Source organism: Clostridium gasigenes, assembly GCF_900104115.1.
Classification (GTDB): domain Bacteria; phylum Bacillota; class Clostridia; order Clostridiales; family Clostridiaceae; genus Clostridium; species Clostridium gasigenes.
In genome coordinates, this window is record NZ_FNJM01000001.1 from 906,089 (window position 1) to 963,759 (window position 57,671).

Annotated in this window: 52 protein-coding genes and 1 riboswitch (1 of these 53 cut by a window edge); of the genes, 3 read left to right on the top strand and 49 right to left on the bottom strand. The window is 29.1% G+C overall.

Going from position 1 to position 57,671, the window contains the following annotated elements:
• From ygeW to BLS77_RS04545, 28 genes are all read right to left on the bottom strand, one after another.
• Positions 1–671, bottom strand: partial view of a knotted carbamoyltransferase YgeW gene (gene ygeW / locus BLS77_RS04415; RefSeq protein WP_089966238.1) — the 5' portion only. Its footprint begins 523 nt before the window's first position; the window shows 671 of its 1,194 coding nt (coding positions 1–671); its start codon is at positions 669–671; its stop codon lies beyond the left edge, outside the window.
• Positions 672–697: 26 nt separating this feature from the next.
• Positions 698–1,897 (bottom strand): YgeY family selenium metabolism-linked hydrolase, encoded by a 1,200-nt coding sequence (locus tag BLS77_RS04420; protein WP_089966239.1) that lies wholly within the window; start codon positions 1,895–1,897, stop codon positions 698–700.
• 342 nt (positions 1,898–2,239) lie between these two features.
• Positions 2,240–3,979, bottom strand: coding sequence for a sigma 54-interacting transcriptional regulator (locus BLS77_RS04425; RefSeq protein ID WP_089966241.1), 1,740 nt, complete (start codon positions 3,977–3,979; stop codon positions 2,240–2,242).
• A gap of 474 nt (positions 3,980–4,453) precedes the next feature.
• Positions 4,454–6,184, bottom strand: coding sequence for an NADH-dependent [FeFe] hydrogenase, group A6 (locus BLS77_RS04430; RefSeq protein ID WP_089966243.1), 1,731 nt, complete (start codon positions 6,182–6,184; stop codon positions 4,454–4,456).
• A 15-nt stretch (positions 6,185–6,199) separates the two neighbouring features.
• A complete protein-coding gene (locus BLS77_RS04435; RefSeq protein ID WP_089966246.1) occupies positions 6,200–8,089 on the bottom strand; it encodes an NADH-quinone oxidoreductase subunit NuoF in 1,890 nt (629 codons plus the stop codon).
• An 8-nt stretch (positions 8,090–8,097) separates the two neighbouring features.
• A complete protein-coding gene (locus BLS77_RS04440; RefSeq protein WP_089966248.1) occupies positions 8,098–8,577 on the bottom strand; it encodes an NADH-quinone oxidoreductase subunit NuoE family protein in 480 nt (159 codons plus the stop codon).
• A gap of 145 nt (positions 8,578–8,722) precedes the next feature.
• A complete protein-coding gene (locus BLS77_RS04445; RefSeq protein WP_089966250.1) occupies positions 8,723–10,063 on the bottom strand; it encodes a uracil-xanthine permease family protein in 1,341 nt (446 codons plus the stop codon).
• Between the two features lie 125 nt (positions 10,064–10,188).
• On the bottom strand, positions 10,189–11,538 hold the full coding sequence (locus BLS77_RS04450; protein ID WP_089966252.1) for a uracil-xanthine permease family protein: 1,350 nt from the start codon (positions 11,536–11,538) through the stop codon (positions 10,189–10,191).
• A 435-nt stretch (positions 11,539–11,973) separates the two neighbouring features.
• Positions 11,974–12,399, bottom strand: coding sequence for a sulfurtransferase-like selenium metabolism protein YedF (gene yedF, locus BLS77_RS04455; protein ID WP_089966254.1), 426 nt, complete (start codon positions 12,397–12,399; stop codon positions 11,974–11,976).
• Between the two features lie 47 nt (positions 12,400–12,446).
• A complete protein-coding gene (locus BLS77_RS19725) occupies positions 12,447–12,623 on the bottom strand; it encodes a hypothetical protein (protein WP_175490764.1) in 177 nt (58 codons plus the stop codon).
• Positions 12,624–12,665: 42 nt separating this feature from the next.
• Positions 12,666–13,472 (bottom strand): selenium-dependent molybdenum cofactor biosynthesis protein YqeB, encoded by an 807-nt coding sequence (gene yqeB / locus BLS77_RS04460; RefSeq protein ID WP_089966256.1) that lies wholly within the window; start codon positions 13,470–13,472, stop codon positions 12,666–12,668.
• 29 nt (positions 13,473–13,501) lie between these two features.
• The gene (gene mocA / locus BLS77_RS04465; RefSeq protein WP_089966258.1) at positions 13,502–14,074 is read right to left on the bottom strand and encodes a molybdenum cofactor cytidylyltransferase; all 573 of its coding nucleotides are present in this window, start codon (positions 14,072–14,074) and stop codon (positions 13,502–13,504) included.
• 38 nt (positions 14,075–14,112) lie between these two features.
• Entirely contained in the window at positions 14,113–14,853 is a 741-nt protein-coding gene (gene yqeC, locus BLS77_RS04470) for a selenium cofactor biosynthesis protein YqeC (RefSeq protein WP_089966260.1), read from the bottom strand.
• A 135-nt stretch (positions 14,854–14,988) separates the two neighbouring features.
• Positions 14,989–15,489, bottom strand: coding sequence for a xanthine dehydrogenase subunit XdhC (xdhC, locus tag BLS77_RS04475; RefSeq protein ID WP_089966262.1), 501 nt, complete (start codon positions 15,487–15,489; stop codon positions 14,989–14,991).
• 1 nt (position 15,490) lies between these two features.
• Positions 15,491–16,363, bottom strand: a complete 873-nt coding sequence (gene xdhB, locus BLS77_RS04480; protein WP_089966264.1) for a xanthine dehydrogenase FAD-binding subunit XdhB — start codon at positions 16,361–16,363, stop codon at positions 15,491–15,493.
• Positions 16,356–18,671 (bottom strand): xanthine dehydrogenase molybdenum-binding subunit XdhA, encoded by a 2,316-nt coding sequence (gene xdhA / locus BLS77_RS04485; protein ID WP_089966267.1) that lies wholly within the window; start codon positions 18,669–18,671, stop codon positions 16,356–16,358. Before xdhA ends, xdhB begins: the two co-directional genes overlap by 8 nt.
• Before the next feature lie 240 nt (positions 18,672–18,911).
• Complete coding sequence (locus BLS77_RS04490; protein WP_089966269.1) at positions 18,912–22,115, bottom strand: DEAD/DEAH box helicase; 3,204 nt, start codon at positions 22,113–22,115, stop codon at positions 18,912–18,914.
• 143 nt (positions 22,116–22,258) lie between these two features.
• Positions 22,259–22,999 carry an amino acid ABC transporter ATP-binding protein gene (locus tag BLS77_RS04495; RefSeq protein ID WP_089966271.1) on the bottom strand — a complete coding sequence of 247 codons (741 nt, stop codon included), beginning with the start codon at positions 22,997–22,999 and terminating at the stop codon, positions 22,259–22,261.
• 93 nt (positions 23,000–23,092) lie between these two features.
• A complete protein-coding gene (locus tag BLS77_RS04500; RefSeq protein ID WP_089966273.1) occupies positions 23,093–23,821 on the bottom strand; it encodes an amino acid ABC transporter permease in 729 nt (242 codons plus the stop codon).
• Between the two features lie 102 nt (positions 23,822–23,923).
• Positions 23,924–24,757 carry a transporter substrate-binding domain-containing protein gene (locus BLS77_RS04505; protein WP_089966274.1) on the bottom strand — a complete coding sequence of 278 codons (834 nt, stop codon included), beginning with the start codon at positions 24,755–24,757 and terminating at the stop codon, positions 23,924–23,926.
• Positions 24,758–24,929: 172 nt separating this feature from the next.
• A riboswitch (Lysine riboswitch) is annotated at positions 24,930–25,111 on the bottom strand.
• A 226-nt stretch (positions 25,112–25,337) separates the two neighbouring features.
• Positions 25,338–26,888 carry an ABC transporter permease/substrate-binding protein gene (locus BLS77_RS04510; RefSeq protein WP_089966276.1) on the bottom strand — a complete coding sequence of 517 codons (1,551 nt, stop codon included), beginning with the start codon at positions 26,886–26,888 and terminating at the stop codon, positions 25,338–25,340.
• Positions 26,881–28,017: a betaine/proline/choline family ABC transporter ATP-binding protein gene (locus BLS77_RS04515; RefSeq protein ID WP_089966278.1), complete on the bottom strand. Its 1,137-nt coding sequence runs from the start codon at positions 28,015–28,017 to the stop codon at positions 26,881–26,883. The genes BLS77_RS04510 and BLS77_RS04515 overlap by 8 nt, the downstream gene beginning before the upstream one ends.
• 281 nt (positions 28,018–28,298) lie before the next feature.
• Complete coding sequence (locus BLS77_RS04520; protein WP_089966279.1) at positions 28,299–28,718, bottom strand: CBS domain-containing protein; 420 nt, start codon at positions 28,716–28,718, stop codon at positions 28,299–28,301.
• Between the two features lie 478 nt (positions 28,719–29,196).
• Positions 29,197–30,894 (bottom strand): FAD-binding oxidoreductase, encoded by a 1,698-nt coding sequence (locus BLS77_RS04525; RefSeq protein ID WP_089966281.1) that lies wholly within the window; start codon positions 30,892–30,894, stop codon positions 29,197–29,199.
• Between the two features lie 18 nt (positions 30,895–30,912).
• Positions 30,913–32,469 (bottom strand): FGGY-family carbohydrate kinase, encoded by a 1,557-nt coding sequence (locus BLS77_RS04530; protein ID WP_089966283.1) that lies wholly within the window; start codon positions 32,467–32,469, stop codon positions 30,913–30,915.
• Between the two features lies 1 nt (position 32,470).
• Positions 32,471–32,848 carry a DUF1667 domain-containing protein gene (locus tag BLS77_RS04535; protein ID WP_089966285.1) on the bottom strand — a complete coding sequence of 126 codons (378 nt, stop codon included), beginning with the start codon at positions 32,846–32,848 and terminating at the stop codon, positions 32,471–32,473.
• Between the two features lie 4 nt (positions 32,849–32,852).
• The gene (locus BLS77_RS04540; RefSeq protein WP_089966287.1) at positions 32,853–34,130 is read right to left on the bottom strand and encodes an NAD(P)/FAD-dependent oxidoreductase; all 1,278 of its coding nucleotides are present in this window, start codon (positions 34,128–34,130) and stop codon (positions 32,853–32,855) included.
• A complete protein-coding gene (locus BLS77_RS04545) occupies positions 34,123–35,877 on the bottom strand; it encodes an NAD(P)/FAD-dependent oxidoreductase (RefSeq protein WP_089966289.1) in 1,755 nt (584 codons plus the stop codon). Before BLS77_RS04545 ends, BLS77_RS04540 begins: the two co-directional genes overlap by 8 nt.
• Positions 35,878–36,067: 190 nt before the next feature.
• On the opposite strand from BLS77_RS04545, the gene selD reads away from it, so the two are divergent.
• Positions 36,068–37,102, top strand: coding sequence for a selenide, water dikinase SelD (selD, locus tag BLS77_RS04550; protein ID WP_341423413.1), 1,035 nt, complete (start codon positions 36,068–36,070; stop codon positions 37,100–37,102).
• A complete protein-coding gene (mnmH, locus tag BLS77_RS04555; RefSeq protein ID WP_089966293.1) occupies positions 37,102–38,202 on the top strand; it encodes a tRNA 2-selenouridine(34) synthase MnmH in 1,101 nt (366 codons plus the stop codon). Before selD ends, mnmH begins: the two co-directional genes overlap by 1 nt.
• Positions 38,203–38,260: 58 nt before the next feature.
• Here the strand turns inward: mnmH and BLS77_RS04560 are convergent, their stop codons facing one another.
• From BLS77_RS04560 to ytvI, 3 genes are all read right to left on the bottom strand, one after another.
• Positions 38,261–39,607 carry a DUF4179 domain-containing protein gene (locus BLS77_RS04560; protein ID WP_089966295.1) on the bottom strand — a complete coding sequence of 449 codons (1,347 nt, stop codon included), beginning with the start codon at positions 39,605–39,607 and terminating at the stop codon, positions 38,261–38,263.
• Positions 39,600–40,148, bottom strand: a complete 549-nt coding sequence (locus BLS77_RS04565; RefSeq protein ID WP_089966298.1) for a sigma-70 family RNA polymerase sigma factor — start codon at positions 40,146–40,148, stop codon at positions 39,600–39,602. Before BLS77_RS04565 ends, BLS77_RS04560 begins: the two co-directional genes overlap by 8 nt.
• 185 nt (positions 40,149–40,333) lie before the next feature.
• Positions 40,334–41,410 (bottom strand): sporulation integral membrane protein YtvI, encoded by a 1,077-nt coding sequence (gene ytvI, locus BLS77_RS04570; RefSeq protein ID WP_089966300.1) that lies wholly within the window; start codon positions 41,408–41,410, stop codon positions 40,334–40,336.
• 233 nt (positions 41,411–41,643) lie between these two features.
• Here ytvI and BLS77_RS19730 point away from each other — a divergent pair, with 233 nt between their 5' ends.
• Positions 41,644–41,817 carry a hypothetical protein gene (locus tag BLS77_RS19730; RefSeq protein WP_167865180.1) on the top strand — a complete coding sequence of 58 codons (174 nt, stop codon included), beginning with the start codon at positions 41,644–41,646 and terminating at the stop codon, positions 41,815–41,817.
• Between the two features lie 144 nt (positions 41,818–41,961).
• Here BLS77_RS19730 and BLS77_RS04575 read toward each other — a convergent pair whose 3' ends face one another.
• From BLS77_RS04575 to rffA, 18 genes are all read right to left on the bottom strand, one after another.
• The gene (locus BLS77_RS04575; RefSeq protein WP_089966302.1) at positions 41,962–44,160 is read right to left on the bottom strand and encodes a glycosyl hydrolase family 18 protein; all 2,199 of its coding nucleotides are present in this window, start codon (positions 44,158–44,160) and stop codon (positions 41,962–41,964) included.
• 149 nt (positions 44,161–44,309) lie between these two features.
• Positions 44,310–45,008: an acylneuraminate cytidylyltransferase family protein gene (locus BLS77_RS04580; RefSeq protein ID WP_089966304.1), complete on the bottom strand. Its 699-nt coding sequence runs from the start codon at positions 45,006–45,008 to the stop codon at positions 44,310–44,312.
• 9 nt (positions 45,009–45,017) lie between these two features.
• The gene (locus BLS77_RS04585; RefSeq protein ID WP_089966306.1) at positions 45,018–46,064 is read right to left on the bottom strand and encodes a nucleotidyltransferase family protein; all 1,047 of its coding nucleotides are present in this window, start codon (positions 46,062–46,064) and stop codon (positions 45,018–45,020) included.
• A gap of 19 nt (positions 46,065–46,083) precedes the next feature.
• Entirely contained in the window at positions 46,084–47,223 is a 1,140-nt protein-coding gene (locus BLS77_RS04590) for a LegC family aminotransferase (protein ID WP_089966308.1), read from the bottom strand.
• Between the two features lie 44 nt (positions 47,224–47,267).
• Complete coding sequence (neuB, locus tag BLS77_RS04595) at positions 47,268–48,266, bottom strand: N-acetylneuraminate synthase (protein ID WP_089966311.1); 999 nt, start codon at positions 48,264–48,266, stop codon at positions 47,268–47,270.
• The gene (locus tag BLS77_RS04600) at positions 48,259–48,891 is read right to left on the bottom strand and encodes an acetyltransferase (RefSeq protein WP_089966313.1); all 633 of its coding nucleotides are present in this window, start codon (positions 48,889–48,891) and stop codon (positions 48,259–48,261) included. Before BLS77_RS04600 ends, neuB begins: the two co-directional genes overlap by 8 nt.
• A gap of 36 nt (positions 48,892–48,927) precedes the next feature.
• Positions 48,928–49,914, bottom strand: a complete 987-nt coding sequence (locus BLS77_RS04605) for an NAD-dependent 4,6-dehydratase LegB (protein WP_089966314.1) — start codon at positions 49,912–49,914, stop codon at positions 48,928–48,930.
• A gap of 60 nt (positions 49,915–49,974) precedes the next feature.
• Positions 49,975–50,256, bottom strand: coding sequence for a hypothetical protein (locus tag BLS77_RS04610; protein ID WP_089966315.1), 282 nt, complete (start codon positions 50,254–50,256; stop codon positions 49,975–49,977).
• A gap of 8 nt (positions 50,257–50,264) precedes the next feature.
• A complete protein-coding gene (locus tag BLS77_RS04615) occupies positions 50,265–50,573 on the bottom strand; it encodes a hypothetical protein (protein ID WP_089966317.1) in 309 nt (102 codons plus the stop codon).
• Between the two features lie 15 nt (positions 50,574–50,588).
• A complete protein-coding gene (locus BLS77_RS04620; RefSeq protein ID WP_089966318.1) occupies positions 50,589–50,888 on the bottom strand; it encodes a peptidase associated/transthyretin-like domain-containing protein in 300 nt (99 codons plus the stop codon).
• 9 nt (positions 50,889–50,897) lie between these two features.
• A complete protein-coding gene (locus BLS77_RS19735; RefSeq protein ID WP_167865186.1) occupies positions 50,898–51,059 on the bottom strand; it encodes a hypothetical protein in 162 nt (53 codons plus the stop codon).
• 24 nt (positions 51,060–51,083) lie between these two features.
• The gene (locus BLS77_RS04625) at positions 51,084–52,823 is read right to left on the bottom strand and encodes a motility associated factor glycosyltransferase family protein (RefSeq protein ID WP_089966320.1); all 1,740 of its coding nucleotides are present in this window, start codon (positions 52,821–52,823) and stop codon (positions 51,084–51,086) included.
• 57 nt (positions 52,824–52,880) lie between these two features.
• Positions 52,881–53,171 (bottom strand): hypothetical protein, encoded by a 291-nt coding sequence (locus tag BLS77_RS04630; RefSeq protein WP_089966322.1) that lies wholly within the window; start codon positions 53,169–53,171, stop codon positions 52,881–52,883.
• Between the two features lie 79 nt (positions 53,172–53,250).
• The gene (locus tag BLS77_RS04635) at positions 53,251–53,553 is read right to left on the bottom strand and encodes a hypothetical protein (RefSeq protein ID WP_089966324.1); all 303 of its coding nucleotides are present in this window, start codon (positions 53,551–53,553) and stop codon (positions 53,251–53,253) included.
• An 83-nt stretch (positions 53,554–53,636) separates the two neighbouring features.
• Complete coding sequence (locus BLS77_RS04640) at positions 53,637–55,154, bottom strand: glycosyltransferase (RefSeq protein WP_089966326.1); 1,518 nt, start codon at positions 55,152–55,154, stop codon at positions 53,637–53,639.
• A 105-nt stretch (positions 55,155–55,259) separates the two neighbouring features.
• The gene (locus BLS77_RS04645; RefSeq protein ID WP_089966328.1) at positions 55,260–55,781 is read right to left on the bottom strand and encodes an acyltransferase; all 522 of its coding nucleotides are present in this window, start codon (positions 55,779–55,781) and stop codon (positions 55,260–55,262) included.
• 30 nt (positions 55,782–55,811) lie between these two features.
• Complete coding sequence (locus BLS77_RS04650; RefSeq protein ID WP_089966330.1) at positions 55,812–56,498, bottom strand: WbqC family protein; 687 nt, start codon at positions 56,496–56,498, stop codon at positions 55,812–55,814.
• Between the two features lie 30 nt (positions 56,499–56,528).
• The gene (gene rffA / locus BLS77_RS04655; RefSeq protein ID WP_089966332.1) at positions 56,529–57,662 is read right to left on the bottom strand and encodes a dTDP-4-amino-4,6-dideoxygalactose transaminase; all 1,134 of its coding nucleotides are present in this window, start codon (positions 57,660–57,662) and stop codon (positions 56,529–56,531) included.
• Positions 57,663–57,671: the final 9 nt, after the last annotated feature.

Sequence of the window (57,671 nt, forward strand, 5' to 3'; positions counted from 1 at the left end):
AGTACTACGTCCATTCCAAACCTAGTTAACAATCCGATAACTCCTTGTGGTACTGAAAGTGGTTTACCATATGATGGAGAGTAAGCCCAAGTCATTGCAACTTTCTTTCCTTTTAAGTTTTCGATACCACCAAGTTCATTTATTAAATGAAGTGTATCTGCCATAGCTTGTGTTGGATGATCTATATCACATTGTAGATTAACTAATGTTGGTCTTTGTTCTAAAGTTCCCTCAATATTCCCTTCTTTAACAGAGTTTGAAACTTCCTTCATGTATGCATTTCCTTTTCCTATAAACATATCATCACGAATACCAATAACATCAGCCATAAATGAAATCATGTTAGCTGTTTCTCTTACTGTTTCTCCATGAGCTACTTGTGATTTACCTTCATCTAAATCTTGTACTTCAAGGCCTAAAAGGTTACATGCTGAAGTAAAACTAAATCTTGTTCTTGTTGAATTATCTCTAAATAATGAAACTCCTAGTCCACTATCAAATATCTTAGAAGATATATTATTTTTTCTTAAGTCTCTTAAAGCTTCTGCCATTGTGAATACAGCCTCTAACTCATCATTGCTTTTTTCCCAAGTAAGCATAAAATCCTCATTGTGCATATCTTTAAAATCTAACGTGTTTAGTTTTTCAATATATTTATCCATTATATTCATTGTAATTCCTCCAATATTTTTGTATTTTATTTGTTTGAGCAGTAAATTGTTGGTAATGCAGCATACACAGCAGCGCATTTTACTAAATCAGCTTTCCAAGTTTTTTCATTTGGAGCATGTGCTTCTTCTTCTTTACCAGGTCCAAATCCTATACATGGAATTCCGTATCTACCCATTATTGATACTCCATTAGTTGAGAATGTCCATTTATCAACTAGAGGAGTTCCATACATACCTTCATATGATTCAACCATAGCTTTAGTTGCTGGTGCATCTTCTGGAAGTACCCAAGTTGGGAAATAACATTCTGTTGGATATACAAGACCTGTCCAACTTGGTCTTTCATATTCATACATAGTTACTTTTGCATTATATTTTTTAGCAAATGGAAGATTTCTTACTTCTTCTAATGCTGATTCAAACGTTTCTCCATCAGTTAATCTACGGTCTAACGAAATTGCACACATATCTGCTACTGCGCAACGAGATGGTGAATTATAGAATATTTCTGACACTGTTACAGTTCCTTTTCCTAAGAATGCATCATAATGTAACTTGTCATTTAATGTTCTAACTTCTTGCAAAATATCACTCATTTTATAAATTGCATTGTCTCCACGTTCTGGAGCTGATCCATGACAAGATACACCCTTAACTTCAACCCTTATTTCCATACGGCCACGGTGCCCTCTGTAAATGTTTCCATTAGTTGGCTCAGTTATTACAACAAATTCTGGTTTTATCTTACTTTCATTATGGATATATTGCCAGCATACGCCATCACAATCTTCTTCTTGTACAGTACCTGTTACTAAAACTGTGTACTTATCAGATAAAAGATCTAAGTCTTTCATAATTTTTGCTCCATATGTTGCAGAAACTATTCCGCCTAATTGATCTGAAGATCCACGGCCACCTATTTCTTCTTCATTTTCATATCCCTTATAAGGATCAAATGTCCAGTTACTTAATTCCCCAATACCTACAGTATCTATATGAGCATCATAAGCAATTAAAGTTTTTCCATTACCCATATAGCCTAAAACATTACCCATAGGATCAATTTCAACTTTATCAAATCCAAGCATTTTCATTTCTTGTGATATTCTTTTTACCACCAATTCTTCATTAGCACTTTCACCTGGAATAGCAATTAGATCCCTTAAAAACTTTGTCATTTGTGTTTCGTACCCTTTTGCTTTTAACTTGATATCTTCAACGTTCATATTTATTCCTCCCTTTTGTATAGTAAATAATAGTTTGTCCCTCATCCCATAAAATTAATTTATAGTAATGACTTAATTGAGTACTTAACTAGCTATATTCTTACTCATATATTTAAATAGCAATTACCGTGCCAAAAAATATATTGTTTTTTTTATTGTTTTTATTTTAAATACATACCTACCCTCAATTAGCCAAATAATTTAAACTGCTTTTTCTCCCTTAAATTAAAAAAAATATCATTTTGATAATTTTTTATCAAAATGATAATTTCTTAAATTGGTTTTATTGGTAAAATTTAACCTAATAAAGGTAAATTTATCATTTTGATAAATTTTCTTTTACTATTCTATTTTTCTATAAAGAGTAGCTATTCCTATTCCTAATTTTTTTGATGCTTTTATTTTACCCTCTGTAGAATTTCCATACTTATCCAAAGCTTTTTTTATATATCTTCTTTCAATCTCTTTTAACTCAATTATGTCATCATCAGGATATACTTCTTCACTTTTATTTTTAATTTCCTCAGTATAACTTTGTACAAATGATATTGGTAACATTGATTTCTCAATTACTCCATTTTCTCCTGATAAACTCACCAAAAATTCCACTAAATTTTCTAATTCTCTTATATTACCTGGCCAGCTATATACTTTAAATATTTCTATTAATTCTTTATCTATAGTATGTATATATTTATTGCACCTTAAATTATATTTTTCTACTAACATTTTAGTTAGTAGTACCACATCATCTCCTCTTTCTCTTAAACTCGGAACTTCCATAGGAATTATATTTAGCCTATAATATAAATCTGCCCTAAATTTCCCTTCATTAACTAGTTTCTTTAAATTCTTATTAGTAGCTGCTATTACCCTTATATTTAGATTTATTAATTTATTAGAACCTATTTTTACAATTGTTCTTTCTTGTAATACTCTTAAAATCTTAACCTGAAGGTATAAAGGCATATCACCGATTTCATCTAAGAAAATAACTCCATTATTAGCAAGTTCAAATTTCCCTATTCTCCCACCTGCACTAGCTCCTGAAAATGCTCCATTAACATATCCAAAAAGTTCACTTTCTAATAGATTTTCTGGAATAGCTCCACAGTTTATAGCTATAAACGGCATATTTTTTCTATTTCCTTCTGAATGTATTGCCCTAGCTACTAACTCTTTTCCAGTACCACTTTCCCCTGTAATTAAGGTTGTAGCGTCAGCATATGAAATTTTCTTTATTCTATTTTTCAAATCTACTAAAAGCTGTGCTTGTCCAACTATTGAATCACAGTTTATATTATTTTTTTTCCCATCTTCTTCAACATTAACTAATTCCTTAAAAATAATTATTTTATTACATTCTTTATTATTAATATAATTATTTACTACTTTTCCTATAATTTTAAATTCTTTATTATCAATACTAAAATTATATATGTATCCTTTAGGCGTATATTCATCAGTTTCATATATACTAATTTTACAACCTAAAACATTTGGCTTTAACTTAAATAATTTTAAGGCTCGATTATTTATATTTATAATTTTATATTCTCTATCTACAGTTATTACGCCATCATCTATTGAGTTTATTATTTCTTTGAAAAATTTAATGCTATTTTCATTTTCTAATATTTGATTTTGCTCTATTAACTTAATCGAAATAAATTCAGCTATTTGTTCTAAGAATTTAATCATAATAGTTAAATTACTTTTCAAACTCTCTTTTTGACTTTCAGTAGAGCACACAAGACCTATTACCCCAAATGTAGTTTCTCCATATTTAATAGGTACACATATTTCCATAAGTTCAATACAATTACCTCTTTTTTTACATTCAGCACATAATATATCTTGTCCTGGATCTTCTATTACTAAAGTTTCGCCTGTATCTAAAGCTTTTTTATATACGTACCCTTGATCCGTTATATTTTCTCCAATCCGCCCTTCATAAATCCCAGTACCTCCAATTCTTATTAAGTTATTATCAACTATTTCCACGTCTACCCTTAACAAATCTGATAATAATACCGCATATTTATTTATTACTACTTTTATATCAGCAAAATTAATCTTCATCCTCATTATCCCCATTTCCCCTATAATATTTTTAACTATATCTTTATTTTTTGCTTAGTATATATGAAATTTTTTTTAAACTAATCAGTACTATTCTTATAAATTTTAACTTGTTATTTTACTTCAGTTCCCTATATAGTGTTATATAATCTATATTACCATATAATACTATTTTACGACTAATTAATTATTAGTTTCTTTTAAACAATAAATTTTTTAAAAACAAGTATTAATATATATCCCTAACTAAAAATATATATTAAACCCTTATTGTTCTAATACTGTTAGCCCTGATAAGATTTCCACAGAAAGAAATAAAATTAAAAAGGTACAACCTTCAATCTTATAATTGAAGGTTGTACCCACCAATAGTTAAACCTATAAATAATAACATAACTAAAAATTCCATATTAAACTTTTACCATTTGTTAAAGTTACCCTAATCTTTGACTTTAGATTATAAGTAATATATGCCTATTTTTTACTCTTATATACAGTATGAAGTAACGAATGGCTAATTATACTATTAGGTTCACCCAAGAATTCTTCATATAACTTTTTAATCATTGGATTTTCATGTGATTTTCTTACTTCATTACTTGAATCCTCATTATAGATAGCATTTATTCTTTTCTTTAAAACTTCTCTATTTGACTTTATTAAAGGTTGCCCACCACCGTTAACGCACCCACCAGGACATGCCATAACTTCTATAAAATCATATTTGCATTTTCCTAATCTTATTTCTTCCATGATTTCTCTTGCTTTTGCTAAAGAACTAATAGCTGCAACATTTATATCTCTTCCATTTATATTTACAGTAGCTTCTTTAATGTTATCTAATCCTCTAAGCATTTTAAAGTCTATAGTATCTAACGTACTTTCTGTTAAAACTTCATAAGCTGTTCTAAGAGCAGCCTCCATTACACCACCACTACTACCAAAAATAATAGCAGCACCTGTTGATTCTCCAAAAGGAGTATCAAACTCTTCATCCTTTATATTATTAAAATCTATTCCAGCTTCTTTTATCATCTTAGCTAGCTCCCGTGTAGTAATAACTATATCTACATCCCTAATCCCATTATTATTCATTTCTTCTCTCTTAGCTTCATATTTTTTTGCTATACAGGGCATTATTGAAACTACTACTAGATTCTCTTTCTTTACTTTTAGATATTTAGGTAAATATTCCTTAGCTATTGAACCAAACATTTGATGTGGGGATTTACAAGTTGATAATAAATTTATGCTTTCTTCATAATTTTGCTCTACAAAGTTTATCCAAGCTGGGCAACAACTTGTTAAAAGCGGCATATTTTCACCACTCTTAAATCTATTAACAAACTCATTAGACTCTTCCATTATAGTTAAATCTGCTGCAAAATTTGTATCATATACAGCATTAAATCCTAATGACTTTAGTGCACTAACAATTTTTTTTGTTGTAATAGAGCCTGGAGGCAGTCCGAATTCTTCCCCTAATGCAACTCTTACAGCTGGTGCAATTTCAGCAACCACACATTTATTTTCATCTTCAAGCAATGGCCATATTTCAGAGTAATTTTCAACTTCCATTAATGCTCCAGTAGGACAAACCGCAACACATTGTCCGCAATAAGTACATGCAGTATCAGTTATTGGCCTATTAAAAGAATTAGAAATATATGTTTTAATTCCTCTATTTATAGGAGTTAGTATATTTATATTTTGAACATCATTGCAAGCTGTTACGCACCTTCTACATAAAATACATTTATTCATATCTCTAACAATTGCAAAAGATGAATTATCTATTTTGCAACCTATATTTTCTCCGTCAAACCTATTTCTATCTACCCCCAGTTCTGCTGCAAGAGTTTGAAGTTCACAATTTAAATTTTTATTACATTTTAAGCAATCATTTGGATGAGTTGAAAGTAATAACTCAACAATAGTTTTTCTAGCTCTTATAACTCTAGTGGAGTTAGTCTTTATAAACATTCCATCGGTTACTTCAACAGCGCAGGCCGCTTGCAAAGATTTTCTTCCTTTAACCTCAACAACACAAACTCTGCAACTGCCTTTGCAATTTCTACTTTTCCCATCTATCATATGCATATGACAAAGAGTTGGAATATTAACACTTATTTTTTTAGCCGCTTCTAATATTGTGCTTCCATTTTCAACTTCTAATTTTCTATTATTAATTGTGATATTAGCCATATTATCACCTCCATTTTATTTAATTATTATTGCTTTTACTGGGCATTTATCTAAACATGTTCCACACTTAATACAATTACTACTATCTAATATATGTTTTTCTTTTATTCTACCAGTAATGCAATTGACTGGGCAATTTCTAGCACACTTAGTACAACCTATACACTTATCTGTAATTTCATAAGATAAAAGTTGTTTGCATACTCCAGCGCTGCAATGTTTATCTTCTATATGAGACTTATATTCATCCATAAAGTATTTCATAGTACTTAGTACTGGGTTAGGGGCTGAATCACCTAATCCACAAAGGGCAGTTTCTTTAATAACTTCACATAATTCTTTTATATTATTAAGATCATCATTAGTTCCTTCACCCTCTGTTATTTTATTTAATAATTCTAATATTTTTTTTGTTCCTATTCTACAAGGTGTACATTTACCACATGATTCATCCACAATAAAATCCAAATAAAACTTTGCAATATCAACCATACAGTTGTCTTCATCAATTACTATCATTCCACCTGATCCCATCATTGAACCTATTTCTGTTAAAGTATCATATTCAATTGGTATATCCAGTAAGGAAGTTGGAATACAACCTCCTGAAGGACCACCTGTTTGAACGCCCTTAAGCTTTCTATTATCTATTACTCCACCTCCAATATCATAAATAATTTCTTTCAAAGATATTCCCATGGGAACTTCTACAAGGCCTACATTATTTATTTTCCCTGCAAGCGAGAAAACTTTTGTCCCTGGAGAATCCTTTGTGCCTATAGATCTATACCATTTAGCTCCATTATTAATAATGGCAGTGATATTTGCAAATGTTTCTACATTGTTAACACAGGTAGGTTTATTCCAAAGACCTCTTTCACTAGTTCTTGGAGGCTTCATAGTAGGCTCACCCCTAAGACCTTCTATAGAATGTATAAGTGCTGTTGCCTCACCACAAACAAAGGCACCTGCCCCATATTTAATTTTTATATTAAAATTAAATCCCGTACCTAAAATATTTTGCCCAAGCAAACCCATATAATTAGCTTGTCTTATGGCAATCTCTAACCTTGAGATTGCCAAGGGATATTCTGCCCTTATATATATATATCCAATATCTGAACCAATAGCATAAGCACAAATAGCCATTGCTTCAAGCACACTATGAGGATCACCCTCTAATATAGACCTGTCCATAAAAGCTCCTGGATCGCCTTCATCCGCATTACATATAACATATTTTTTATCACTTTGACTTTTTAATGTAGCTCCCCATTTTATCCCTGTTGGGAAACCTCCACCACCTCTTCCTCTAAGCCCAGAATCTGTAATTTCTTGTATAACTTCTTCTTTAGTCATTTCCGTAAGAACCTTCCCAAGCGCTATATACCCTCCGGAACCTATTGTTTCTTCAATATTTTCTGGGTTAATAACCCCACAATTTCTTAAAGCTATCCTTTTTTGTCTTTTATAGAATGGAATTTCATCTCTAGTTTCTGATGATTTTTTAGTTTCAGGATTTGTATATAATAGTCTATCTATAATTTCCCCTTTTATAATATGCTTATTTATAATTTCTTCTGCATCTTCCTTAGTTACTTTTATATAGAATGTTTTATCAGGCAATATTTGAACAATTGGTCCTTGAGCACAAAATCCAAAACACCCAGTCATAACTACTTTTACTCTTTGCTTAAGATTTTTTTTCACTATTGCACTATTTAAAGCATCAATTATTTCATCGGAATTAGAAGCTTTGCACCCTGTGCCTCCACATACCATAATATGCTTTTCATTTTCAACTATATTAGGACTATTAGTAGGTTGATTTTTTCTCATTAAAATTATATCTTCATACTTACTTTTTAATAACAATAGACTTTTATAATCATATATTCTCTCCATTTGAATCATTACTCCTTAAATTCATTTAAAACTTTTTCTATTTCACTTGAATCAAATTTACCATATATTTTATTATTAATAGTGACTACGGGTGCAAGTCCACAGGCTCCTACACATCGCAAAGTATCTAATGTATATAATCCATCCGTAGTAGTTTCGCCATCATTAATATTAAGTCTTTTCTTAAAACCTTCTAATATATCTTTAGACCCTCTAACAAAACAAGCCGTACCTGTACATACACTAATTACATATTTACCTTTTGGCTCAATTGTAAAATATGAATAGAAAGTTATTACTCCATAAATCTTAGAAATAGGTATATTAAGTTTATTAGATATAAATTGTTGAACTTCCTCACCTAGGTATCCATAAATTTCTTGGGCTTTATGAAGAACTGCAATTAAGCAACCTTCACTATTTTTTTGTTGATTTATATACTCATCAAGAACTTTAAATTTTAAATAATCACTACATTTAGAACACAATTTACACACCTTCCCTTTAATTTAGTTAGGCATTGTAAAATAATAAAATTATTTTACAATGCCTTATTAATTATTTTCCATAAACACTTATTTAATCTATATGCTAATGCATGCTTATATTATCTTACTAATTTCATAATTTCTTTCACATATTTTCTTCTTCATTAACGACTATTGATTCCTCTTTATCTTTAGGTAAAATTAGATTTAAGGCTATAGCAACTATTGTAGTTACAACTACTGATGATCTCCCAAATATTGATATAAACCATGTTGGGAATAATGCTAATGAATCTGGAACTTGAACTATACCAACTCCTAAAGCTATTGCTAACCCTACTATTGCAGTATTTCTAGCAGTGAGTTTAACTGATGTAATCATTTTAATTCCTGTCATTGTAATAATTGCAAATACTGATATCGTAGCCCCTCCAAGTACACATTGAGGAATGCTTATTAATATTGATGAAAGTTTAGGTACTAGACCAGCTATTATAATAACAACTGAAGCAAATATGAACACGCTTCTATTTATAACCTTATTCATTGTTACTATACCAACATTTTGACTAAATGTTGCAGTTGGTAGACCTCCAAATAAAGAACCTATAATACTAGAAATACCATTACCAACTATTCCTCCTGATAATTCTATATCTGTAGGAACTCTATTCATTCCTCCTTCTGTAGTAGATGAAAGATCTCCTATTGCTTCAATAGAACTTACAATGTGCATTATAGACATAGATATAATTGCGGTTATATTAAAACTAATTCCAAAGTGCATAATTTTAGGTGTTTGTATCCAACCTGATGCTTGAACCTCTGAAAAAGAAACCATGCCAAGACATAAAGCAACAATATAACCAACAATAATCCCTACTAATATAGATGCAAGCTTTAGTTTTCCTTTAGTAAAGTAGTTTAAATATATTACTACTCCTAAAGTTATAAGCGCAACTGCCCAATTTTTAGGTGATCCAAAATTTGAATTTCCAACTCCACCAGCCATATAGTTAACAGCAACTGAATATAAAGATAATCCTATTGACACTATAACTGTCCCTGTAACTATTATTGGAAACAACTTAATTAAATGTTTAACAAATATACCAAATATAACAGCAACTATTCCCCCGACTATCTGTGCACCAAAAACTGTAGCAATATCAAATTCACCTACTATTGCCACCACTGTTGGTACATATATAAAACTTGCTCCCATTATTATTGGTAATCTTGATCCAATCCCCTTGAAAACAGGAATAAGTTGAATTAAGGTAGCTATACCTGCAAAAAATAATGATGATTGAACAAGTAATATTTTATCTTGTGAGTTTAATCCAGATGCACTTGCAACTATTATAGCCGGCGTAACGCATCCAACAATCATAGCTACAACATGTTGCAACCCTAATGGGATGACTTCTTTTAATGTTGGTTTACCTTCAAATTGAAAAAGTAAAGATTTCTGTTTTGACTCCATAAAAAATTCCCCCTCATATTGAAATACATATTTATTTATATGGTTACAACAATTCCTACTAGCACTCTAATAAGTAATACTCCTTTAAACCCATTATTTAAACTAAGATTAAATCAAATATTATTCTATTTTATATTTATATTTTCTTCTTTATTAATTACTATTGATTCCTCTTCATCTTTAGGCAAAATTAAATTTAAGGTTATAGCAACTATTGTTGTTACAACTATTGAAGATTTCCCAAATATTGATATAAACCACCCTGGGAATAATGCAAGCGCATCAGGAACTTGAACTATACCTACTCCTAAAGCAATTGATAATCCTACAATTGCTGTATTCCTAGCTGTAAGTTTAGTTGATGAAATCATCTTAACCCCAGTCATTGTAATAGCTGCAAATACTGATATTGTTGCTCCTCCAAGTACACATTGAGGAATACTTGTTAATATTGATGCAAACTTAGGCACTAATCCCGATATTATAATAACTACTGAAGCAAATGTAAATACACTTCTACTTATAACTTTATTCATAGTTACTATACCAACATTTTGACTAAATGTTGCAGTTGGCATACATCCAAAGAAAGAACCCATGATACTACTAATTCCATTACCAATTACTCCTCCTGAAAGTTCTTTATCTGTAGGAACCCTATTCATTGCACCACCTGTAGTAGCTGACATATCCCCTATTGCTTGAACAGAATTTACAATATGCATTATAACCATAGATATAATTGCTGTAGCATTAAAACTCATTCCAAAATGCATTAATTTTGGTGTTTGTATCCACCCAGATGCTTGGACATCTGTAAAAGAAACCATTCCAAGACATAAAGCAACTACATAACCAACAATGATCCCTACTAATATAGATGCAAGTTTTAATTTTCCATTAGTAAAATAGTTTAAATATATTACTACCCCTAAAGTTATAAATGCAACTAACCAATTTTTAGGTGATCCAAAAGTTGAGCTTCCAACTCCACCAGCTACATAGTTAATAGCAACTGAATATAAAGATAATCCTATTGAAAATATAACTGTCCCTGTTACAATTAACGGGAATAATTTAACTAACTTTTTAACAAATATCCCAAATATAATAGCAATTATTCCACCAACTACTTGTGCTCCAAAAATTGTTGAAATACTAAATTCACCAGCTATTGCCGTTAATGTTGGTACATATGCAAAACTTACTCCCATAATTATAGGAAGTCTTGATCCAATCCCCCTGAAGATAGGAAAAAGTTGAATTAAAGTGGCTATTCCTGCAAAAAATAAAGATGATTGAACAAGTAAAATTTTATCTTGTGGGCTTAATCCTGATACACCTGCCACTATTATAGCCGGAGTAACACATCCAATAATCATAGCTACAACATGTTGCAAGCCTAATGGAATGATTTCTTTTAATGTTGGTTTACCTTCAAATTGAAAAAGTAAAGATTTTTGTTTTGATTCCATAAAAAATTCCTCCTCATATTGGAATATATATATTTATACGTTTACAATAATTCCTACTTATACTCTAATAAGCAATATTTATGCCAATGTAAATCATTGAAAATGGTGTTTTTATCTATTTTGTCTTAACAATTAATAATTAAGAATCTTTTATATACTATAAAAAGGCAATAAATATCAAAATGATAAATAATTATCATTTTGATATTTCTTACCTTCTCCTTATTCTACCTTATTGTATCTTTATTTAAGTATTAATTTATATCTCAAATTTATCATTTTAATAATTAACTTAAATAATTAAGTCTTGTATATAATTAATCTTGGTAAAATAAATAACAAGTCAGAATTAATTTTATATTTTCTTATTATTATCATCTTAGATATCTTCAAAAAAATAACTCTTCATAATTTATTTTATGAAGAGTTATACTACTAAATTTTTATTGTATTTTTACTCTCATTCATTAATTGAACAATTAAGTACATATTTCCAACATCACCAACAAGTAATTTTTCATTTAGCCCATAGAAATCAAGGCATGTCCCACAACTTAGAATATTAACACCTTTTTCTTTCATGGACGTTAAGCTATCAATTACCTTTGAGCCTTGGCATGTTAACTTCGCTCCACTGTTTATAAAAATAAGATTTTCAGGAAGAATAACACTTTCAGATAATGAATAAATATAAGACTTCATTAGTAATTCCCCTAAATTTGAATCTCCATTACCTAACAAATTTGATGCAACTACAATTGTTAAATCCTTTGACTTATTATTCCCCTCCTCAATTTTTTCTTCAATAAATTCAACTGCAGGTTGTGGAGTTGAAAGACCTGTACAATTAATATTTTTCATACTACACCTCATCTTTTTATTTATTTTATGGCTCTTTAATCATTTATTTAGAGATATCTAATACTTCTACTGAATAATATTAATCCCATATTTTTTTCGAATCTCTCATTTAATTTATGATGAAAGCTAGAATTTTCACCATTTTCATCTGTTATAGTAACTAATGCAGCTTTTTCCCCTTTACTTATTCTATCATATATTTTAATCAATACAATGTCTTCCATTTAAAATACGCTTTCCGCTTTATTCCACTTCTTGTCAAATAATTATAAACCCTTTATATTTTTCATTATTAATACAGCTTCCAATACTCCTCCACCAATGCTTCTTGCCTTGTCTGAAATAGTATTATAATTTTCAAGTTCCTTTAATCTCGGATCTATATCCCCTATTTTAAGCCCTTTACATACATCTGTTCCATCTTTTATAATTCCCCTTAGAATTCCACTAATAGTTGCTAAAACATTTTCTTCACCTATAAGCGCTATCACTTGACCCTTTTCAACTATGTCTCCTATATTGCTAATATTTTTTATTACACCATCATTATTACTATATATTACTCTTTCCTTTGAATATCCACATATTTCTCCAGGTACGCCTGTGTTTTCCATTGCACTTCCTTCAAATATTAACTTACCTAAATTATGACCTCTCATAGTTTCAATAACAATATTAACATCTTTTCCAGCATTAAAACCAGGTCCTAAAGCAATTGTAATTGGGGCCATTTTTTTACATGTCCCCATATTCTTTTTAGCAAGTATTGCATCAATAACTATATTGGGTTTAATTTTATTTATTAGCTCACCGCTGCTATCTACGGCAATAGGTATAATTTTATTATCCCAATTCTTATTTATCTCATATTCATTTTTAGCTAAAGATGCCTTTATGCCTTCAACTGTAGTATTACCATTATATACTGCATCGCTAAAAGCAACATTTCTTCTTATAGCTGTAGGTTTATCAATTTCTAAAACTAAAACCTTAAATCCGCTTCTATAAAGTTTTTGAATTGTACCTGTTGCTATATCCCCTCCGCCTCTTACAACTATTATATCTTCCATCATATAAACTCAACTCCTAATATTTATGTATTTTAAATTTCTAGTAGGTTATTATAATCTTCCTTAGTGTCAATGTCCCAAAGAATAAACTCATTTTTTACACTAATAAGTTTTACACATGAATTATTTTCTTTTATAATATTTCTGCCCCCTACATCACCTTCTAGTTCTAGAAGTTTCTCTTTGAAATTTTCTGAAAATATTGTAGGAGTCCCTCTTTTATTATTATAATTTGGTACTATAATACAATCTTTATTATTATTAAATTCCTTCAATAGTAAATTTATAGTTTCAACATCAATAAGCGGCTGATCTCCTGTAAAAAAAGCGTATCCATCTGATTTTGGAGAATTCTTTATTCCAATATTAATAGATTTACTTTGTCCAAGTTGCCATTCATTATTATAAATAGCTCTAATATTTCTATCCTTACATATTTTAAGAACTTCTTCATTATTATATACAACTAAAATGCTTTTAAAATCACAACTAGTTACTTTATCCAAGACATTTTCTATTATAGTTTTACCTTTATATGATAATAAAAGTTTATTTTTCCCCATTCTTTTACTTTGCCCAGAGGCCATTATTATAGCACTTACCATTATTGCCCTCCCTTAAGAGTCTCCAAATAAATAACTAGTTATTTTATAATCTCAAATTTCATATTTTTTAAACTTCCAAATATAATCTTATCTATGATGTTATTTTTTTCATTACTCTCTTTAATACTTTTTAATAAAAATAAAGAATCTTTATATTCCTTATGACTATCAATCTTATTAATAAATAATATTTTTTCACCTTTAGCCCTTTTAAACAATCCATCTTTATTAAATATTACAGATAAAATATTTTCTTCATTAACTTCTTCACCCGGCTTAGTATTAGTAATTTTATTAAACTCTTTTACCCTATGCACATTACACTCATTAATTTCTTTACCTAAAATATCTATGCTAATTATACCAATAGTTTTATTAGTTTTATTACAAACTATTGGTTCATTAGGTTTCCACCCTTTTATAGATTTCCGCTTCGAACCATCAGCTTCAATAATACTATAGTCAAAATATTTAAATTTAGCTTCTAAATCTTCTGGTTTAACCCCAACTAATTTATTATCATCATTAATAAAAGTTCCATAAGCATATATTCCTTTTAAACAAGAATTTTTCAACTTACTAAAACTTTCATTTCCTAAAGCTAAAAAATCAACTTCATCCTTTTTCGGCTTATATATTTTAGTAGTTGTGGTTACTAAAACCTTATTTTCATTTTTAAGTTCTTTTGCTAATAAATACATTAGCGTAGTTTTTCCCCCTGATCCAATTATAGAAATTACAGAACCCACCCTTAGCTCTAAAACTTTATTTAACTCCATAAAATATCACTTCTTCTCTATATTTTTTTCTAAATTATAAAATATTAATCTCTAATAATTAAATTTATTTTCCATATATTTTTAGATAGATGAAATAGGGATATTATCTTAATTAATATCCCTATTGTATATTATCTATACCAATGTAGACTCAACTAAATCTGAATTTAAAATAGATTTTTTAGTAGCGTTAAATATCTTTTGATACCCTGTACAACGGCATAAATTACCTGATATTTCTCTTTTTATTTCTTCATCAGTATACTTTTCTCCACTATCAACTAAAGCTGTAGTAGTAAGTACAAATCCTGGTGTGCAAAAACCACATTGTACTGCCCCTTCATCTATATAAGCTTGTTGAACCTTAGAAAGTTTACCATTCTTCTCTAACCCTTCTACTGTTACAATGTTTTTTCCATCTGCCCAAACTGCCATATATATACAAGAATCAATAGGAGTTCCATCAATTAAAACTGTGCACGCCCCACATTCTCCAGCACAACAACCAAATTTTACCCCTGTAAATTGTAATCTATTTCTTAAAACTTCTAATAATGATTCTCTAATATCTACTTCTAATACATAGGATTTATTATTTACATTTATAGAAATCTTTTTCATGCTATCTGTATTCATCTTACTGTACATCCCCTTTATTTATAATTTCTTTAATAGCTCGTACTGTTAACACCTTTATAAGATGTTCTCTAAAATCTTTTGATGCCCTCCATGAATTTCTGGCTTTTGTAGATTTCATTGTTTCTTTTGCTATAGATTCTATATTTTCTTCATTTATTTCTATTCCTTTAGCATAATTTTCTGCTTCTATACATCTTATAGGCGTTGGTGCTGCTACTCCTAATGCAATCCTTAAATCCTTAAATTTATTATCTTCTTCTATTAAAACCACAGCTACTCCTATCATTGCAATATCCATAGCTTTTCTATTACTAAATTTTATATAATGCCCCTTTGTATTTTCATAACTTTTCTTTTCTATTATTATCTTAGTTAAAATCTCATCCTTTTTTAAATCAACTTTTCCTGGCCCTAAATAAAATTCATTTATTGGTATAATTCTTTCACCATTACTATTTTGTAGCTTTAATTTAGCATTTAATGCGTATAATGTTGAAGCACTATCTGCTGAAACTGCACCATTACATATATTGCCTCCAATAGTTGCCATATTTCTTACTTGTGGCCCACCCATTGATACTGCTGCTTCCCCTAAAATACTAATATTATCTGTAATTATTTGATTTCTGAATATTTTTCTAAAAGAAGTCATAGCTCCTATTTCTATATCTTTATTTTCTAAAATCTTTATTTCATCTAAGCCTTCTATTTTTCTTAAGCTTATAAGTTCTACATTTTCAATATTTCTGTGATGTAATCTTATTAGCACATCTGTGCCTCCAGCTATAATCTTTAAAGAAGTATTTTTATTTAACATATCCAAAGCTTCATTAAGAGTTTCTGGTTCTACTATTCCTTTTATATCAAACATTCTCTTTCTCTCCTTCATACACGAGTCCAGATTCTTTAATTTTTTCAAATACTGATTGTGGATTCATTGGAATTTTATTAAATCCTATTCCTATTGCATCTAGCACTGCATTTCTTATTGCCGGTGCTGGTGATACTGTTGTATTTTCTCCAAGAGATTTTTGTCCAAAACTTCCTGCTGGTTCATACTTTTCAATAAATGCTGAATTAATAGTAGGTGTATCCATTATAGTTTGCAACTTATAATCTAAAAGATTGTCATTTAATAATCTTCCTGTTTTTTCATCGAAAAGCATTTGTTCTGATAATGCATATCCAAGTCCCATACTTACTCCACCATCAACTTGACCCTCAGCTAGCTTATGATTCATAATAATACCAGAATCATGAACGTTATATATTTCTAAAACCTCTATTTCTCCTGTTTTTATATCAACTTCAACTTCTGCATATGTAACTCCATATGCTATTGCATTCATTCTAACATTTGCAGATGTATCACTAGTAATAGGACAACATTTTATTCTATCATAATAAGATTCCATTGCTATATCTTCTAAAGAACAAATTCTTCTCCCTAACCTCTTTTCAATAATTTCACAGTTTACAATATCTAGTTCATCTTTATTTAAACCACAATTATTACTTGCAAATGTAAGCACTTTATCTCTTACTTCCATTGCTGCTTTTTTCACAACTGCTCCTGCTACAAATGTTTGTCTTGATGCATAAGATCCAGTATCAAAAGGTGTTATATCTGTGTCATGTGTTTCTATAACATGTACCATATCTATAGGTAAACCTATACATTCAGCTGCCATTTGACCAAATACTGTATCACTTCCCTGTCCTATTTCTGTAGCACCAATTTGTAATTGAATAGATCCATCTTGATTCATTACTATTCTTGCCCCTGCGGTCTCAAGTGCAACTGGATGTGTCCCACTAAAATAACTAAAGCAAGCCATTCCAACTCCTCTTCTTTTATCTCCCTTTTGATTTTTATATTTTCTCTTTTTTTCATCCCATTTTATTAGTTCCTTACCTTTATCTATACATTCTGGCAGAACAAATGACCTTACTACATTTTTGCTTAATGGGTCTACATAGCCCTCTTTTATTAAGTTTGCTTTTCTAAATTCTATTGGATCAATATTAAGTTCTCTTGCTATATCATCTAAATGACTTTCTAAAGCAAAGCACATTTGTGGTGCTCCATATCCTCTCATAGCTCCTGCAACTGGTAAGTTTGTATATACAGTCGTAGGTGAGTATTTTATTGAATTAAAATTATATAATGGTCTAAATTTCCCACCTGCGCTCATAGCTACTGAATGACCATGAGATGCATAAGCTCCATTATTAACTAAATTCTCAATATCTAATCCTAATAACTTTCCATCTTTAGAAACTGCAGTATTAAATTTTATTTTCATTCCATGCCTAGTTCTTGTATCTATAAAGCACTCTTCTCTACTTAATGCATATCTTACTGGTTTACCATGAGCCGCCAGTGACATAGCTGCAACTAAAGGTTCTATTACAACATCTTGCTTATTTCCAAAACCTCCGCCAACACAAGGCTTTATTACTCTAATATTTCCCCAGGACATTCCAAGAGCTTGACCTACAATTCTTCTTACTATATGTGGAATTTGTGTTGATGATATAATAACTATTCTTCCATTACTATCTACATAAGAATATGCAGTATGATTTTCCATATGGCAATGTTGAACTATGCTAGTTTCATAAACTCCTTTAAATATCTTGTGAGCATTTTTCATATCATCTTCAATTTTTCCAGTTTCTGATCCAAATGTACTTAAAATATTATTAGGTCTTTCTTCATGTATTATTGGTGCATATTCTTTTATTGCATCTTCTGCCTTTAATATGTGTGGTAAGACCTCATACTCTACTTCAATTAATTTAAGTGCTTTCTCTGCTATTAATTCATCACTTGCAACTACTGCTGCAATAGCATCTCCAACAAATCTTGCTTTATCAGTTAAAATTAATCTATCATCAATATCCCTATGACTTGGATCTAATGACCACGGATGTCCTGCTGTTGCAAACTTTATTTTGGGTAAATCCTTATAAGTTATTACAGCTTCCACTCCTTCTAAAGCTAATGCCTTAGTAGTATCAATATTTTTTACTATAGCATGTGCATAAGGGCTTCTTAGAACTTTTCCTATTAGCATATCTCGTTCAAAAAAATCATCTGTGTACTTTGCCCTGCCAGTTACCTTTTCAACTCCATCAAGTCTATTTACATTTTTACCAACTACTTCAAATGTCATTTTGCACCTCCATCATATTTTCACTAACCCACCCTTTAAGATTATTAAAAATCTTATCTACTATTTTAAACCATAATTGTATATTTGTATATTCTATATTTACATTTCATAAATAATATACGATATTTTCATTAAATTCAATACTCCACATATTGCATCGTAAATTTAATAAAAGGGCTATCTATTAAAATCATTAATAGATAACCCCTTTATTTATATTTTACTTATTTAACTATATTTTTACACAAACAAATCCATTAAATCTTTATTTGAAAGGGTAGAAAGTATATTTGCCCCTTCATATCCACCACTCATTACATTATTTATTAAATCCTTTTTTTCTTCTTGAAGGTTTATTATTCTTTCTTCTATGGTTCCTTGTGCTATAAGTTTTATTACTTCTACCACCTTTTTTTGTCCTATTCTATGTGCTCTATCGCTAGCTTGTTCTTCAATAGCTGGGTTCCACCAGGGATCAAAATGTATAACTATATCCGCAGATGTGAGGTTTAGACCGGTTCCTCCGGCTTTAAGGGATATTAAAAATACCTTTGCTTTTTCACTATTATTAAATTCTTCTACTAGTTCCAATCTTTTAGAAGCTTTAGTTTTCCCATCTAAATATGAATATTCTATATTGTTTTTTTCTAGTTCATCTCCTATAACTGATAGTACTGATGTAAACTGTGAAAATAAAAGTATTTTATGATTATTTTCTATTGCATCTTTTATAATTTCTAATGATGCTTCTAATTTACCATTCCCACCTTTATAACCCTCTATTAAAAGTGATGGTTCTAAACATAATTGTCTTAGCTTTGTTAAATATGAGAATATAGTAATTTTATCTCCCTCAAAGCTTTCATCTTCCATTTTTTCTTTTATATCTTTTACAAAAGCGCTATAAACCTTTTTCTGCTCTTTTGTAAGCTCTATATAATGTTTCTTTTCTATTTTTTCTGGAAGTTCTTTTATAACATCCTTTTTAAGCCTTCTAAGCATAAATGGTTTTATATATTTTTGAAGTTCCTTAGATCCTCCTTCCTTATCTATGAATCTTTTTTTAAACTCTGAATTATTATATAAATATTCTGGCATAACAAAATCAAATATGCTCCAAATATCTATTAAATTATTTTCTATAGGTGTTCCTGTCAAAGCAAATTTTACCTTTGCTTTGATATCTTTAATTTTTTTGGTACTTTGAGCAAGTGGATTTTTAATATTTTGTGCCTCATCTATTATACAATGATCAAAGATTATGTTTTTATAACTCTCTTCATCATTTCTTAATGTTCCATAGGTTGTTAATAGTACATCATACTCTATATATTTTTTTATTATTTCGTCTCTTTCCTCTTTGTTTCCATGAACTATTGCAATTTTAAGAGTTGGTGCAAATTTTTCAAACTCATTTTTCCAATTATATATAAGAGAAGTTGGTGCAACTATTAATGTTTTCTTCCCTTTTTCTGAAAGTATAAAAGAAATTGCTTGCAATGTTTTCCCAAGTCCCATTTCATCTGCAAGGACCCCTCCGAAACCAAGATAGCTTAAATTTTTAAACCACTTAAAACCATCAACTTGATATTCTCTAAGTGTCGCATTTAAATCTTTTGGAAGTTCATAGGATATATCATTTATATTTTCTAGCTTCTTCACTGTATCTTTTATTACTTTTGATCCTTTAATAAATTCTAATTTTTTTCTATTTACAAATTCATTTAGCAATACACTTCTATTTTTATGTAATCTTATGTTATTAATTTCTTTTTCATTTGATACTATTTTATCCATCATACCTAAAAGTTCATTAAGCTTATCATCTTCTAAATTTATAAAACTATTATCCTTTAATTTATGAAATCTTTTTTTATTTCTAAATGAAGATAATATGTTTTTATATTCCTTTGGATTAATATCTTCTATGTTAAAAGAGAAATCTAAATACCCATTATCATTTTCTTTTATATCTGCTTTTATTGAAGGTGTTTTATATATTTTTCTACTTTTGAATCTTTCAGAATAATATACTTCTCCATATTTATCTAGCTCTTTATATCCTTCTGTTAATAAATTATATAATTCTTCTTCATCTCCATTAAAAACAAACTTTTTATTTTGTATTGATATATTCAGATTTTCTATAGTTCTTAGTACTTCTGTTTCTTTCTTTTTATCTCTTATTATTATTTTATCTTTATTTTCATTCTCATTTTCTATTAATAATAGTTCCTCTTGGCCATATTTTAACTTCACATCTAGAGTTATCGTTTTTCTATTTTCATCAAAGTAAAAGGATACCTCTAAATCATTTTTTTCTACTGCTTTTAAGGAATTATCATATTCTATTTTTTTACTTGTATTTTCTAACATAGGAATAAGATCATTAAAAATTCTATTTACGTTTTCCTTTTTAAATAAAACTTTTCTTCTGTCCTCTATGTTGTTTGAAATTATTTTCAAATTATCTATTTGGTTTTTACAAGGTAAATAGATGTTATCATTATAAATAAAAACATCCTTTTTAAGACTAAGCGGAACTATATCAGTAGTTAATAGCTCTAGGGAATATTTTTCTTCTGCATCTATAGAAATTTTCAAATCTAAAGGTAAGTCTTCCTTTAATATTCCCACTTCTTTTCCTTCAAAATGTATTTTTTTATGACTAACAATTTCTAGAAACCTTCTTAAACTACTTATGGATAATTTTAATTGTTTTGAACTCCCGCTATCAAAACCATAGCTTTGCTCTGTAAGTAATCCCTTAGTAATAATAAAATCTTCAATAAAGTCTACTATATTCTCATCCTTTTCTTCAAAATCATTAATATTTGAATCATAGATAAAATCTTTTCCATACTGAAGAGGAGTATTATTAAGCCTTGCTAAAGTAAAATCCCTTAAATTTTTAAGAACATACATTTTTTTATTACCTATTTTAAAATCTACTTCAAAATACTCTAAATTTCGTTGTGCTTTTTTATGTAAGTTAACTTCTAGTTTTACTTTCTCTTTTCGTCTATATAATGCTTCAATATCATTTAAAAGTTTCTCACCTGTTTTTTCTAAATATTCACTACTATTATTAAGCTCTATTTCCTTTTTTAAATTTTCCATAAAAACATGGTACATTGCGGCTATATGATTACACATATATGTTCCGCTCCAATCATTATTTTTACGGTAATCTAAACAATCACATTCTGTATCAATTACTCTTCCACTATCTATATCAACAGAAAAATCTGCATCATAAGAAGATCTTTTATTATCTGATAAAACAGATGCGCTTATACTAAGTCCATTTATATTCATAAAATTATCTAAATCATTAATCTGCATTTCTACAACATTATCCTTACTATAAATGACTCCTGATTTCTTTAAATTTTTACTAGTAACATTTTTATTTAACTTCTCAATTAATTCTTTAATATTCAATCCTTCACCTCATGTTTTTTACTATGTAGCTTTCTACAATTATATACTATAAATTAGCTTTATATTACATAATAAAAAACAAATGCACTAGAAGTATACCTCCTAGTGCATTTGTTTAAACATATCTAATATATATTCCTTTTCTACATAGTTTTCAATATACGTTTTAAGAATTCTTTTGTACGTTCTTCAGTTGGATTATTGAATATTTGCTCTGGAGGTCCTTGCTCTACGATAACTCCTTTATCCATAAACACCACACGATCAGCTACTTCCCTTGCAAATTCCATTTCATGGGTTACTATTAACATAGTAAGACCAGTTTTTGCAAGTTCCTTCATAACCTTAAGAACTTCTCCTACCATTTCAGGATCAAGTGCTGATGTTGGTTCATCGAACAACATAACATCCGGTTCCATTGAAAGGGCTCTTGCAATAGCCACACGTTGTTTTTGCCCACCTGATAATTGTTTTGGCTTTGCATTAACATATTGCTTCATTCCAACAACATCTAAATATTTCATAGCTACTTTTTCAGCATCTTCTTTAGAACGTTTTAATACTTTCATTTGCCCAACAGCGCAATTACTTAAAACATTATGATTATTAAACAAATTAAATTGTTGGAATACCATTCCTAATTTTCTACGGTATTCGTAAATATCATGTTTATCATCTAAAATATTTTCTCCATTATAAATAATTTCACCACCACTTGGTTTTTCTAGAAGATTAACACAACGAAGAAGAGTTGACTTACCCGATCCTGATGAACCGATTATACATACTACTTCTCCCTTTTCTACTGAAAAATCAATATCTTTTAATACTTCATGGGTACCAAAGGATTTACTTAAATGTTGAATATCAATTACTTTTTCCATATTTCCCCCTTATCGGCATAAGCGATATTGAAAAACCCCTTATGTTTATTCCAATTATTATTTTAAAATTCTACATATTATATATTCATATTTTTATACTTGCATTTGATTTCCACTCATAATGTAATTATCTGGACCATCTAATTTTTTTTCAATATAACGTAAAATTCTTGTTACTGTAAATGTCATTATAAAATAAATAACACAGGCAACAAAAAATGATTCAAAATACCTGAAGTTATTTCCTGCAATAGATTTTGTTTGGAAATATAATTCTGTTACAGATATTACATTAAGAACTGATGTATCTTTAATATTAATTACAAATTCATTACCTGTTGCTGGCAGAATATTACGAATTACTTGTGGCAATACCACATGAATCATAGTTTGAATATGATTCATACCTATAGCTTGCGCAGCTTCAAATTGACCTTTATCAACTGACAAAATACCACCACGAACAATTTCTGACATGTAAGCACCTGTATTAACAGATACTATAAAAATTGCCGCTGCTATTTTGTTCATATTTATACCAAATGCTAAAGCAGAACCATAATAAATTACCATAGCTTGCACAATCATAGGTGTTCCACGAAAGACTTCTATATAAATAGATAAAATAGCATTTATAGATTTAAGAATCCATTTTTTTATTCCTCTATCTGGAATAGGGATAGTACGTACCCCTCCCACTAGCAACCCGAAAACAGATCCTACAACAGTTCCTACCATTGATATTAGAAGTGTCATACCTGCTCCACGAAGGAACATTGGCCCATTTTCCGAAATAATTTTCATTACCCACTCAAAACTCATATTTATTCTCCTTATAATAATTCCTGTAATATTCTCTACAGGAATTTGTATTTACTATTTTTATAAAATAGACTACATACTATTTGATGTAGTCTATACTTATTAATTAGCTGCTGGTTGGTTCTTTATAGCTATGTCCATAATGTCTGTACGATCTTTTTCTGAAATACCTGTTAATACTTCATTTATTTTAGATGTTAATTCACTATTTTTTGCAATACCTACCGCAATTGTTGTATCCTCATCTGATGCAACAAATTTCTCTTTAAATTCTACCATTTTAAAACTTGAGTTAGCATTTTCAGAACTAACACCTTCTGGACGTTCTGATACATATCCATCAATCATTCCTGATTGAAGGGCAACTCTCATTGTTGGGAAGTTATCCATAGCTGGTTCCTTAGACACCCCTTTAATTTGATCAATTACTGAATAGTGGAATGTATTTAATTGAGCAGTTACTTTTGCTCCGTTAAAATCTTGGATAGAAGTAGCGCCTTCATATTTTCCACCTTTTTTAACTACCATAACTAAATCTGATTTATAGTAATTATTTGAAAAATCTATTGTTTGCATACGTTCTTCTGTTGGTGACATACCTGCAATTATTCCATCTATTTTCCCTGAAAGTAATGCGGGTACAAGACCATCCCATTCAGTTTTAACTATAACTAATTCTTTTCCTAACCCATCAGCTATTTTTTTTGCAATCTCTACATCATATCCGCCTGCATATTCTGAGCTTCCTTCAATTTTAACTCCACCATTTGAATTATCCATTTGAGTCCAGTTAAATGGAGCATATCCAGCTTCAAGTCCTACTTTAAATGTTTCACCCTTTGCAGCCGTACCTCCAGACTTACTATTTGACCCACATGCTGCTAACATTGTAGCTGTTACTACAGCCATTACTATTGATAATATTCTTTTTTTCATAATTAATCCTCTCCTTCTTGTTTTTTTATTCTACTATAGATTTAGAAAGTATATTTTCACGCTTCTCACATGGATAATAATGTTTTTTTAGAATTTTGGGTAACAAAAAAAGACCTGAGATAAACCCAAGTCACAATATTCACAATTGCCCTTAAATCCTCTTTCTTCTCCTAAATGAGATAGCTCAACTCAATAAATCGGAAATTTATTGAGACAGTCCTGCAGTTATTTACTACAGACCCAGCAAATAATATTGAGAAATATTATAAACTTCGGCGACTTTTCCTTCTCTTTAGTATCAATGCTTCTCAAACTCCACTAAAGACTGTTAAATGTCGCGCCTCTACCTCACCTGTAAAAGCGAGGTATTATTAAATTATGATTTTAGTATATAATATTACATTATATCTGTCAACCCTTTTAGATTTTAAGCTATAACATATTAACAAGTTTATTATTTGTGTTTGTTTTTTACAAAATCATATCTTCGTATATTATATTGTTATTTGTTTTAATGTAAATTTCACTTTATCCACAAATTAATAAAGCACCTACCACAGTAAGTGCTTTATATTATTTATTATTTAATTAAACCTTCTGAGCGAAGATATTCTTTAGCAACTTGCGCAGGATCTTCGCCAAGATCATCTACTTTATAATTAAGGTCAATCATAGTTTCTTGACTTAATTTACCGGATAGCATATTTAAAACTGTTTTAAGTTCAGGATACTTTTCAAGTGTTTCCATTCTTACAAGTGGAATTGCATCATAAGGTGCAAAAAAGTTTAAGTCATCTTCTAAAACCTTAAGATTAAAGGTTTTTAAAAGTCCATCAGTTGTAAAGGCATCTATAACATCAGATTCGCCATTATCAAGTGCCTTATACCTAAGAGCTCCATCAATTCCAACAACATTTTTGAAATTTAAATTGTAAACTGAAGCTAAATTTGGAAATCCATCCACTCTATTTAAAAACTCTAAGGTAGGTCCAAAAACTAATTCAGAACTTACTTTAGCCAAATCAGATATTGAAGTTATTCCATATTTATCAGCTACTTCAGGTTTCATAGCTATAGTAAAACCATTATTAAATCCCAGTGGTTCTAATAAAGTAAGCTTATGTTCTTTCTCCATAATTTCTTTTGATTTAGAATAAATAAGCTCTTTATCTACAGAGGGTTCTTGATTTAATACATTTATATATAGTGTTGCTGTATATTCAACCATAAGATCAATTTCACCAGCATAAAGCCCCTCCATAGTAACAGAACTACCAGCTAAACCTAATTTTTTTTCTACATTTAAATCAGTATGCTCTTCTATTAACTCTGCATACATATTTCCTAAAATTAATTGTTCAGAAAAACTTTTAGATCCAATAACTATAGTTTCACCTTTAGGCTTTAAAACAGCAAATAGTGAAGAGCCTATTAAAGCAACTAAAATTATAGCTAAAGTAACTTTTAAACCTGTTGATTTAGATTTATGCTTAGTTGGGTTTAAACCCTTTGGCATAATAAGAACTTCAATTTTTCCAAAAAGAAAATCTATTACAAGTGCTAATATACAAGATGGTATAGCTCCTGCTAAAATCATATTGTTATTAACAGTTTGTATTCCAGAATAAACAAGGTATCCAAGCCCACCTGCACCTATAAATGCAGCAAGAGTCATAAGACCAACTGCCATAACTGCTGATATTCTAATACCAGACATAATTAGTGGAAGTGCTAGTGGGATTTGAACAAGTCTAAGTGTCTGTCTACTAGTAAGTCCCATACCTCTAGCTGATTCGAGTACATCAGGATTTATATTTGTAAGTCCCGTATAAGTGTTTTTAACAATTGGTAGAAGTGAATATAAAACTACCATAGTAATAGCTGGGACACTTCCAATACCCAGTATAGGAATTAATAATCCAAGAAGAGCCATAGAAGGTATAGATTGGATTACATTTATTAGACCAGAAATAGGTTTTTGAAGTGTTTTAACTTTACTCATCAAAATACCTAGTGGAATACCAATTAAAATAGCAATTAAAATAGCGCCAAAAGTTAAATATATATGTTGAATAAACAAACTTAGAATTTCTTCTTTTCTATTTATTACAAATTCAAAAAATTTACTCATTACTTAACTCCTCCGTATCTAAAAATTGTTCACTTAATACTGAAATCAAACTACTTCTAGTTACAAGACCAGCTAAGTGATTGTCTTTTGTTATAACCGGAATGTATCCGATAGCGTGAGAGTTAATTAATTCAAGTATATTTAAAATATTATCATCTTCATAAACAGATAATACATTATGTTCCATTATTTCTTCAAGTTTCGTTTCTTTTGCAGTGCTACGCTTAATGTCTTTTAAAGTTACAAGCCCTATCAAAATATTAGATTTATCAACAATAAGTAAACTATCTACCTTATTAATTTTCATAATTTCAATTGCTTGTAAAATGTTCCTCGAAGAAGAAACTGAAACAGGTGTTTTAATCATAATATCCTTAGCTTTTATAAATTCTGGGGTATTCCAGACTCTATTTGCTCCGATAAAATCTTTAATAAAATCGTTAGCTGGATTTTTAAGAATATTTTCAGGTGTATCAAACTGTGCAATTTCCCCCTTGTTCATGATACAAATTTTATCAGCTAGCTTTATAGCTTCTTCCATATCATGAGTAACAAATATTATTGTTTTGTGTAGCTCTTGTTGCATTGAAAAAAGTTCCTCTTGAAGAGAACTACGTGTTATAGGATCAAGGGCACTAAAAGGCTCATCCATTAAAATTATTTCAGCATCAGTAGCAAAAGCTCTAGCAACTCCAATTCTTTGTTGTTGTCCACCACTTAACTCACCAGGATATTTATCTAAGTACTCTTCTGGCGAAAGCCCTACAAGCTTTAATAAATCATTAGTTTTACTAGCAATAGCTTCTTTAGTTTCAATTTTTTTCAACTCTGGAATTAAAGAAATATTTTCTCTAATAGTCATATGAGGGAAAAGCCCAGTATTTTGAATAACATACCCTATTCCCCGTCTAAGCTCTATTGTGTTCATCTTAGAAATAGGCATGTTATTTATATAAATTTCTCCGGATGTAGGGGTAATAAGCTTGTTTATCATTTTTAATGAAGTGGTTTTACCGCATCCGCTAGAGCCTATTATAACAACAAGAGAATTTTTCTCTATAGTTAAGTTTATATTTTCTAAAATAGTTTTTGAACCAATTTTTTTCGTTACATTTTTGAATTCTATCATATTAAACCTCCTCGGCTAATGACAACTTGTATTTTTTATTAAGTTGTCAGTTATAAGTATAACATAATTTGCCCCAAAAGTAAAATTCTCTTTACCTTCTACTAAATATAATTACAAATTTCCAAACTACTAATAAGCCTTTAACGTGGCAATTCATTGTTTGTTAGAGGTTTTTTATAAATATAAAGTTACCCTCTTGCTTTTTAAATTATACCCTATGGAGTAGACTTTTTTTGAGGTCTATTCCATAGAATACATTTTAGTTTTATATTAACTTCTAATTATTTTGTTCCCTGTGAAATGCTACTTAAAGCACTTCCTGCCATTTCATCACTATTGTTTTCTGTAGCTAAATCCCCTAGTGCAATTATGCCAACTAAATTATTATTATCTACTATAGTCAATCTTCTAATTTGATTTTCACTCATTATTTTTGTTGCTTCATCTATACTCATATTTGGATTTCCTGTTATTATATTAGTAGTCATAATCTCATTAACAGTTTGAGTCTTAGAATCTTTTCCAACTGCTACAGCTTTTAATGTTATGTCTCTATCAGTTATTATTCCCTTAATTGTATTGCCTTCACAAACAGGTATTGACCCAACATTATGTTCTTTCATTAAAGTTGCAGCTTTTTCAACAGTATCATCTACATTTAAAGTTACCACTGACTTTGTCATTAATTCATCTACTTTCATTGTATGCACCTCTTCTTTCATTTGTAATTTAGACTTATTAAGTTCTTAACTAAACATTAGATGCTCATGAATTATTATCATCTATGATACTATAATATAATATAATATAATATAATTTTATTTTACATCTCTTATTACTCAGGTAAACCTCTAACAGGTTTAGTCAGATTTAAACCAGTTCCTCTTGTTACTGGCTGTTCTGATTTTGAATCTATAGTTTCATTTTTTCTTTTTTCTTCAGATTTTTTTTGCATTTTTTCATCACCTCCAAATTTATGATTCCCAGGGTTAAGATACATTATTCATTTTAACTTTCTTCACAATTTTAGTTTCAGTGTATTAAATAATTCAACTAAACTACTGAATAAAACTTGCTTTTGCTACAGCAATTACTATTAATAATAATGTCTTATTTTTAGAATTTTAGGCAAAAAAAGACCTGGGATAAACCCAAGTCACAATATGCATTAAATAATTCCTAGTCTAATCCTAATGTTCCTCCTGGATTCATTATATTATTAGGATCAAAATGTTTCTTTAATGCTTTATAGACATCCATTTGATTTTTTCCAATTTGACCTTCAAGCCATGGAGCTGTCATCTTTCCTATGCCATGATGATGACTCATTGATGCTCCATATTTTTGAATATTATCTAATATTCCTGACTGATATTTTAAATACTCATCTATGTCATTCATCTTAGCTATAAATATAAAGTATAAATTTGCGCCTTGAGGATATACATGAGACATATGAGTCATACAAATTGTATTTGGTCTGCTCTTACAATATTCTCTTACTCCCTCATGAACATATTTCATATTTTCCCAAGATACTGAACATTCTAATGTATCTGTCATTATTCCATAATCCTGTAAATCTTCTCTTAAGTATGGATCTTTAAACCTTCCATGTTCCCAAGATTTTGTAACAAAACCTGTAGTGTACATTGCCCCATATTTTTTACATATTTTATGAACTTTTCTTCTAACCACCTTTGTAAAACTCTTTTCTCCATCTGTAAATCCTAAAAACATACACCTTTGATTTTGTTTAAATCCTCTTGCTATCATTACCTTATCTATTATAGTTTCCTCTACTCCATAAAGCTTCATCATAACATCAGTTTCTTCTGGATCTGATAATCTAAATACTGATGGAAATCCAAATTGACCTTGCATTATTTCTCTTGCTGCTTCCCTTGCATCATCCCAATTTTTAAATATATAACTAAATCTTCTTTGGTTTTCTGGCATATGTTTAAATATTTTTACCGTTACTGATACAAGAATTCCAAAAGCACCTTCACTTCCCATCATAATTTCATCTATAGATGGCCCTGTTGAATTTGCTGGAAACTCTTGAGTTTTAATAGTTCCAATAGCAGTAATATATTCTTGACATATTACCATATCCTCTATTTTTCCAAAATACGTAGAATTTTGTCCAGCTCCCCTTGTAACTACCCAACCTCCTACTACTGAGTACTCAAAAGATTGTGGAAAATGTCCACAGGTATATGCTCTTTTAGCCCCAAAAAGCTTTTCTGCATTATTTAATGTTTCTTCAAGCTTTGGTCCTGACATTCCAGGTTCAACAGTTATTGTTTGATTTATTTCGTTAAATCTAATTACCTTATTCATATGAACTCTCATATCTAAAGATACCCCACATTTAACGCACTCTACACCTCTAGTTACTGATGAACCTCCTCCATAAATATATATAGGTATTAATTCTTCATTACAAAACTTAACTATTTTCTCTATATCTTCTTTACTCCTTGGATGTATAACTATATCTGGTATATTTTCAACTATCCCTTCTCTAAGCCTCATTAAATCTATCATTGTTTTACCATAAGCTACTTGTAGTCTTGAATAATCATCTCTCTTTATATTTTCTTTACCTACAATATCTTCAAAATGTTTAATTTGATCTTCAGTTAAAGTAATAGGTTTATTAAATGATACCTTTTCAATTCCTGTTTTTTGGGTATTTTTAAAATCAATATCTGTCATTTCAAATGTTTTCTTCATTAATGAATATAACCTATCATTAGGATGCTTAAATTCTTTTTTATCTCCCCATTTTAATATAGATCTATAAGAACCCTCTGGAGGTATCTCTTCACACCAGGTAGGTCTGAATTTATTTCCTTCTGTTTTACTCATAATATTTCCCCCTCAAATTTAAATATCTGGATAATTTGTAATTCTTTGAATTTCTGAATATAAATAAGAAAGTCTTAAATATACTTTTTTGTAAACTCTATTAAACAATTTCGAATAAATTAATGCATTATCCTTATTTGGCTCAAATACCACTTTATAATGAACCATATTATCAACAGCCTCATGAAAGTTTGGATATATTCCTAAAGCTACAAATGATACTATTGCAGCTCCAAGACCTGATGTTTCATGTGTATGACTTTTATAAACCTTTCTATTTAACATATCTGAAGTTATCTGACATATAGTATTGCTTTGCGAACCCCCGCCAGATACCATTACATATTTAACCTTTACCTTAGATTTTTTCTCTATTTTATTTATTCCATCTAATAATCCATAATTTATTCCTTCTATAATTGCCCTGTAAATATGAATACGTGTATGAATATCTCCAAAACCTATTATTGCACCCTTTGCCTTTGGAGATTTTAACCCAGGCCCCCAATAAGGTTGTAGAATAAGACCATGAGATCCTGGTGGAATTTCCATTAACCTCTTATTTAAAATTTCTTCCTCCGTTATACCTTTTTCTTTAGCTTCAATAGATTCCTTAGCTGCAAACTCTTTTTTAAACCAACTAATCATCCAATACCCTCTAAATATTTCAAACTCAGGATTATAATACCCCTGAATACAAGCTGGATAAGCAGGCATAAATCTTAAAGGTTCAAAATATTTCTCTGCCATTCCTTGTACTGTTGCTGTTGTTCCAAAACTTAAATTTACATACTCCAAATTTTTACATCCTGTTCCTATGGTTTCACAACCCTTATCTGATCCAGAAGCTATAACAGGAATCCCTATCTTTATTCCAGTCTCCTCTGAAACATCTTTATTTATATATCCTAAAATTGTTCCAGGTTCCACAAGTTCAGGCAACTTATCTTTTTCAATTCCAAAGGTTTCCCACCTATAATCTTTTTCTTTTTGTGGCCATTGCTTTTTCTTATAATTAAAAGGTATATGGCCTATCTGGGATGCTATAGAATCAATAAATTTACCAGTAAGCTTATAATTAAAATAACCTGAAAGTAATAAATATTTATAAGTCTTATCCCAAATATAAGGTTGATTTTCTTTTATCCAATTAGCTTTACTTTTACGCCTAGAAACTTCAATAGCTTTATTCATACCTACTAATGAAAACATAACTCTATATTTAAAACTTATTGGCTTACTACATTTAGCCATCCTTTGATCTAACCATATTATAGCTGGTCTTAGAACCTTACCATTCTTATCTAAATTTATTCCAGTATCTCTTTGAGTTGTAACAGTTACTGATAAAATCTCATCCCATATATCTTCAAAATTTTCTTTAAGATTTTTACAAACTCTGCATATCCCTTCCCAAAACACCTGTGGATCTTGTTCTGCAAATCCAGGCTCTGTAGAAAAATAAGGAATAAAATCTAATTTTTCTTTTCCTATTAAAGTTCCAACACTATCAAATATTAAGGCCCTAACACTTTGAGTTCCACAATCTATTGAAAGGACATATTTATTATCCATATCATTGCGTCCTCCTATTTTCATAGCCTAAATCTGAAGTTGAAATTACATTAACACCTGAATCTAATACATTTTCTACTATTACATCATTTACCCTAATAGGCTTATCTATTAAAACATTACTCAATACCTTCATTAAATCAATTATTCTTTCTTTACTTATCTCTGTATCTGTTCTTACTGGTAATCTTGGCATGTTTTCAAATATTGTTTTTACGGTTGATGATATGCTTCTTTTAGGGTCAATCATTTCATTTATAGCAAAATCTTTTCCTCTGCTACATTTATTACCCGTTATTATCAATTCTTCTCCTAGTTTTTTCACATATAATTCACAACCATTTGGACAAACAATACATATAATTTTTTTATTTTCCATTTAATTACTCCTTTATAGTGCTCATAAAGAAATTTAGTTTTGATTTATTATCTATTTGTAGCTTGTCTATTTCTATAATTAATTTTTCCATTTCTGGAGGCTTAATAACTATATATTTTTTACTTAATATTACTTCATCACCTAACTTTAGCTCTACTATTACATTTCTTTTTATCTCTCTACTTCTAAAATACATAGTAACTTTGTTTTTTGTAGTTATATTAATTTTTTGTGGTACAACATAAAGAAAATCTTTACTATTATAATTAATATCTATATCCTCTTTGCATATTCCTTTTTTAACATATTCCCCAGCATTCTTTCCTGCAAAATCTCCACTTTCAGAAACATAATCAACTAGATCGTTTACATGAAGTGCGTTTCCACAAGAGAAAACTCCATTAACACTAGTCATAAAATTTTGATCTACTATAGGGCCTTTTGTATTTCCGTCAATCTCAACTCCTAGTTTTTCAGCAATTTCATTTTCTGGTATTAACCCAACTGATAATATTAAACTATCACACTTTATGACCTCTTCTGACCCCTTTATTGGTTGCATTTTTTCATCTACCTTGCAAACTTCTACAGCCTCTACTCTTTTATCTCCAATTACTTTTGTAACGGTATGTGATAAATGTAATGGAATCTTATAATCATCTAAACATTGTGAAATATTTCTACTTAAACCTGAAGGCGTATCCTTTACTTCGTATACCCCTAAAACCTTTGCACCTTCTAAAGTTAGTCTTCTAGCCATTATAAGTCCAATATCTCCACTACCTAAAATAACACACTCCTTACAAGGTAAGTATCCTAAAATATTAGTAAAATATTGTGCTGTACCTGCGCTATAAATTCCTGCTGGCCTATCTCCATTTATAAAAATTTGTCTTGAGGTCTTTTCTCTACAACCATTAGCAAGTATTATTGCTTTGCTTGAAACCCTAAAAGTCCCTTCCTTTGAATTAACTAGTGTAAGTATATAATCCTCTTCTTTCTTATTTACATCTATAACAAAGGTTAATGTATAAATTTCAATATTTTTTTCTCTAACTTTTTTTATATATCTATTTGCATATTCTGGACCACTTATTTTTTCATTAAAGGTTATAAGTCCAAATCCATCATGAATACATTGCTTCAATATGCCCCCAAGCTTTTCTGCCCTTTCTATTATTAAAACTTTTGAGCCTTCTTCATTACAAGATAAAGCTGCTGCTAGCCCTGCTGGTCCGCCACCTAAAATAATTACATCAAAGTGAATATTATTATTATTCATTTATTTCCACCTCACTATCATTTTTAGGTTTTTCTTTATACACTTGCTGAACCTCTTCTATTAAAATTCTTGAACCTTCACCATTTTTAGTTATTTCATTAAAATTCTTTCCAGTCTCATTTTTAATTATCTCTAATAAATAAGGAGTACAAAAACCACCTTGGCACCTTCCAGCCCCAGGTCTAACCCTTTTCTTTATTCCATCTAAAGTTGTAACAGGTATTGGAGATCTTAAAGCATCTTCTATTTCCCCTTTACTAATTTCCTCACATCTACAAATAATTTCTCCATAAGATGGTCTTTTCTTTATTATTTTCGATCTTTCCTCAAAGGATAAATTTCTTATCTCTGGTATTCCAAGTCTTATTGGGTTCCAATTAATATTAGGCTTTATCTCAATTTTATTTTTTAATAAATTACAGGTTATTTTTTCAATTTCCTCTGCTATAGCTGGTGCTGAAGCTAATCCTGGAGATTGAATACCCGCTGCATAAATTAAATTTTTTACATATTCTGATTGTTCTATTATAAAATCCTCCTCATAGGTTGCTGCTCTTATCCCTGAGTAGTAAGTTATAACATCTCCCTTTGAAACCTTAGGAACTATTTTAAGATGCTTATTTATAACATTTTCAATATTTTCTTTATTAGTTGAATAATCCTCCCTATAAGGTTGTTCGTAAGCATCTGGTCCAACTAATATATTTCCTTCTATAGTTTTTATAAGACCTCCGCCTTTAGTGTTTCCTTTTGATAAACTTAATGAAGGCATAGCCACTACTCCATTAATCAGATTTCCAGTTTTCTTATCTAATATTAATGATTCTCCCTTTCTTGGGTGTATTGTAAAGAATTGATCATTTGCCATATCTGCTATTTTATCTGCATATACACCAGCCGCATTAATAACTACTTTTGGATATATAGTTCCTCTATTTGTTCCCACATAAGATATTTCATTTCCTTCTCTATTTATAGATGATACTATTGTATTAAAGGAAAACTCTACTCCATTCATAGCTGCATTTTCTGCATATGCATAAGTCATTTTATAAGGTGATAATACTCCTGTAGTACCAAAGTGTATAGCTCCAGCTATATTATCTAATACATTCGGTTCCATTTTCCTCACTTCTTCTTTAGATAAAAAAGTAATATCCTTTACTCCTACCTTTTTAGCTCTGATCATTATAAGTGGTTTTGCAATCTTTATTATATTTTTTTCAAAAAGCACTGTAGACCCACATCTATTAAAATCTACCCCAAGCTCTTTTGTAACCTTTGTATATAGCTCATTTCCTCTTACATTAAATATTGATTTTTTACTACCAATTGGAGCTTCTATTCCAGGGTGAACCATGCCATCATTTCTTGATGAAGTATGCATTGCAAGATCTTCTTCTTTTTCAACTAAAAGAATTGATATTTGCCATTTTGATAGTTCCCGTGCAATTGCCGACCCGATTACCCCACCCCCAATTATAAGTACATCAACCTTTTTCTTATCTAGCAAATTATCATTTATACTTGGGCTTTTTATTTTAGGTATATCTAGACCCCGAGCCGTAATCCTATTTACTACTCCCTTATATCCCCTTTTTGATGCAATCTTACCTGCTTTTATTACCTCATTCCAACTTAATACTTCACCTTCAAGTAGTATTGATGAGCCTAACTTGCTACAGTAAACCTCCTTATTAACATCTTTTTGTATTTTCCTTTGAATTTTTAAATAATCTATCTCCATAAAATACATATCTCCTTAGGATGTTTGGACATCTTATTATTTATATATACTATGCTGTTTTTATGACAATAATGATAAATCCTCACCTAAGTAGGATAAGGTAATTTTTTCTTTGATTAGGTTATCTATATATAGTTTAAGTATATGATTATGTTATAATAATACATAACAAATTAAAAAGGATGTAGATATAATGGAAAATATTAAACTTACTGAATATAGCCACGGTGCTGGGTGTGGTTGCAAAATTTCACCTGCAGTATTAGATTCAATACTTAAAACTTCACGTAATGTTATAAGCTATCCAAATTTATTAGTTGGGAATAGTACAAAAGACGATGCTGCTGCCTTTGATTTAGGTAACGGAACTTCTGTACTTAGCACTACAGATTTTTTTATGCCTATAGTAGATGATCCATTTACTTTTGGAAAAATAGCTGCAACAAATGCTCTTAGTGACATTTATGCTATGGGAGGCAAACCACTTATGGCTATTGCTATATTAGGATGGCCAATTAAAACACTTTCACCTGAAATAGCTAGAGAAGTAATTGATGGAGGTAGATCTGTATGCGATGATGCAGGAATTCCACTTGCTGGAGGCCATTCTATAGATTCTCCAGAACCTATCTTTGGATTAGCAGTAACAGGGCTTGTAGAAAATAATCGTTTAAAACAAAATAATATGGCAACTGAAAATTGCGAGATTTTCTTAACTAAGCCTTTAGGAATAGGTATCCTAACTACAGCTCAAAAAAGAAAATTAATAGAACCAGGTCATATTGATCCAGCTATTGAAGCTATGTGTACACTAAATAAAATTGGTGGTGAAATATCTGCCCTAGATGGTGTTGTTGCTTTAACTGATGTAACTGGTTTTGGATTACTTGGTCATCTTGGAGAAATTTGCGACGGTAGTGATATATCTGCTGTAGTTAATTTTAATGAAGTTCCTCTTCTTCCAAATGCAAGAAAATATCTTGCGATGGATTGTATATCTGGTGGTACTCGTAATAACTTTAATAGTTACGGAGATACTATCACTGAGATGACAGACGAACAAAAATTTATACTTTGTGATGCACAAACTTCTGGTGGACTGCTTGCCATTGTTAAGAAAGAAAGTGTTTCTGAGTTTTTACAAATTACTTCTTCAGTAGGTTTATCACTAAAACCTATCGGATATACTTGTAAACGCGAAAATAAACTTATTAAGGTGATATAATGACTTTTAAAACAACAAGTGACTTTAAAAACATTGTTCTTGAGGACATCCCATTAATTGATGTAAGGGCCCCTATCGAATTTAAAAAGGGTGCCTTTATAAATTCAATTAATTTACCTATTATGAATGATGAAGAACGACATTTAGTTGGTATATGTTATAAAGAAAAAGGAAATCATGATGCTGTTAAGCTCGGTCATGAATTAGTTTCTGGAAATATAAAAGATGAACGTATAAAATCTTGGGAATCATTTATTACTAAGAACCCTAAAAGTATGATTTATTGTTTTAGAGGTGGTTCTCGTTCAAGTATTAGTCAAGAATGGATTGAAAAGTATGCTGGCAAAGAAATTGTGAAACTAGAAGGTGGTTATAAAGCATTTCGTAATTATCTAATAGATGAACTTGATGCTGAAGTTCAAAGTAGCAAACCTATTGTTTTAGCTGGTTTCACAGGAACTGGTAAAACTATTTTGCTAAATGAGCTAGAAAATTCTATTGACCTAGAAGGCCTTGCTAATCATAGAGGTTCTACCTTTGGTAGACATACTACACCACAGCCTACTCAAATAAATTTTGAAAATGCTCTTGCTTGTAAACTTATAAAACATAGAGCAAAAGGCTACTCACATATTATTTTAGAAGATGAAGGCGGTAATGTAGGGCTTAATTTTATTCCTAAGCCCTTAGCCGCATATTTTAATGCTGGTGATTTAGTTGTTTTAGAGGCTCCTGTTGAAGAACGTATTAACCTTACACTTCAAGAATATGTAATCAACTCTCAGTCCGAATACATAGCACATTATTGTGATGAAGCGCTAGGGCTTCAAGAATGGTTTAATTATATGTCAAATAGCATAATCAGAGTAAAAAAGCGATTAGGACTGGAACGATTTACACAAATATATACTTACTTTGAAAAAGCTTATGCAAATCAATTAAAAACTGGAATTTATGATTTTCATCAAGATTGGATAAAGTTATTTCTAACTGATTATTATGATCCTATGTATAAGCATCAATTAGATACTACTACTAAAAATATTTTATTTAGAGGAAATAATTCAGATGTATTAGAATATTTAAAATCTCTAAAATAAAGAAATTATGACTCCTAGAGCAACCTATAATATAGATTGTCCCAGGAGTCATAATTATTTAAAAGTCTATTCTTATTTTATTTTCTGTGTCTTCCTTTATATATGCATTTTCTCTATCACCTTCTATAAAGAGCTTATCTCCATCATATTTAAGCCACACTTCATTTCCATTTTCCAATTTTTCTTCTCCATCAGCAGTATCCACTAATCTTCTATTAATTAAATAACCAAAACTATTTACTTTTTCTCCAGACATTAATCTGTAAACTATTGTTCCAATATTTTTTTCATCATTATTTCTGATTTTAACCTTAACAAATTTTTCTGTTCCCTCTTCTTTATAATCTGTTATTGTTAAAACTCCAGCCTTACCATTATATACTACCTTATCAATGCACTCTTTAGGATTAATTTCTTTAATATTTGGATCCCCCTTATACATCTCTACGGGAACTATATCCATATAATTCAAATCAGAATCAAATCCAGTATATATAACTGTTGTTAATCCATTTTCATCACCTCTACTACTCATATAACCTATGGTATCTTTAGGCTCTTCAAATCTAAAATATCTTGAATATCTATCATCATATTTTTCTTCATAGTTCTCATCAAAACTTATACAGTTTCTTCTGCTATAATCAACATACTGTATCTTTAAATATAATGGACTTTTAGTTACTGATTTAACCTCTATTTTACCTATAAAAGTATCTTTCTCAATATTTAGTGTCTTTTCAATTGTTTGATTATCCATATTAGTCCTGTCTAAACTTCCACTAAAGATCCAATTTCCATCTATACCTGTTATATTTGTAAAATTAATTTTATAATTAAATTTTTCAGGAATATCTGGTATTATTAGGTTAGTTATATGATAGTGACCATCTTCTTTTTCTTCATGAATTATATTATCAAATTCCGGTATATATAGCTTTCCATCTATTTCTACATTACAATTCCAAAGTTGAGGCATATCTAACTTTCCATCCAAACTTTTAATATAATATCCAATAGTTATGCCTGTTTTATCTGGAACTGCTGTCATAAGTGTTATCTCAATATTGCTATCCAAAACCTTTCCTACTATATCTGTTGAATTTTCCTCAACTTCACCTACAAAATTTTTATGTTCACTATTCTCATTAAGCACTTTGAAAAAATCTCCTACTAATGGTAAGCTTTCTGCAAAGGCTGGAAATGTAATAGCTGTCCCCATAAATAGTATTCCAGCTACCGATGCAGCTATTAAACTTTTTCTTATTTTATGTGACTTCTTCTTTTCTGGCAAGTTCTTAAGAAGCTTTTCTAATGATAGATGTACTTCATTTGGCACTTGGATATTATCATTATCTTCAAACTTATTTTTCAAGAAGCTATCTATTTCAAAATCCTTACTCATGATGATCTCCCCCTTTTAACAAATCATATAATTTTTCTCTTCCTCTTTTTAAATTTGTTTTAACAGTATTTTCTTTTATATCTAATGCACAGCTTATATCCTTTACTGATAAATCATCGTAATAATGTAAACTTAAAACAAGCCTCATATTACTGGGCAATAGCTCCATTGCTTTATATAAGTCTAAATCTTCATAGCTATCAATATGAATTTCATCTATTACTGATTCTTCAAAATCTAAAACTTCTCTTTTATTTTTCCTAAGAATTATATAACATTCATTAATTAATATTCTTATAAGCCATGTTTTAAAATAAGAATTATTTCTAAGTGATTTTAGCTTTTCATAAGCCTTTAGGGTTGCTTCTCCTATAACATCTATAACATCTTCATCAGATGAAAGATAATTTTTAGCTACCCTATACATAGTCTTTTCATTTTCCATTATAAGTTTTACAAAAGCTTCTTTATTCCCCTTTTTAGCTAAATATACATCTATATTATCCACAAAGTAAATTCCCCCTTTAATAGTTGCCTCCATTTTATCCCCTCCTTATTTTTCTTTACATATATTTAGATGGAGATATAAGGCTTTAGGTTTCATTAGTCGTAGTAAAATAAATAACAAGTCAATTTAGATATGCCTTAACATTATTTTTTACTATATATACGAAATAAGGCTCCTTGCAATAAGGAGCCTTATTATAATTTAATATTATTTTATTTTTATAATTTAAACATATGTATTTTACCACCGCTATTCAAATTTTTAAGTGTTATTATTATAATTGGCAAAATAAATAATCCTGCAAACCCAAATACTCTAACACCTATAAATATACACATAAGCATTATTAATGGATGAATTCCTATTTGATTACCTACTATTTTAGGTTCTATTATATTACGAATTACTGTAATTATAATGTATAAAGTAAGTAGTCCTAATGCAAATCCTATGTTTCCACTAGCTAGTTGAATAATAACCCAAGGAATTAATATTCCTCCTGTCCCAATTACTGGGAATATATCTAATAGTGCAATACTCATAGCAATCCCAATAGCTCCGTGTACTCCTAAAATTGACAATCCAATAGAAAGCTCTATAAACGTAATGCTAATTATAATACTATATGCTTTAATTAGATTAAATAAAGTGCCTACTGTATAATCCTTAATATCAAATATAGTTATTCGTAACTTTTCAGGAAATTGTTTAACTATAAATCCTGTAACTTCCTTATAATCTATAGCTATGAAAAATGAAGATATAATAGAAAAACCTATAACAATAAAAACTGTAGGAACAGATGTTACCATAGTTGATATTAAACTAATTACGTTAGATGAAACTGTACCTATTATAGATCCTAGTGATTTAGATAATGACTCGGTTATATCTTGTACCCCTTGTATCAAATTTGGGTCAATCCTTACCATTAAAGCTTCAACTTTATCAAATGATCCATATAAAGATGGTTCTATACTTGTTTCATAAATACTGGGAAGTTTTAAGAATATCTCCTTTACGGATATAGAAACCTTAGTTACTAGTAAGACTAGAAGTACACCTACTGTAGAATAAAATAATAAGACAATTACAGCAGCTACAGGTTTTCTATTAATATGTAGTTTACTTGATATTAAATTAATTAATGGTTTTAAAATAAATGCTACCATAAATCCAATCACAAATGGCAAAAACCATACAATCCCATACTTTATGACAATAAATATTGTTGATATAACAATACTATAGTAAAGTACATTAATAATAAAATTCTTTTTCTTTTCAATATTCATAATTTCCTCCTATTATTTTATGGGTCCTCCCCTTAAATTATTCAATACTCTTTTATATTTATTATATCCTATGACCTATATAATAGCATAGGAAATTAAATTTTATTTTATATAAAAACTAACAAATATCTAATTATCTATTAAAACTTATAGATAATTGAGTTTGATTAATTGAATAATTATTTAAGTTTAGCTAATACTAATATTGTAACCAAAATAAGGAGGTGTTCCTAATGGGAAAGGCTAAACAACAAGTAGACCAAAGTATGAGTACTGTTCAAACTGCTGTTAGTTCATTACAACAAGCTTTAATTTCAGCTGAAAAACCTGAAAATAAAACAAAAATTGAAAACGCTATTTCATCTTTAAATGTAGCTTGCCAAAGCTTATCTACTTTCCAAGACTAATTATTAAAACTTAATATGAGTACAAAAAAAGGTATGAGATTAACTTCATACCTTTTTTTCATATATTCATAAAATGTCTTGACTAATTATTAGCCTTCAATATCAATAAGCACTATCTCTGGTAGTTTGAACACCCTAGTCAATCTAAGAAATAACTTTATAATGAGCTGTACTAGTTGGTAATGTTCCAGCAGGTGTCCACCAAGAAATATTTTCATAAATTTTACCTTCATATACTACCTTTTGTTTATTTGTATAGGTAGTTCCAGAATTCCAAATCACTGCACTTGAATGTTCTTTATAAACAACATATATTATTACATCTTTTGTAACTATGATTCCAGCCTTATCTGTAATACTATAGTTTACTTTATAAGTTCCAACTTTCTTTGTATCAACTGTACCTGATGCAACTATATTACTAGTTATATTTCCATCTTCTACATCATTTGCAGAAATTCCAGTCATAACATCGAATGATGAACCTTCTACTACAACTTGGTCTTTAGCACCTTTAAGTGTAGGAAGACGATTACCATTAATAGGTTCACTAGCAGGAATTTTACCATTAATCTTTATATTTCTAACACCTGAGAAACATAACTTCATCTTAGCTTTAACTGATGCAGTTCCACCGTTTGGAGTATCCGCCCAACCTGATGTTTTTAAGTTTACTCTATAAAAATCTCCAACTTCTGTAACAGTTCCTGTTCCACCCTCTGCTCCAACATATAAAGCAGATTTAGGCATATCAAATTGAATTTCCCATCCCTTAGGAAGGGTAGCTCCAGTATTGTTAGTTATTGTAAATATAGTTTCTCCATTTGGATGATCATATTTAATCTTAGTATCAACATTAACATCAATCACTTCATTTTTTCCAATATCTTCTTTTGTTTCTTTACAATTTCCCATTTTATCTAATCCGACTTTTAGCTTTTTAGTTAATGTATCTCCCCAAGTGTACTTACCTTCATTTGTCTTATCCGAACCTTTAACATAGTTAGGATTTAGACCATAGTCACCATTCATAACCCAGATTAAAGCTCCGCCTAAATTCTTATTTTCGATGTACTTAACTCTTTCATCTATAGATTGTTCATTTTCAAAAGATAAGAATACTTTTTTATCTCCTTGCCAAACATATGGCACCTTACCAACATCGTCCCAGTTAACTTTTAAGTTAGGATCTTTTTCCATCAGGTTTAATACATGCCATAATGGATTAGCCCCTGCTGGGTCTGGAGTTCCATCTTTATTATCATCATCGCCCCAAAGATTGTATTTTCCTGATGCAGGTGTTTTACTCTTGCCGTGTAATCCTAAACCATTTCCACCTTGTACATTTTCCCAACCTCTTGTATAATATGGAATTCCCATAAGAATTTTTTCTGCTGGAAGCACCCCTCTATAGAAGTTATATGCCCAATCCATATTAAGAGTTGGCATTGCCATATTAGTTGTTTCATTATCAGCTTTATCTGGGTAGATATTTGCTAAGTTTTCAACATATTCATTCCAACCACCATGAAAATCATATGACATTATACTTAGAAAGTCTAAATAACTTGCATATTTGTTATCTGTAACTCCACCAAGTACCCAAGATGAAGCCGTAACAGCCGCAGTTAGTAAATAATCTTCATTATCTTGCTTTGCAGCCGCATCTAACTTTTCTCTTAACGTTTTCATTAAAACGTTATATCTTTCATTTAATACAGCTCTTCTTGGTTCCGATAAATCTTTATCTGCAGGGTTACCAGATGTAGCTACTGATGATGGATATTCAAAATCTATATCAACCCCATCAAAACCATATTGTCTAATAAAGTCAACGCAAGAATCAGCAAATGTATTAATTCCAGCATCTGTATCTATCATTTTATAAAAACCTCTAGTGCCTGTCCATCCCCCTATAGATATTAATAAATCTACATTTGGATATTCTTTTTTCATTTGTTGTAATACATTAAAGTGACCTTTATACGGTAGTTTGGGATCTAATTTGACTTCCTTCCCATTACGCTCTAACTTGTACTTTGAAAAATCCTCTTCTATGGCTGCGTACTTATCTCCAAATGCAATTTTATTGTCTTCTCCAACCATTGCAAATGAATACTGGATATGTGTTAAAGACTCCCATTGTAAATCAGCTACATCGAAATTACCTTGAACCTCACTTTTGTAAGCCCATTCTGGAAAATATACAACAACTTTTCTTTCTAAGTCTTTCGTTTTTTTGTCCTTTGTAGTAGCAGCATTAGCCGGTGTTACTAATGTCATAACTGTGAAAACAGATACCATAATTCCTGCCATTGCCTTTTTTAATTTTATTCCCTTCATTAACTATCTCCTCCTTTTATTATTTAATATATTTTACATTACTGTTAAATTATATAGTATAAATGCAAAACAATACAATATGTATTGTTTTGCATTTATATTTATTTTTTGCATTTCATTTTCAAAAAAATACAGTCATCCTGTTTTTTCTACAAGCTAACTGTGTTTTTAATTGAATATTCAGCATATTTAAAATCATAAATATCATCTATATCAATAGACGATGCTTTGTCCATTATATATGGGTAGCATTTCTCTTTATAAAAGCTTTTATATTTCATAAAATATTTTATGCCACATATATAAATAGCACCATTTATTCTATATTCTTTTTCTATATCTTGCCTTCTTACCTTTTTCAAGTCATAAAAATCTAATGTGTTATTAGATTTTATTTTTGTATTTATATTTGACGGATGATCTAGTTCACATATGCTAACAACTGCGTTCCCACTATTATTTAATAATATATCTACACTTTCTAATATATTTTTTTCATTTCTCAAAGGTGAAGTTGGTTGCAGAAGTATAAAATAATCATAGGTCTTTCCCACACTAGCTAAAGTTTCTAAAACATAAGTTATTACATCTATTGTAGATGTATCATCTTCTGAAAGTTTATTTGGTCTAAGAAATGGAGTTTCTGCACCATATTTATTTCCTATTTTTGCATATTCCTTCGAGTTTGTAGATAATATTATATTATCAAATATATTTGATTTCATTGCTGATTCTACCGTATATGCAAGTAGCGGTTTACCATCTAATTCCATAATATTTTTATCTTTCAATCCCTTTGACCCACTTCTAGCAGGAATTATAGCTAAAAAGCTTTTACCTTTAAACATTACTTCTCCTTATACTTTTAATTTTTCTATTGCATTTTCCATAGCTTCAAACTCACCTATATCTAGCCAATTATTTTCTGAAATTGGATATATTCCTACCACTTCTCCCATTTTTAAAACTTTAGTTATTAACTCTGGCATATCAAAATAAGTATTATCTGGAATATACTTTATAACCTCAGATTCCAATAAATACATTCCTGTATTAACCAAAAATTCTTGCTTTGGTTTTTCATTTAAGCCTTTAATTTCTCCATTTTCATTTAACTCTAATACACCATATGGTATAACATAATTTTTAAGGACAGCTACAACAGTTATTTTATATTTATTAACCTTATGATATTCTAAAATTTTAGAATAATTTGCTTCAACTAATATATCACAGTTTGTTACAAAAAATCTTTCTTTTAAAATATCATCTAGTAGTTTTAAACTCCCTGCAGTACCTAAGGGCTTATCCTCTTCTATAAAAGAAATTTTATATGGATTAACCTGATTAAAATAAGCTTTTATTATATCTTTTTTATAATTTAAAGTAAGATAGTAGTCATTAAATCCATATTCTATAAAATTATTTATTATCCTCTCTATTATAGGTATGTCTACTATTGGAATTAGCCCCTTTGGAATAATGTCTGTATAAGGCTTTAGCCGTGTCCCTTTTCCCCCTGCCATAATTACTATAGGTATATTACTGGTATTATTATAGCTAAAACGCTTATAAAAAAAATCACTCCAAAAAACTACGTCTAAAACTTCCTGATTGTTATTTACAATAGGTATTGCTTCAATACTTTTTTCCATCATAATTTTATTTGCTCTATTAATATTTTCTAATGTTAGAACTATTGGTTTAGTATTCATTATTAATTCTACACTTGAAGCTATATTTCCATTTTTTAATATCCACCGTCTAATATCACCATCAGTAATTACGCCAATTAGCTTTTTTTCTTTAACTATTAGCAATATTTTTTTTGCACCTTTATCAAGTTTTTCTATTGCATCTCTAATTGAAGTTTCTATATTTATTATTATTTTACTTACGTCCATAAGATTATTATTAACCTCCCTATAGCTTGCTTACTATATATAGTATATCTTTATTAGTAAGATTGGTACTACATGGTATATTTAATGTTCTTTCTAAATAATAATTTGCTTTTTCTATTTTAAAGGTTTGGTTATTCTTATATGGACGCTGAGTATGAATTAGTCCCCATATTGGCCTTGTTTGAACACCACTTCTTTGCATATGCTTCAAAAGTTCATCCCTTTCTATAGAATATCCTTCTAATATTAAAGAATAAAACCAGTAGTTATTTCTTGCTGTTTTATTAAACTCTAGTAATCTTAATCCTGGAATTTTATCTATATGTTCTTTATATATTTTATAATTATTTATTTTACACGAAATAAATTCTTCTATAGATTCCATTTGAGCAAGCCCAATTGCAGCCTGTAAATTTGTCATTCTGTAGTTATACCCTATTTCATTATGAATATAATACACTTCATCATCCTTTGCTTGTGTAGATAAATATCTAGCTTTACTTATAAGTTCTTTACTTCTACCAACTAGCAACCCACCTCCACCAGTTGTTAATATTTTATTACCATTAAAAGAAAATGCCCCAAAATCACCTACAGTTCCTGCATACTTACCTTTATATTTCCCTTCAGTATAATAACTTCCAAGGGCCTCGGTTGCATCTTCTATTAATTTCAAATTATATTTATCGGCTAATTCTTTTATTTCAGATATTTTAGCCATATTTCCAAAAACATGTACCACCATTATTGCCTTAATTATTTTTGATGTTGCTTTATTTTTAAGGCCTTTTTCTGATAGTTCACATTCTTCTTTTAAAAAGCTTTCTAATTTATTTACATCCATATTTAAACTATCATCACAATCCATAAAAATAGGTTCAGCACCTAAGTACTTTATTGGGTTAACTGTTGCAATAAATGTTAATGTTGGTACAATAACCTCATCTCCTAGTAAAACATCACATAACCTTAAAGCTAAATGTATTGATGCCGTACCACTTTGTGTTGCAACTGCATCCTCAACTTTTAAGTAATCCATTAATGATTTTTCAAATTTAGTAACATATTGTCCTGATGTTGATACCCATTGAGTTTTAATTGCATCTGTTGCATATATTATCTCATTTCCTTTTAAACTCGGAAGTGATAATGGTATCATTGCTTCTCCTCCTTATTTTCAATAAATATCTATATATATTTTTTTTATTCATCTATTAATTCATCTGCTTTGTAATTTTTTTTTGCTTTACTACCCAAGTATATATCCCACTGTTTAGGACTTATACCTGTCCCTGGTCTTTTTACCCCTAAATTTTCACTTGTGAAGTATTCACCAATTTTTATATCTTTTAATGATACTAAGCTCTTTCTTGCATATGTTGAAACTATTCTTTCAGATTCTGTTGGTATTTTTGTATTATTTCCTAATGCTTTTTCAATATTTCTAATTTTACTAACTAACTCTTTTAATTCATGTGGTTCTATACTTGCTTTATGGTCTGGACCATCCATTTCCTTACTTAGTGTAAAATGCTTTTCAATAACTTTAGCTCCTAATGCAACTGCTGCAATTGCTACTTCTGATCCATTAGTATGATCTGAATACCCTATATCAACATTAAATTTTTCTTCTAAAGTTTTCATTGCCATAAGATTTACATTTTCCATAGCTGTTGGATAGTTTGATGTACAGTGTAATAATGTAATGTCTTTTGCACCTGCCCGTATTAAAACTTCCATTGCGAACTCTACATCTCCTAAATTACTCATACCTGTTGAAAGTATTATTTTCTTATTTAAAGAGCCTATTTTTTTTAAATATGGTAGGTTTTCTATTTCACTAGATGGAATTTTATAAATTTCTAAATTTAAATTCTTTAATAACTCAATACTCTCTAAATCAAATGGTGATGATAGAAATTTTATTCCTACTTTATCACAATAGACTTTCAATTCTTTATGATTTTCTATGCTTAACTCTAATTTTTTCAACATTTCATATTGAGTTAATTCTCCACCTTGATTTTCTTTTTGATAACTAGCTCTTTCTGCAACTTTAGTTACAATATTTTCTGATTTAAAGCTTTGAAATTTCACTCCATCAGCACCTGAATCTAATGCTATATCTACTAATTTCTTTGCTATTTCTATACTCCCATTATGATTTACACCAGCTTCAGCTATAATAAATACTTTACTCATTTTTAAACTCCTTTGCTGGGTTTCCTGCTACCCTTATGCTATTAGTTAAATTTTTCAATACAACAGATCCTGCTCCAACCATTACATTTTTACCAATATTTATTCCTTGTAAAATAGTAGCATTGGTTCCGATGTGAGAATCATCTCCAATATTCACCCCTCCGCAAACAACTGCTGCTGTAGCTACATGAACAAATTTCCCAACATTACAATCATGCTCTATAATAGCTTTTGTATTTATAATTGAAAAATCGCCTATTTCTGCACCAGCATTAACAACTGCCCCTTTTCCTATAAAAATACCCTCTCCTAATTTGCTATACATAGAAATATTAGCACTTTTATCAATAATATTTGGATATTTAAAACCTATTAGTTGTAAATTTTTATATATTTTTCTTCTAGTTGTTGTATTTCCAATGCTTCCAATAGAAATAAAGGCGTTAGTTATGCCTTTATAATATAGTTCTTTTAGCATATTATCTGATCCTACAACCATAGTTCCCATAATTATTTCCCCAATCTTACTTGGATCTAATATACAAGCTATCTCAAATTTATCTCTTATAGAATCCATAACACTTTTGCAGTGACCACCTGCACCTATTAAAATAATTTTTTCCAAAATTAAACTTCACCACCAAATAGTATTAAATTAAATTTAAATATTATATAAGTTAGTTTTATATTTTGATAAATGCCCATCTTTTTTAAACCACTCAATAGTCTTTAATAAACCTTGTTCCAAGCTATATTCACTTTGCCAAGATGTTAATTCTTTTAATTTTTTATTTGAACCTAAAAGTCTATTAACTTCACTTTTTTCAGGTCTAATCCTAGTATTATCTTCTAATATAATTGCATTTGGATTAATAATATTTATTAGTTTTTTCACTAAATCTTCTATTGATATTTCAATACCTGAGGCAATATTTATTTCCTCTCCTATTGTTTTGTTACTTTTCCATATTTCTTCAAATCCTTTAACTGTATCTAATACAAAGTTAAAGTCTCTAGTTGGATTTAATGAGCCTAAATTTATTTCATTTACTCCAGATAACAATTGAGTAATTATAGTTGGGATTATTGCTCTTGCCGATTGCCTTGGCCCATAGGTATTAAAAGGTCTTACTATTGTAACAGGAAGTGAAAAGCTTCTATAAAATGATTCAGCTAACTTATCTGCTCCTATTTTAGAAGCTGAATATGGTGATTGGCCTTGAAATTGGTGATTTTCATCAATTGGTATATATTTAGCTGTTCCATATACCTCCGATGTTGATGTTATTAAAACCCTATCTACATTTAAGTCTCTAGATGCCTGAAGTACATTTAATGTGCCTTTTATATTTGTATCAATATAAGAATCTGGGGAATGATAACTAAATGGACTTCCTATTAAAGCTGCTAAATGAAAAATATCACTTACACCTTTTACTGCTTCTCTAACACCATTTGTATCTCTAATATCCCCTGAAAATATTTCTATTTCATTTAAAATATCCTTTTCTAAAGTATCAAGCCATCCCCAGGTATTAAATGAGTTATAATAAGTAAATGCTTTAACTTTATAGCCCTTCTTAACTAGATTTTCTACTAGATGACTTCCAATAAATCCATCTGCACCTGTTACTAATATTTTTTTCAAATCTACTCCCCCTATAATGAAAAAGAAACTGTTTCCAGTTTCTATATATAATTTTAAAAATTACTCTATTAAATTATCAACTACTACAACCTTATATATAAGATTCCTATTATATATTACAAATAAAAATTCTCCACATTCATTTGTTTTACTAATAGACAAGCACTGTAATTTTCTATATCTGCATTTTTTACATTTAGGATGGTTCCTATAATAGCATCCTAAAGGACAAATGCATTGTAATACTACATTTACTCCACTAGCTGGACATCCATTTTCATATATTACAGTCCCTACTAATACTAGCTGACCTCCATTAAACCTATATTTATAATTATTCATATTTCCACCTAATTATTTTTTAAAACAGAATATACTCTTAACATATAATATATATTTTTACCTTTTTTAACACATATATTATACGCACCTTCATTATTAGTTGTTGTATATCCTAGCTTAGTTACTTTGTATGGATTATAATTACAATCTATTTTACTTGCTTCAATTACTGCATTTTTTATATATCTCCCCTTTGAATCTAAAACCTTTCCCCATAGCAAAGCTTTATTCTGGCTTCTGATTACAATAGTTTTTCTAACTACATTTTTGCAGTTATATTCTTTTGGCTTTAAAACGCATCCTCCATAATATGACACTATATCACATCCTATTTATTTCACTAAAGGAGAGTATACAATAAATTCATAAATCATATTACATAAGGGAAGTATGCTAAAAGCATATTCCCCATTTCTATCCGTATAGGTACAACCTAAAACAGTTCTTTTAGAATCATATATGTTAACCTGAACCACTTCAATTGATGCACCTTTTGTAGGTACTCCTTTTCTTGTAGTAACAACACCTTTAATAATTGTTCTTTTATTTTCAATAATAAATGTGCAATTATTATTTTGACTTAATGAATCTGATGACACTACAATATAATTATTTTTATTTATTGATTTCATACTTCTGCCCTACTCTTTATTTTCATCGTCCTTTGAGATTATGGTTACTAACATAACCCCATCTGTAACATCATCGGATTTTATTTTACTTCCTTGTATTTCTTTACCATTAACATTCATTTTTCCAACTGGGATATCCTTGTATATTTGCCCATTTATTTCTTTACTCATAATATCCTCCTTAAAATATAACGTTTAATTTATACTATGATACTTATTAAAATTCGCTACCTCTTCTTTTACTATTTTTTGTACATCTTCTAACATCTTCTTCATATCTTTAAAATATCCTAGAAGACATTTACTTTGATATTTCATATTTGATGTTAATCTTTCATAATCCTTTACATCCATTCTAAACCTTTCCCTTTTAATATTAGATGTGAAATTATTAAAATAACCACCTAAAAATATACTTTTTTTAGAATTTTCAAAGTTTATTATTTTACTAAAGCAGTCCATAAACTCTATAAAATCCTTATCCTCATTATCTATATCAACTAATGATTTGTTTTCATGACATTCTTGTAACAATGTACATTTCTCAATTCCATATTTTGCTTCTTCAATGTAAAAACTTATGAACTCAGTAATATCATTAATAATTTCATCTCTATTTATTTTCATATTATATATTGGTTTAAAATTATATTTACTTGCATTAAATATATTAGTTTTAAATAGATCATCAAAATCCATATGAATAGTACCTTCTATCATTGCACCATTAGATACATTTATATATTCTACTTCATTAATTCTCTTATCTCCTTTAATATAATCTTGGAGAGTTTCTCTAAAACTATTTAATGTGGCATTGGTTTTAACCTCATTCCCATTTACATCTTTCACAAGCTCTGTGGCCTCATAATTTATACTCTTATCTAAGTTGAAAGTAGCCTCTTTTGCATGGTGCTTTTCATTAGTATACGCTAAGTCTTGTCCTGCAAAAATTATCGGGTTACAAGCTAGAGTTCGTGCTACATCTACTGCTGTATGAGCTACAGAGCCACCTAAATATATAGATTTTAAGGTATTTAACTCTTCTACAACTTTAGATAATATAGATGACAAATAAATTTTTTCACCTTTATATTCAGAAAGTATTTTTCTGTTGCTGTATTCATAAAAAGCTAATGGTATATCGCTATTTATATATTCACTAATCATTTCATAATTTTCATCTACTGGGTCAATAGTCACTATAAGATTTGGGTTTATTCCATTTTCAATAAGAGCTTTTAATGTTCTACTTCCTGCTACAACTAGATAATTTTTCAAAGCTTCTTTGTTTCTAACCATAGATTTTATATTTTCTTCTAATGACGGACCTGCGGATACGATTATAGCAGGAACATCTTTATACCTTCCTTTTATTTTATCAATTGAAGTTGATTTATTTATAATATCTAAGTTCCAAATTAAATTTCTAATAAACACTTCTCCAAATCGATTTGAAAGAACCATAAACGATAATGAATCAACAAATAAATAATCTAATGCCTGTGTTAATACTTCTGCTTCCTCTTTATATATCTCTTCATAGTTTCCAAAGAATTGAAGATATAAATTATCAAAATTTAAAGGATTTATAAATAAAGATAATTGTTCTTTAACCTTTTCTTTTTCAAATAAAATTAACTTTATTTTGTTATGAGTTAAATTTATAACTTTGTTTTCCTCAAATACATCTTTATTGGGTTCATAAATTATTACTCTATTTTGCTCGCAAATATTTTTTTTAAGCTCATTTAGATATTCTGCTGTATCTATACCAAAAATTATTATAAGAGAATTAAATTTTAAACCATCTAATTCCTTTATTAAATTGTCTATATCTTCTTTATAATTTTCTTTGTTTGCTAAAAAATACTCTTCACTATTTTTTTTTATTTTATAAACATATTTTCCATCTAATGTTTTACATTTTTTCATAGAATCCTCTCTTTTTTTAAAGAGATGTGAAGTTGTCACATCTCTTTAATTTAATTATTATTTAGAATAGAACCTAATATCATAAGCAGTATTTGCTTTTACAGTTATTCCAAATTGTCCGTTTTGATCTGTAAATGTTGTATAATCTGGAGCATCTACATCTGGATCTTTTGCATCTGACCAAATTAAAATAGCTCCACTTGCTAATGCTGCACCAGTTGGTGTTAATGCTGATCCCTTTATTAATGCTAACACCCATAAAGATGTTGATGCATTTTTAGCATTTACTATACCTGATTTTGTACTTGCTGCACTAATAGTTACATTCTTTGGTTTATAATTAGCCATTTAATTTTCCTCCTTTGAAAATAATTTTTTTCATCCTTATATATAGTATTCTTAACTATATATTTAGTTCATTATTTCTTTAACAATACGCAGTAATTCTATACCCATATGAAATTTTGTATGGGAGTGATATTCCATAAGACCCATCTAGCAAAGTAAATGTTACCCCAGTACATACATCCCTATATGGAATATAAGATTCATCAAACACTGTAATTTCTACTGCTGCTTTAGGTATTGGTTCTCCAAATATATTTACTACTCGTCCCTTTAAAAGTGTACGACCTTCATTAATTTGAGAAGCAAAATTAAAATTTAATTCTTTCACTTCGTTATTATATAATTCTATTCCACTTATCATTTTCCTTATAACAGCACACATATTTTCACCTCATTAGGCATTCTTAAAAAAATAATTAACTAGAAGCTTTATAATTTATTTTTTAAGAATGCCTTACTTTAAATTTAATATTCCTCTTTTAATATATATTCAATAAGACCATTCCAACTACTTTTTATATGCTTAAAATATATCTCCTTAGTCTTATCCTTATATTTTTCATATAATTCTTTTTCTTTAATAAGTTTATTAACAAGTATTTTCATTTCAATATAATCATTCACTTTAAATTCATCTGTTAAATATATTGCAACATCTCCAACATCAGTTGAAATAACTGGTATATTTGTTTTTATAGCAACAACTGAACTTAATCCACCACCAAATCTTATAGGATTTAAATACAAATTTGATAGTTCTATGGCTGATACTAGATTCTGCGCATAGGATATATTATATATTTTGTTATATATCTTTGGATCTACCTTGCCTTTAATACTTTCTTTATCAAAAGATCCTATAAAAATTAGAGCTGCACTTTTATTTTCAGCTAATATATCCTCACATAATTTCAAGAACTCTTTAGTTACTTCTGCATTTAACCTATTACCCACTATAGATATTAAAAAAGTATCTTCTGATATTTCTAACTCTTTTCTTGTGTATTTATTTTCGCTATTATCACTTATCATAATATCTGACATTGATATAGGAATTTCTAATGAATATTGATATTCATTAATTTTAGTTTTGGTAATACTATTTACTTCACCTGTATTAACTAAATACTTACCTTGTGATATTGGTAATTCACCACTTATTGCTATTGTATAAGTATTTGTAAATCTATTAGATAAATCTGATAATATACTAGATCCCCCTATAGAAATAATAAATTTAGGATTTAATTTATTTATTGATTGGAGCATTTCCTCTATTCTTTTTATAACTTTTGTATCTTTACCCCCTTGGTCATAATAAATTTCACATCTATTAATATCTTCCTCTAACATAACCCAATTTAAAATATCATCACCATAATCCTCTATATAATTTGCTACTAAGGGATTATAATAATAGTATTCTATTGAAGTTGGCATCTCTCTAGAATTAAATATATAAATTTTTTCTATTCCTGTGAAATTGTCATTTATAGTTTTTGCAATAGATAACAGAACTTTAGTTGGAGAATTATCATTAGCTAAAAATTGATTTGTTATAAATACTGCTATTTTTTCATCTTTAGCCTTTTCTTCTTTTATTAGTGGTACTTTTATACTATTTTTCATTTCAATAGTTCTTAATATATATGAATATATCTCATTTAATCTAATACTATCTTTCGCTTCTATATTTATAAACGCCTGTCTTACTAACTGCCAATATAAATATATTTTTGCTTTAATATTAACACTCTCATTAGTTATTATATTTTTAATTAAACCTAAACATCTTACATCTTTATAAAAGTAATAGTATTGTGAAATTGAAAACACAACTAGATTCAAAGTATTTTCATTTTTAAAATCTATATTTTCCACTCCAAATCTTAATAAATCTCTACATAATTTCATATTACTAATTAATTTTTTATTGTACATTACTAATTTCTTTTCAGATTTTTTCATTTTACATATATTCATTTTTCAACCTACTTATTAATTATTTCATTTTCTCATATACCTGTGATTAACTAGATGCACCATATCCTTCAATAAAAAGTAATATTCCTCTTTCATTATATATATTCAATTCTCCTTTAAATCTCTAATTTTTCTAGCCGGTACGCCTGCATACACACTATAAGGTTCAATATCAATAGTTACTACACTCCCAGCCCCAACTATTGAACATTTCCCTATAGTTATGCCTGGCATTATAGTTGCATTTGCACCTATCCACACCTCATCTTCAACTATAATAATTCCTTCTTTTGTCAAAACATCTTTTACATATTGTATTTCATTTATCTCTTTCCCATTGTTAGCTTCAGATTTACAAATAAATACTACATTTGGTGCTATTGATACATTATCTCCAATGTATAAACATATACTTTTTCCAGTTCTAATAACTGTTAGCCCTAAATTTGCCAGAGTATTCTCACCCATTCTAACTCCTAACTTTTCATAATATTGCTTTCTTAGATATGGATCTGGATGATAAAAAGCTATTATCTTTATAAATCTTTCTGGCATAATATCAACATATTTTCTGCAAAATTTATATATATAATTATCTATAAACTTAAGACTTTTTTTAAAAATCATATCCTACTTCCTTTAATTAAATACTTCTTATTAAAATATATATAATGAGGAATTTTCACCACAATTAAATATTAAATCTAATACAGTAACCCCATGTGTTACAAACGATCCCTTTATCTGCTTATATTCTGGATACTTATAATCCATATACTCAAGCGCTATATTATTATTTGAAAATTTTTGTGTCACTATATAACCTTTCCCTGCTGGCCCTGATAAATAAGTTGTAGCATCTAGCTTTTTACATATTTCGATTACTTTATCATCTTTTATTCCTTTAGCATCTAAATCAACTGAATTTATAAATTCAGTTTTTATTCCTAGAACCTTTGATATTAACTTTGTTGAATAAATATTTAGTTCTGATAAGTTTGTCCACTCTCTTTTTAAATATAATTCATCTAAAATCCACTCATAATCTTTATAATACTTAGATTTACTATAATTAAGTTTAAAAGCATTATAATGTTTTCTTTGCCAATTTATATTTTTATTAATTTCTGCTTCATATATTTTCTGACCTCTTCTACCACTATTCATTATCGGTACCGTTATCCATTTTTCTTCTTTTCCTACTAATATTTTATTTCTATTTCTCCAATCATGCTCTGTATATTGAACATCTTCTAAGAATACAAAAGTATCAACCTGATTTATCATGTCAAATACACCCTTCCAGGGAATATAATTAGATTGTAAGATAGCTATTTTTCTCATAACTCCCTCCTTTCTATTTTTAAACTTGATTTATTTTTCAAAATACTTGTTTATTTTATATACTATATAATTTATACTATTTTTATCTAATCCATAATATAATGGTAATCTAACTAATCTTTCACTTTCTTTAGTTGTATAAACATCTACTCCATTAAATCTCCCAAACTTTTTTCCAGCTTTAGATGAATGTAACGGAATATAATGAAATACACTTAGTATTCCATTATTTTTCAAATAATTTATTAGTTTTGTTCTTTCTTCTAAATCTTTAACTTTTATATAAAACATATGTCCATTACTAGTACAGTCTTTTGGTATATATGGCCTCTGAATTATTTGTTTATCATTAAGATCCTGTAGTCCCTCATAATATATATTCCATGACTTTAACCTATCTTCGTTTATAGAATTCGCCTCTTCTAACTGTGCATATAAATATGCAGCATTTAGTTCACTTGGTAAATATGATGATCCAATATCAACCCATGAATATTTATCTACTTGCCCTCTAAAGAATTTACTTCTGTTTGTTCCTTTTTCTCTAATTATCTCTGCTCTTTCTATATAATCTTTATTTTTTATTAGAATTGCTCCACCCTCACCCATACTATAATTTTTAGTTTCGTGAAAACTATAACATCCAAAATCACCTATAGTTCCCAGTGCTACTCCTTTATACAACGACATAACTCCCTGAGCTGCATCCTCAACTACATATAGGTTATATTTTTTTGCTATTTCCATTATTTTATCCATTTCACAACTTATACCTGCATAATGAACAGGAATTATGACCTTAGTTTTTTCAGTTATTGCATCTTCAATTAAATTTTCATCTATATTCATAGTATCTGGTCTTATATCAACAAAAACTATTTTAGCACCTCTTAAAACAAAAGCATTTACTGTTGAAACAAATGTATATGACGGTGCAATAACTTCATCTCCTTCACATATATTACATAATAATGATGCCATTTCTAATGCATGGGTACATGATGTAGTTAACAATGCTTTATTAGTTTTAAATTTATTTTCAAACCATTCATTACATTTTTTAGTAAATGGTCCATCACCACATATAACTCTATTTTCTTTTATAGCCTTCATAATATATTCTTCTTCTCTACCTATAAATGGAGGCACATTAAAATCTATCATTCTCCACAA

Coding starts and splice junctions, on each gene's coding strand:
- BLS77_RS04420 (WP_089966239.1), bottom strand. CDS start 1,897: ATGAACGTTGAAGATATCAAGTTAAAAGCAAAAGGGTACGAAACACAA.
- BLS77_RS04425 (WP_089966241.1), bottom strand. CDS start 3,979: ATGAAGATTAATTTTGCTGATATAAAAGTAGTAATAAATAAATATGCG.
- BLS77_RS04430 (WP_089966243.1), bottom strand. CDS start 6,184: ATGGCTAATATCACAATTAATAATAGAAAATTAGAAGTTGAAAATGGA.
- BLS77_RS04435 (WP_089966246.1), bottom strand. CDS start 8,089: ATGGAGAGAATATATGATTATAAAAGTCTATTGTTATTAAAAAGTAAG.
- BLS77_RS04445 (WP_089966250.1), bottom strand. CDS start 10,063: ATGGAGTCAAAACAGAAATCTTTACTTTTTCAATTTGAAGGTAAACCA.
- BLS77_RS04450 (WP_089966252.1), bottom strand. CDS start 11,538: ATGGAATCAAAACAAAAATCTTTACTTTTTCAATTTGAAGGTAAACCA.
- yedF (WP_089966254.1), bottom strand. CDS start 12,399: ATGAAAAATATTAATTGTACAGGTCTTTCAACTCCACAACCTGCAGTT.
- BLS77_RS19725 (WP_175490764.1), bottom strand. CDS start 12,623: ATGGAAGACATTGTATTGATTAAAATATATGATAGAATAAGTAAAGGG.
- yqeB (WP_089966256.1), bottom strand. CDS start 13,472: ATGATGGAAGATATAATAGTTGTAAGAGGCGGAGGGGATATAGCAACA.
- mocA (WP_089966258.1), bottom strand. CDS start 14,074: ATGGTAAGTGCTATAATAATGGCCTCTGGGCAAAGTAAAAGAATGGGG.
- yqeC (WP_089966260.1), bottom strand. CDS start 14,853: ATGGAGTTAAATAAAGTTTTAGAGCTAAGGGTGGGTTCTGTAATTTCT.
- xdhC (WP_089966262.1), bottom strand. CDS start 15,489: ATGAATACAGATAGCATGAAAAAGATTTCTATAAATGTAAATAATAAA.
- xdhB (WP_089966264.1), bottom strand. CDS start 16,363: ATGTTTGATATAAAAGGAATAGTAGAACCAGAAACTCTTAATGAAGCT.
- xdhA (WP_089966267.1), bottom strand. CDS start 18,671: ATGACATTTGAAGTAGTTGGTAAAAATGTAAATAGACTTGATGGAGTT.
- BLS77_RS04495 (WP_089966271.1), bottom strand. CDS start 22,999: ATGGAAAAAGTAATTGATATTCAACATTTAAGTAAATCCTTTGGTACC.
- BLS77_RS04500 (WP_089966273.1), bottom strand. CDS start 23,821: ATGAGTTTTGAGTGGGTAATGAAAATTATTTCGGAAAATGGGCCAATG.
- BLS77_RS04505 (WP_089966274.1), bottom strand. CDS start 24,757: ATGAAAAAAAGAATATTATCAATAGTAATGGCTGTAGTAACAGCTACA.
- BLS77_RS04510 (WP_089966276.1), bottom strand. CDS start 26,888: ATGAGTAAATTTTTTGAATTTGTAATAAATAGAAAAGAAGAAATTCTA.
- BLS77_RS04515 (WP_089966278.1), bottom strand. CDS start 28,017: ATGATAGAATTCAAAAATGTAACGAAAAAAATTGGTTCAAAAACTATT.
- BLS77_RS04520 (WP_089966279.1), bottom strand. CDS start 28,718: ATGAAAGTAGATGAATTAATGACAAAGTCAGTGGTAACTTTAAATGTA.
- BLS77_RS04525 (WP_089966281.1), bottom strand. CDS start 30,894: ATGAGTAAAACAGAAGGAAATAAATTCAGACCTACCTGGTGTGAAGAG.
- BLS77_RS04530 (WP_089966283.1), bottom strand. CDS start 32,469: ATGGATAATAAATATGTCCTTTCAATAGATTGTGGAACTCAAAGTGTT.
- BLS77_RS04535 (WP_089966285.1), bottom strand. CDS start 32,848: ATGGAAAATAAAAAAATTATATGTATTGTTTGTCCAAATGGTTGTGAA.
- BLS77_RS04540 (WP_089966287.1), bottom strand. CDS start 34,130: ATGAATAATAATAATATTCACTTTGATGTAATTATTTTAGGTGGCGGA.
- BLS77_RS04545 (WP_089966289.1), bottom strand. CDS start 35,877: ATGGAGATAGATTATTTAAAAATTCAAAGGAAAATACAAAAAGATGTT.
- mnmH (WP_089966293.1), top strand. CDS start 37,102: ATGACTTTTAAAACAACAAGTGACTTTAAAAACATTGTTCTTGAGGAC.
- BLS77_RS04560 (WP_089966295.1), bottom strand. CDS start 39,607: ATGAGTAAGGATTTTGAAATAGATAGCTTCTTGAAAAATAAGTTTGAA.
- BLS77_RS04565 (WP_089966298.1), bottom strand. CDS start 40,148: ATGGAGGCAACTATTAAAGGGGGAATTTACTTTGTGGATAATATAGAT.
- ytvI (WP_089966300.1), bottom strand. CDS start 41,410: ATGAATATTGAAAAGAAAAAGAATTTTATTATTAATGTACTTTACTAT.
- BLS77_RS19730 (WP_167865180.1), top strand. CDS start 41,644: ATGGGAAAGGCTAAACAACAAGTAGACCAAAGTATGAGTACTGTTCAA.
- BLS77_RS04575 (WP_089966302.1), bottom strand. CDS start 44,160: ATGAAGGGAATAAAATTAAAAAAGGCAATGGCAGGAATTATGGTATCT.
- BLS77_RS04580 (WP_089966304.1), bottom strand. CDS start 45,008: ATGTTTAAAGGTAAAAGCTTTTTAGCTATAATTCCTGCTAGAAGTGGG.
- BLS77_RS04585 (WP_089966306.1), bottom strand. CDS start 46,064: ATGGACGTAAGTAAAATAATAATAAATATAGAAACTTCAATTAGAGAT.
- BLS77_RS04590 (WP_089966308.1), bottom strand. CDS start 47,223: ATGATACCATTATCACTTCCGAGTTTAAAAGGAAATGAGATAATATAT.
- neuB (WP_089966311.1), bottom strand. CDS start 48,266: ATGAGTAAAGTATTTATTATAGCTGAAGCTGGTGTAAATCATAATGGG.
- BLS77_RS04610 (WP_089966315.1), bottom strand. CDS start 50,256: ATGAATAATTATAAATATAGGTTTAATGGAGGTCAGCTAGTATTAGTA.
- BLS77_RS04620 (WP_089966318.1), bottom strand. CDS start 50,888: ATGAAATCAATAAATAAAAATAATTATATTGTAGTGTCATCAGATTCA.
- BLS77_RS19735 (WP_167865186.1), bottom strand. CDS start 51,059: ATGAGTAAAGAAATAAATGGGCAAATATACAAGGATATCCCAGTTGGA.
- BLS77_RS04625 (WP_089966320.1), bottom strand. CDS start 52,823: ATGAAAAAATGTAAAACATTAGATGGAAAATATGTTTATAAAATAAAA.
- BLS77_RS04630 (WP_089966322.1), bottom strand. CDS start 53,171: ATGGCTAATTATAAACCAAAGAATGTAACTATTAGTGCAGCAAGTACA.
- BLS77_RS04635 (WP_089966324.1), bottom strand. CDS start 53,553: ATGTGTGCTGTTATAAGGAAAATGATAAGTGGAATAGAATTATATAAT.
- BLS77_RS04640 (WP_089966326.1), bottom strand. CDS start 55,154: ATGAATATATGTAAAATGAAAAAATCTGAAAAGAAATTAGTAATGTAC.
- BLS77_RS04645 (WP_089966328.1), bottom strand. CDS start 55,781: ATGATTTTTAAAAAAAGTCTTAAGTTTATAGATAATTATATATATAAA.
- BLS77_RS04650 (WP_089966330.1), bottom strand. CDS start 56,498: ATGAGAAAAATAGCTATCTTACAATCTAATTATATTCCCTGGAAGGGT.
- rffA (WP_089966332.1), bottom strand. CDS start 57,662: ATGATAGATTTTAATGTGCCTCCATTTATAGGTAGAGAAGAAGAATAT.